The 40,474-nt window shown below is 65.3% G+C and carries 33 protein-coding genes and 2 pseudogenes; 21 read left to right on the forward strand and 14 right to left on the reverse strand.

Features of this window, described 5'->3' with window-relative positions; genetic code table 11:
• The first annotated feature begins 182 nt into the window (after positions 1 to 182).
• Genes QJT78_RS31190 through cyoD form a run of 4 tightly spaced genes read left to right on the forward strand, consistent with a single transcriptional unit; the run spans position 183 to position 4,033 of the window.
• The gene (locus QJT78_RS31190) at positions 183 to 1,016 is read left to right on the forward strand and encodes a ubiquinol oxidase subunit II (RefSeq protein ID WP_028150140.1); all 834 of its coding nucleotides are present in this window, start codon (positions 183 to 185) and stop codon (positions 1,014 to 1,016) included.
• Positions 1,006 to 3,006 carry a cytochrome o ubiquinol oxidase subunit I gene (cyoB, locus tag QJT78_RS31195; RefSeq protein WP_028150139.1) on the forward strand — a complete coding sequence of 667 codons (2,001 nt, stop codon included), beginning with the start codon at positions 1,006 to 1,008 and terminating at the stop codon, positions 3,004 to 3,006. Before QJT78_RS31190 ends, cyoB begins: the two co-directional genes overlap by 11 nt.
• Positions 3,006 to 3,647 (forward strand): cytochrome (ubi)quinol oxidase subunit III, encoded by a 642-nt coding sequence (locus tag QJT78_RS31200; RefSeq protein ID WP_028150138.1) that lies wholly within the window; start codon positions 3,006 to 3,008, stop codon positions 3,645 to 3,647. Before cyoB ends, QJT78_RS31200 begins: the two co-directional genes overlap by 1 nt.
• The gene (gene cyoD / locus QJT78_RS31205) at positions 3,644 to 4,033 is read left to right on the forward strand and encodes a cytochrome o ubiquinol oxidase subunit IV (protein WP_028150137.1); all 390 of its coding nucleotides are present in this window, start codon (positions 3,644 to 3,646) and stop codon (positions 4,031 to 4,033) included. Before QJT78_RS31200 ends, cyoD begins: the two co-directional genes overlap by 4 nt.
• 214 nt (positions 4,034 to 4,247) lie before the next feature.
• Here the strand turns inward: cyoD and QJT78_RS31210 are convergent, their stop codons facing one another.
• Entirely contained in the window at positions 4,248 to 5,036 is a 789-nt protein-coding gene (locus QJT78_RS31210; RefSeq protein WP_038943624.1) for a thermonuclease family protein, read from the reverse strand.
• 201 nt (positions 5,037 to 5,237) lie between these two features.
• Between QJT78_RS31210 and QJT78_RS31215 the strand changes: the two genes are divergently transcribed.
• The 4 genes from QJT78_RS31215 (at position 5,238) to QJT78_RS31230 (ending at position 10,206) form a co-directional block, all read left to right on the forward strand.
• A complete protein-coding gene (locus tag QJT78_RS31215) occupies positions 5,238 to 6,836 on the forward strand; it encodes a GMC family oxidoreductase (RefSeq protein WP_028150135.1) in 1,599 nt (532 codons plus the stop codon).
• A 7-nt stretch (positions 6,837 to 6,843) separates the two neighbouring features.
• Positions 6,844 to 7,293 carry a hypothetical protein gene (locus QJT78_RS31220; RefSeq protein WP_028150134.1) on the forward strand — a complete coding sequence of 150 codons (450 nt, stop codon included), beginning with the start codon at positions 6,844 to 6,846 and terminating at the stop codon, positions 7,291 to 7,293.
• A 106-nt stretch (positions 7,294 to 7,399) separates the two neighbouring features.
• The gene (locus QJT78_RS31225) at positions 7,400 to 8,419 is read left to right on the forward strand and encodes a trypsin-like peptidase domain-containing protein (protein WP_038943622.1); all 1,020 of its coding nucleotides are present in this window, start codon (positions 7,400 to 7,402) and stop codon (positions 8,417 to 8,419) included.
• Positions 8,420 to 8,478: 59 nt separating this feature from the next.
• On the forward strand, positions 8,479 to 10,206 hold the full coding sequence (locus tag QJT78_RS31230) for an FAD-dependent oxidoreductase (protein ID WP_038952413.1): 1,728 nt from the start codon (positions 8,479 to 8,481) through the stop codon (positions 10,204 to 10,206).
• A gap of 142 nt (positions 10,207 to 10,348) precedes the next feature.
• Here the strand turns inward: QJT78_RS31230 and QJT78_RS31235 are convergent.
• A pseudogene (locus tag QJT78_RS31235) lies at positions 10,349 to 13,824 on the reverse strand (indolepyruvate ferredoxin oxidoreductase family protein).
• A gap of 190 nt (positions 13,825 to 14,014) precedes the next feature.
• On the opposite strand from QJT78_RS31235, the gene QJT78_RS31240 reads away from it, so the two are divergent.
• The 3 genes from QJT78_RS31240 (at position 14,015) to QJT78_RS31250 (ending at position 17,601) form a co-directional block, all read left to right on the forward strand.
• Complete coding sequence (locus tag QJT78_RS31240; RefSeq protein WP_038943620.1) at positions 14,015 to 14,941, forward strand: hypothetical protein; 927 nt, start codon at positions 14,015 to 14,017, stop codon at positions 14,939 to 14,941.
• A gap of 283 nt (positions 14,942 to 15,224) precedes the next feature.
• Entirely contained in the window at positions 15,225 to 15,929 is a 705-nt protein-coding gene (locus QJT78_RS31245; RefSeq protein WP_038943619.1) for an isochorismatase family cysteine hydrolase, read from the forward strand.
• A 4-nt stretch (positions 15,930 to 15,933) separates the two neighbouring features.
• A complete protein-coding gene (locus QJT78_RS31250) occupies positions 15,934 to 17,601 on the forward strand; it encodes a hypothetical protein (protein WP_028150130.1) in 1,668 nt (555 codons plus the stop codon).
• Between the two features lie 58 nt (positions 17,602 to 17,659).
• On the opposite strand, the gene QJT78_RS31255 is transcribed toward QJT78_RS31250, so the two are convergent.
• The 10 genes from QJT78_RS31255 to QJT78_RS31300 are packed head-to-tail and all read right to left on the reverse strand — an operon-like array spanning position 17,660 to position 26,841.
• Positions 17,660 to 18,484 (reverse strand): carbohydrate ABC transporter permease, encoded by an 825-nt coding sequence (locus QJT78_RS31255; RefSeq protein WP_038943618.1) that lies wholly within the window; start codon positions 18,482 to 18,484, stop codon positions 17,660 to 17,662.
• A gap of 26 nt (positions 18,485 to 18,510) precedes the next feature.
• Positions 18,511 to 19,449, reverse strand: coding sequence for a sugar ABC transporter permease (locus tag QJT78_RS31260; RefSeq protein WP_038943617.1), 939 nt, complete (start codon positions 19,447 to 19,449; stop codon positions 18,511 to 18,513).
• Positions 19,446 to 20,795 (reverse strand): extracellular solute-binding protein, encoded by a 1,350-nt coding sequence (locus QJT78_RS31265; protein ID WP_049807680.1) that lies wholly within the window; start codon positions 20,793 to 20,795, stop codon positions 19,446 to 19,448. The genes QJT78_RS31260 and QJT78_RS31265 overlap by 4 nt, the downstream gene beginning before the upstream one ends.
• Positions 20,796 to 20,853: 58 nt before the next feature.
• Complete coding sequence (gene soxA, locus QJT78_RS31270) at positions 20,854 to 21,633, reverse strand: sulfur oxidation c-type cytochrome SoxA (RefSeq protein ID WP_038943616.1); 780 nt, start codon at positions 21,631 to 21,633, stop codon at positions 20,854 to 20,856.
• Entirely contained in the window at positions 21,630 to 21,947 is a 318-nt protein-coding gene (soxZ, locus tag QJT78_RS31275; protein ID WP_014497100.1) for a thiosulfate oxidation carrier complex protein SoxZ, read from the reverse strand. Before soxZ ends, soxA begins: the two co-directional genes overlap by 4 nt.
• Positions 21,947 to 22,414, reverse strand: a complete 468-nt coding sequence (locus QJT78_RS31280; protein ID WP_028150125.1) for a SoxY-related AACIE arm protein — start codon at positions 22,412 to 22,414, stop codon at positions 21,947 to 21,949. Before QJT78_RS31280 ends, soxZ begins: the two co-directional genes overlap by 1 nt.
• Positions 22,415 to 22,418: 4 nt before the next feature.
• A complete protein-coding gene (gene soxX, locus QJT78_RS31285; protein ID WP_028150124.1) occupies positions 22,419 to 22,871 on the reverse strand; it encodes a sulfur oxidation c-type cytochrome SoxX in 453 nt (150 codons plus the stop codon).
• Positions 22,864 to 24,147, reverse strand: coding sequence for an NAD(P)/FAD-dependent oxidoreductase (locus QJT78_RS31290; protein WP_038943615.1), 1,284 nt, complete (start codon positions 24,145 to 24,147; stop codon positions 22,864 to 22,866). Before QJT78_RS31290 ends, soxX begins: the two co-directional genes overlap by 8 nt.
• 46 nt (positions 24,148 to 24,193) lie before the next feature.
• Entirely contained in the window at positions 24,194 to 26,380 is a 2,187-nt protein-coding gene (locus QJT78_RS31295; RefSeq protein ID WP_281460392.1) for a molybdopterin cofactor-binding domain-containing protein, read from the reverse strand.
• Between the two features lie 11 nt (positions 26,381 to 26,391).
• Entirely contained in the window at positions 26,392 to 26,841 is a 450-nt protein-coding gene (locus QJT78_RS31300; protein ID WP_014497095.1) for a (2Fe-2S)-binding protein, read from the reverse strand.
• A gap of 266 nt (positions 26,842 to 27,107) precedes the next feature.
• Between QJT78_RS31300 and QJT78_RS31305 the strand changes: the two genes are divergently transcribed.
• From QJT78_RS31305 to QJT78_RS31340, 8 genes are all read left to right on the forward strand, one after another.
• On the forward strand, positions 27,108 to 27,362 hold the full coding sequence (locus tag QJT78_RS31305; RefSeq protein WP_028150121.1) for a hypothetical protein: 255 nt from the start codon (positions 27,108 to 27,110) through the stop codon (positions 27,360 to 27,362).
• 70 nt (positions 27,363 to 27,432) lie between these two features.
• Positions 27,433 to 28,491: a radical SAM/SPASM domain-containing protein gene (locus QJT78_RS31310; RefSeq protein WP_028150120.1), complete on the forward strand. Its 1,059-nt coding sequence runs from the start codon at positions 27,433 to 27,435 to the stop codon at positions 28,489 to 28,491.
• Positions 28,488 to 30,452 carry a RiPP maturation radical SAM C-methyltransferase gene (locus QJT78_RS31315; RefSeq protein WP_028150119.1) on the forward strand — a complete coding sequence of 655 codons (1,965 nt, stop codon included), beginning with the start codon at positions 28,488 to 28,490 and terminating at the stop codon, positions 30,450 to 30,452. The genes QJT78_RS31310 and QJT78_RS31315 overlap by 4 nt, the downstream gene beginning before the upstream one ends.
• The gene (locus QJT78_RS31320) at positions 30,449 to 31,609 is read left to right on the forward strand and encodes a radical SAM protein (RefSeq protein ID WP_028150118.1); all 1,161 of its coding nucleotides are present in this window, start codon (positions 30,449 to 30,451) and stop codon (positions 31,607 to 31,609) included. Before QJT78_RS31315 ends, QJT78_RS31320 begins: the two co-directional genes overlap by 4 nt.
• Complete coding sequence (locus QJT78_RS31325) at positions 31,606 to 32,196, forward strand: hypothetical protein (RefSeq protein WP_038943613.1); 591 nt, start codon at positions 31,606 to 31,608, stop codon at positions 32,194 to 32,196. Before QJT78_RS31320 ends, QJT78_RS31325 begins: the two co-directional genes overlap by 4 nt.
• Positions 32,197 to 32,288: 92 nt before the next feature.
• A complete protein-coding gene (locus QJT78_RS31330; protein ID WP_038943612.1) occupies positions 32,289 to 33,032 on the forward strand; it encodes a hypothetical protein in 744 nt (247 codons plus the stop codon).
• A 22-nt stretch (positions 33,033 to 33,054) separates the two neighbouring features.
• Positions 33,055 to 33,894 (forward strand): HEXXH motif-containing putative peptide modification protein, encoded by an 840-nt coding sequence (locus QJT78_RS31335; RefSeq protein WP_028150117.1) that lies wholly within the window; start codon positions 33,055 to 33,057, stop codon positions 33,892 to 33,894.
• Between the two features lie 185 nt (positions 33,895 to 34,079).
• Positions 34,080 to 35,702, forward strand: coding sequence for a B12-binding domain-containing radical SAM protein (locus tag QJT78_RS31340; protein ID WP_038943609.1), 1,623 nt, complete (start codon positions 34,080 to 34,082; stop codon positions 35,700 to 35,702).
• A gap of 4 nt (positions 35,703 to 35,706) precedes the next feature.
• Here the strand turns inward: QJT78_RS31340 and QJT78_RS31345 are convergent, their stop codons facing one another.
• The gene (locus QJT78_RS31345) at positions 35,707 to 37,095 is read right to left on the reverse strand and encodes an MFS transporter (RefSeq protein WP_028150115.1); all 1,389 of its coding nucleotides are present in this window, start codon (positions 37,093 to 37,095) and stop codon (positions 35,707 to 35,709) included.
• A 171-nt stretch (positions 37,096 to 37,266) separates the two neighbouring features.
• Here QJT78_RS31345 and QJT78_RS31350 point away from each other — a divergent pair, with 171 nt between their 5' ends.
• Together QJT78_RS31350 and cax are read left to right on the forward strand one after the other, a co-directional pair.
• The gene (locus tag QJT78_RS31350; protein WP_038943608.1) at positions 37,267 to 38,328 is read left to right on the forward strand and encodes an isocitrate/isopropylmalate family dehydrogenase; all 1,062 of its coding nucleotides are present in this window, start codon (positions 37,267 to 37,269) and stop codon (positions 38,326 to 38,328) included.
• Positions 38,329 to 38,665: 337 nt separating this feature from the next.
• A pseudogene (gene cax / locus QJT78_RS31355) lies at positions 38,666 to 39,767 on the forward strand (calcium/proton exchanger).
• Positions 39,768 to 39,861: 94 nt separating this feature from the next.
• Here cax and QJT78_RS31360 read toward each other — a convergent pair.
• Positions 39,862 to 40,275 (reverse strand): hypothetical protein, encoded by a 414-nt coding sequence (locus QJT78_RS31360; protein ID WP_281460393.1) that lies wholly within the window; start codon positions 40,273 to 40,275, stop codon positions 39,862 to 39,864.
• Positions 40,276 to 40,474 lie beyond the last annotated feature (199 nt).

A 40,474-nucleotide genomic window follows, 5' to 3' on the forward strand; every position in this document is an offset into this window, starting at 1 on the left:
CGTCAACGCATACAACGACAGAGCCGAGCCCTTCGTCTGGACCAAGAAAAAGGTCCGTCAACGCCGTTTCAAAGGCCGCCGTATCACTCAGCTCTGATTCCGGGTACTAGCTTGCGTTTGTTGCGGGGGCTTTTCCGCGCTAGGCTCCCGCCCGGGGTTTCCCAATCGCCAGTGGCTTGCCGATGAATCTGCTCGATCCACAAGGGCCGGTGGCTGTCGCCAACAGCACCATCCTGGTTGATTCCGTCTTCATCATGCTCGTGATCGTGGTGCCGACCATTTTCGCGATCTTGGCCTTTGCGTTCTGGTTTCGCGCGTCCAATCCGAGAGCACGTTACCAGCCTGACTTCGTCTATTCCGGCCGCGTCGAGATGGTGGTGTGGGCGATCCCCGCGCTCACCGTGATCCTGCTCGGCGGCGTCGCCTGGATCGGCTCGCACCAGCTCGATCCCGCTGCGCCCGTGCCGGGCACCGGCAGTCCGGTCCGCATCCAGGCGGTCTCGCTCGACTGGAAATGGCTCTTCATCTATCCGGACCAGCGCATCGCCACCGTCAACACGCTGACGGTGCCGGCCGGCGCCGAGCTGAATTTCCAGCTGACGTCGTCGAGCGTGATGAACGTGTTCTTCATCCCGCAGCTCGGCAGCATGATCTACACCATGAACGGCATGGTGACGCGGCTGAACCTGCGCGCGGACAACGAGGGTAAGCTTCAGGGTCTGTCGGCGCATTTCTCCGGCGACGGCTTTCCCGACATGATGTTCGACGTCAACGTGATCTCGCCGCTCGCCTTCCCGGATTGGGTCGCGACCACGGCGAAGACCGATGCGGTGCTGAACGAGGAGAGCTACACGAAGCTGATGCAGCAGGGCATCGAGAAGAACAGGCTGACCTTTCGCCTGGACGATCCCCGTCTGTTCGACCTGATCGCAACCCAGCACATTCCGCCAGGGCCCGGCCCAGAGCTGCTCTCCGATGCCGGCCGTCCCCACAGTGGAGGCCACGATGCTCGGTAAACTCGATTGGTCGGCGATCCCGTTCGGCCAGCCGATACCCCTCGTCGCGGGTGCCGTGGTGCTGGTCGCGATCCTGGCCGTGTTGATCTGGGTCGTGGTCAAGGGGCACCTGCCTTATCTCTGGCACGAATGGATCACCAGCGTCGATCATAAGCGCATCGGCGTGATGTACATCCTGCTGGCTTCGGTGATGCTGCTGCGCGGGGGCAGCGACGCCATCATGATGCGGATCCAGCAGGCGATCGCCTACCAGTCGCAGGGCTATCTCCCGCCCGAGCACTACAACCAGATCTTCTCGGCGCACGGCACCATCATGATCTTCTTCACGGCGATGCCGTTCGTGATTGGGCTGATGAACCTGGTGGTGCCGCTTCAGCTCGGGGTGCGCGACGTCGCCTTTCCCACGCTCAACTCCGTCGGCTTCTGGCTGACAGCGACCGGCGCGCTGCTGGTCAATATCTCGCTCGTGGTCGGCGAGTTCGCGCGCACCGGCTGGCTGGCTTTTCCGCCGCTGTCGGAACTGTCCTATTCGCCAGGCGTCGGCGTCGACTATTACGCGTGGTCTTTGCAAATCTCCGGCGTCGGCACGCTGGTCGCCGGCATCAACCTCGTCACCACCGTGCTGAAGCTGCGCACCAAGGGCATGAACTATCTGCGCATGCCGATGTTCTGCTGGACCACGCTGGCCTCGAACCTCCTCATCGTCGCGGCGTTCCCGATTCTCACTGCCACGCTGGCGATGCTGCTGCTCGACCGTTACCTCGGCTTTCACTTCTTCACCAATGAAGCCGGCGGCAACGTCATGATGTTCATGAACCTGATCTGGGCCTGGGGGCACCCGGAGGTCTATATCCTCGTATTGCCGGCCTTCGGCATCTTCTCCGAGGTGGTGTCGACCTTCTCAGGCAAGGCGCTGTTCGGCTATCGCTCGATGGTGCTTGCGACCATGGCGATCTGCGTTATCTCCTTCATGGTCTGGCTGCACCATTTCTTCACGATGGGCGCAGGCCCCGACGTCAACGCCATCTTCGGCATCGCCAGCATGATCATTGCGATACCGACGGGGGTGAAGATCTACAATTGGCTTTTCACGATGTATGGCGGCCGCATCCGCTTTGCGACGCCGATGCTGTGGGCGGTCGGCTTCATGGTCACCTTCATCATCGGCGGATTGACGGGCGTGCTGGTCGCGGTGCCGCCGGCCGACTTCATGCTCCACAACAGCATGTTCCTGGTGGCGCACTTCCACAATGTCATCATCGGCGGTGTGCTGTTCGGCGCCTTCGCCGGCTTCGAATACTGGTTCCCGAAGGCGTTCGGCTTTCGTCTCGACGAGCGCTGGGGCAAGGCCGCGTTCTGGTTCACGTTCCTCGGCTTCTACGTCACCTTCATTCCGCTCTATATCGCCGGCATGCTCGGCATGACCCGGCGCATGCAGCACTACGACGTCGCGGCCTGGCGGCCATGGATGTTCGTGGCGGCCGCCGGCATGGCGGTGCTGACGATCGGCGTGATCTGCCAGATCGTGCAGCTCGTGGTCAGCATCCGCAACCGCGAGGCCCTGCGCGACCGCACCGGCGATCCCTGGGACGGCCGCTCGCTGGAATGGGCGACCTCGTCGCCGCCGCCGGTGTTCAACTTCGCCTTCTATCCGGATGTGCGCGGCGAGGATGCTTATTGGGATCAGAAGGCCCAAGCCAAGCAGCAGCAGCTCGAGCATGATCGGCCGGAGTATCAGGATATCGAGATGCCCAGGAACTCGCCGACCGGCTTCGTCTGCGCGTTCTTCGCCACCATCATGGGCTTCGCGCTGATCTGGCACATCTGGTGGATGGTGATCCTGGGCGGCATCGGCGCATTCGCGACCTTCGTCGTGTTCGCCTGGCGCGACCATGACGAATACGTCATTCCGGCCGACGAGGTCGCAGCGATAGACCGCATCAATCTCGAGGAACGGCGTAGCCTCGTCAGCATGGCGGGAGCGCTCTGATGTCGATGACGGCGACCGCCGGCCGCGCACATGCCGACCCCCACCACATCGGGCTCGTCGTCGAGCATCCAGGCCCGGCATCGAAGCGCATCGTGACCGCCTACGGCTTCTGGGTCTTCCTGCTCTCCGATATCGTGATGTTCTCCTGCTTCTTCGCGGCCTATGCGGTGCTGTCCGGCCAGACCGCCGGCGGCCCCAGCGGCTCGGAGATCTTCGAGCAGAGGAATGTCGCAATCGAGACGGTCTGCCTGCTGCTGTCGAGCTTCACATGCGGCATGGCCAGCATTGCCGCCGACGTGCGCAACCGGTTCTGGTTCTATCTCGGCATGACCGTAACCTGCGTGCTCGGACTGATCTTTCTCACCATCGAGTTCCGCGAGTTCGCCGACCTCGTCGCACGCGGCTATGGCCCGTCGCGCAGTGCGTTCCTGACGTCGTTCTTCTCGCTAGTGGGCTGCCACGGCCTGCACGTCTCCGCCGGCATATTGTGGCTGCTCACCATGATGGCCCAGGTGTTCGCAAAGGGCTTTCGCGCCGACGTCTTGCGCCGGATGATGTGCTTTGCGCTGTTCTGGCATGCGCTCGACATCGTCTGGGTCGGGGTCTTCTCCGTCGTCTACCTGCTTGGGAGTGCCGTATGAGCGATCAGACGCATGTGCGGACCGGACACGATCTCGCACCGGGCGAGGAAGAGCAACACAGCGTCGGCGAGCGGGTGCTCGGCTATGTCGTCGGTCTCGGCCTCGCGCTGCTGCTCACGGCAACGTCATTCTTCATCGCCGGCACCGACCTGGTCTGGCAGCCATCGATCCCCGTCGCTCTGATCGTGCTGGCGATCGCGCAGATGGGCGTGCACCTCGTGTTCTTCCTGCACATCACGACGGGGCCTGACAACACCAACAACGTGCTGGCGCTCGCCTTCGGCCTTCTGGTCGTCTTCCTGGTCGTCGGCGGCACCGTCTGGATCATGGGCCATCTGAACGCGAACATGCCGCCGATGGATCAGATCATGCCGATGCGGAAATAGGGCGCACAAAAAAGAAGAGCCGCTCGTTGTGACAAGCGGCCCAAGTCTAGGGAGGAAACGCCCGAGCAAAGCAATCGGACCGAAGCCGGATTGCTGCCAAGGAACGCTCGCGCAAAGCGCTTGCGTACATATTAGATGTAGCAACCACCGAGAGAGTTCAATTCCGGATCAATACTGTCTCCCGCTACCGCTCACATACTCGTGACGAGCTTCCTCATTTCGGCCGGCGGCAATTGTAGGCCTTGCGGAAGCCGGCGGCCTGCGCGTCGTCCTCCGAGCAGAACCAGCGGTCCGGCTTGGTGGTCGCGGGATAGCTCGGGCAGCCTCTTAAGTGATAGATGCCGATATTGCCGGTGACGCGTGCGCGCACGGCGAGCTTGCCCTTGATGCTGCAACTCGGCGGCATGGTCAGCTCCTCGGGGAACAGCGCCGCGCGGATTTCCTTGTCGCGGTCGGCGCGGCAGGCGGCGCCGAGCAGCGCGCCGTCCCTCTTGCCCATGCGGAATTCTTGCGGCGCAACAAAGCAGCCTTTCCAGATGCCGGCTGACGCGGTTTTGGCATCGGCTGCGGCGGACTTGACGTTCGCCTTGATCGGCTCGCGGGCGATGGCATAGCCAAGCTTGACCAGCTGCTCGTTCAACGAGACCTTGTCGCCCTCGGCGGTGCAGATCGCCCGGTGCCGTTTGCCGAAGCTCTTTTCCGGCCCGACATCGTCACAGCGCACGGTGCGTTTGTTGATCAGCTTCGCCAGCTGGTCGCGGGCCTCGATGCCGCAGGTCCAGGGATCGGCGTGATCGTCGATGCAGACCTGGTCCAGCTCGGGCGCGTCGACGCCGTCGAGGCGGTAGGTGACGTCGCCGAGCTGGATCGAATTGGCGTCCCGAACGGTCGCGGCCGCCGTCAGCGCGGAGGCCGGCCCGGAAGAGGCCAGAAACCCGGACAGAGCGAGAAACGAAACAAGCGCGAAGGCGCGGGCGGCGGCAAATGAATTCCTAAAGGACATAACGTCTCGCTATCGATGGCTCTGGCGCCTCGTTCCTAGCATCCGGAGGTCGCGATACCAATGGTCTGCGCCCTGCGAAGTGCGACATTCGCGGGCCAGCCTTTACTGACCGGCCGGTCTGCCCCTATCGTTCGGCACGATCAAAAACCTGCGTAGACCGAATCGCCCTTGAAGCGGCGAGGGCGGGAGGAAGAAAGTTCGATGAAAGACCCCGTGGACGTCCTGATCATCGGCGCCGGCGCTTCAGGCGCCGCGATCGCGTGGTCGCTGGCCGAGACCAAGATGCACATCCTCTGCCTGGAGCAGGGCGGCTGGATGAACCAGGCGGAATATCCCAGTACGAGCCGCGACTGGGAGGCCAAGTTCTACGGGGAGTGGTCGTCGAGCCCGAATGTCCGCGGCCGGCCCGAGGACTATCCGATCAACGACGACAATTCGCCGATCAAGGTCGTCAACTACAACGCGGTCGGCGGCTCGACGGTGATGTACACCGCGCACTGGCCGCGGCTGCATCCCTCCGATTTCAAGGTGAAGACGCTCGACGGCGTCGCCGACGACTGGCCGATCGACTACGACGCGCTGACGCCGTTCTTCGAAGAGAACGACCGCATCATGGGCACGTCAGGCTTGTCGGGTGACCCGCTCTCGCCGCTGACGCATCCGCCGATGCCGCAGCAGCCGATGGGATTGTCCGGCGCCATCATCGGCAAGGCCATGAACAAGCTCGGCTGGCACTGGTGGCCGTCGGACACGACGGTTGCGACCACCGACTATGAGGGCCGCGCGCGCTGCATCAATCTCGGCCATTGCACGCCGGCCTGCGCGCAAGGCGCAAAATCCTCGACCGACATTACCTATTGGCCGCAGGCGATCCGTGCCGGCGTCGAGCTGCGCACGCATTGCCGGGTACGCGAGATCACCACCGACGAGAACGGCATGGCCTCGGGCGTGGTCTATTACGACAAGGACGGCATCGAGCAGTTCCAGCCGGCGCATGTCGTCATCATCGCCTGCAACGGCGTCGGCACGCCGCGGCTGCTGCTCAACTCGGCATCCAACCGCTTCCCGCACGGTCTTGCCAATTCGTCGGGCCTCGTCGGCAAGAACCTCATGTTCCATCCCTATGCGCAGATCTACGGCTATGTGAAGGAGCTGACCGACAGCAACCGCGCGCCGCCGACCTGCCTGTGGAGCAAGGAATGGTATGACACCGACCTGTCGCGCGGCTTCGTGCGCGGCTACGGCGTCCAGTTCGTGCGCGGGGCAGGGCCGGTGTTCGAGGCTGTCGTCAGCGAGCAGAGGGGCATTTTGCCGTGGGGCGCGGATCATCACCGCGTCTTCCGCAAGCTCAATGGCCATCGGCTGGGATTCTCCGCGATCTGCGAGGACCTGCCGGAGGAGCACAATCGCGTCACGCTCGATCCTGTCCTGAAGGACAGCCACGGCATTCCGGCGCCGAAGATCGACTACACGATCAGCGAGAACAGCCGGAAGATGATGGAGCATGCGCTTGCCCGCGGCCGCGAGGTTCTGGAAATGGCAGGGGCGACCGACATCTGCGTCAACTCGCCGATCCCGTGGGGCGGCTGGCATCTGCTCGGCACCGCGCGGATGGGCACCGACCCCGAACGCTCCGTCGTCAACGAATGGGGCCGCACGCACGACGTGAAAAATCTCTTCATCGTCGACGGCAGCATCTTTGTCACCTCGGGCGGCGTGAATCCGACGTCCACCATCCAGGCCCTCGCGCTCTACATCGCCGACCAGATGAAGCAGCGCCTCGCAAACTTGTTCGACTGAGGCCGTCATGTCCGCAGACAATCAACTTACCCGCGCCCAATGCAACGATCTCCGCACCATCGCTGCGATGATCGTGCCCGCCAGCGACGAGTACAAGGTGCCCGGCGCCGACGACCCCGCGATCCAGGCCGATATTCTGACGACGCTGGGCCGCGACGCCAAATTGGTGGCGGCGGCGATGGACCATCTGGCCCGGCTCGCAGGCCAACCGCTCGCCGAGCTCGATGCCGCCAGGCGCGATGCGGTGGCCCAGGAGTTCCGCAGCTCCGGCGGCGCGGCTGCCGCAACGCTCGTCCGCGTCGTCCTGCAATGCTACTACCGCGATGACCGGGTGCTGCGCTCGCTCGGGCTCGAGCTGCGCGCGCCCTTCCCCAAGGGTTACGTGCTCCCCGACGGCGACTGGTCGCTGCTCGACCCGGTCAAGGCGAGGGCGGGCACGCTGCGGCGGGCGCCCTAGCCACTTTGGTAGGTCACGCGCTGGCAGCCCAGCCTTGCGCCCCAGGCGGGTCCCTTGCGCTGGCAGGAACAGGCCACCATCTGTGTGAGCCTCAAGGACTCTTGCCATGCTGGATTTTACCTCAGACATCGTCGATGACGCCGCGTCATCGCGAGCGACAGCGTCTGCCCCGGTCGATGACCGGGCCCTGCTGGACGCCTATTCCAATGCCGTGATCGACGTGACCGACCGTGTCGGTCCCGCGGTCGTGCGCGTCGAGACTGGGCCAAAGGTGCCGAACGGTCGCGAGCGCGGCGGGCTCGGCTCCGGCATCGTGATCTCGCCGGACGGGCTCGTCCTCACCAACAGCCACGTGGTCGGCTCCTCCAGGGAGATCCGGCTGCGGGACGTCGAGGGCCATGTCGGTGACGCCCGGGTGCTCGGTGTCGATCCCGACACCGATCTCGCGCTGCTGCGCGCCAACGGCGTGCGCGACTTGCCCTATGCCGCGCTCGGCAACTCCAAGACCCTGCGGCGCGGCCAGCTCGTGATCGCGATCGGCAATCCGCTCGGCTTCGAATCGACCGTGACCGCCGGCGTGGTCTCGGCGCTGGGGCGCTCGATCCGCTCGGTGAGCGGGCGCACCATCGAGGACGTGATCCAGACCGATGCTGCGCTCAACCCCGGCAATTCGGGCGGGCCGCTGGTGTCGTCGAATGCCGAGGTGATCGGCATCAACACCGCCATCATCAACGGCGCGCAAGGCATCTGCTTCGCGGTCGCCAGCAACACCGCGCAGTTCGTGCTGTCGGAGATCATCCGCCACGGCTATGTCCGCCGCGCCTATATCGGCGTCGCTGGGCAGACTGCACCGGTGCCACGGCGGCACGCGGTGCTGGCTGGCGTCGACAACAAGATGGGCGCGCTCTTGATGCAGATCGAGCCTGACGGACCGGCGGCGAAGGCGGGCCTGTTGCCCGGCGACGTCGTCATCAAGCTCGACGGCGTCGAGATCAACGGCGTCGACGATCTGATCCGCGTGCTTGACCGCGACCGGATCGGCCGGCGGCTCGCCATGGACGTGCTGCGGCTCGGCCGCTTGCGGGCGATCGATATCGACCCGATCGAGCGTAAGCCGGCGCGCTAGCGTTGGTGCCTCCGGGCGAGGTATGACGGTGTCATGCCTCGTTCCCGGACCCTTGCCGCATGATGCCGGCGCATGAGACCTACGATGTCATTGTCGTCGGCGCCGGTGCCGGTGGCATGACGGCTGCCGCGGTGGCCGCCGCTGAAGGCTTGCGCGTGCTGGTGATCGAGAAGACGGCGTTCGTCGGCGGCACCACCGCCTGGTGCGACGGCATGGTCTGGATCCCCGCCAATCCCAAGATGAAGGACGTCGGGCTGTCCGACAGCATCACGGACGCGGTCCGGTACCTGTCGAGCACGGTGCCGGAGCCTGCCAATGCGGGCTTGCGCGCCGCCTTCCTCGCGCGCGGGCCGGAGGCGGTCGCCTATCTCGAAGCCAACACGGAAGTGCGCCTGCAGCCGGTGAAAGCCTGTCCGGACTGTTATCCGGAGCGGCTGGGCGCAACATCAGGCGGGCGCGTGCTGGAGCCGGTCGCGTTCGACGGCACCCGGCTCGGCGCGCCCTTCGCGAGGCTGCGCGCGCCGCTGCCGGAGTTCACGCTGTTCGGCGGGATGATGGTCAACCGCCTCGACATCCCGCATCTGCGCCGGGCCGGAAAATCGTTGCGTTCGACCCTGCGCGCGGCGCGGCTGGTTTCGGAATACGCGTTGCAGCGGCTGCGCAATCGGCGCGGCACGACGCTGCATCTCGGCAACGCGCTCGCGGCGCGGCTCTATGCCTCGCTGCTGGCGCGGCAGGTCGAGATCCTCTTCTGCGCCGATGTCGAGGACCTGTCGATGCAGGGCGATCGCGTCGGCGGCGTTGTCATCCGCCACGGCTCCCGCGACCGCCTGATCGCCGCGCGCCGCGGCGTGGTGGTCGCGACCGGAGGCTTTTCGCACGACGCTGTGTTGCGCAAACGCTTCTTCCCGGCCGCGGCTGGTTTCGTCTCGGCGGCCAGCACCGCTGGCACTGGCGACGGGCTCCGGCTTGCGGCCACGGCCGGTGCCGCGCTCAACACGGAGGCGACGAGCCCGGCCTATTGGGTGCCGGCCTCGCTGTTCCGTCGCGCCGATGGCAGCCGAGGCGTTTTTCCGCATACGGTGACCGACCGCGCCAAGCCCGGCGTGATCGCCATCAACGCGGCCGGCCGTCGCTTCGTCAACGGGGCGCAGTCGCACCATGAGTTCGTGCTGGCGATGTTGTGCGACGGCAATGGCGAGCCGGACCGGCCGTTTTATCTCGTCTGCGACCGTCAGTTCCTGTGGAGCTATGGCCTCGGTCGCATCAAGCCGTTTACGCTCAACCTCCGGCGCTATGTGGCGGGCGGCGAGTTGCTCAAGGCTCCCGACGTCGCGCAGCTCGCGGCGAAGATCGGCGTCAATCCGTCCGTGCTCACGGCGACGATCGCAGGTTACAACGTTGATGCGAAGCAGGGCCGCGATCCCGAATTCGGCCGCGGCAGCACCATCTATCAGCGCCACCTCGGCGATGCCACCCACAAGCCCAATCCTTGCGTCGCGCCGATCCTCCGCGCGCCGTTCTTCGCGATGCGCATCCATCCGGCCGATCTCGGCACGGCCATCGGCATGAAGGTGGATGCCCAGGCGCGTGTACTGCGCGAGGACGGCACGCCGGTCGCGGGTCTCTACGCTTGCGGCAACGACATGGGCTCGGTCATGAACGGGAATTATCCGGGACCGGGGATCATGCTCGGGCCCGCGCTGACGTTCGGGTATATCGCGGGGCGGCATCTGGCGGAGGGGAGTGTGACTGCGCCTGCTGCGGGTGTGTCAGCGCCGGTCTAGCCACCTCCACCACTGTCATGCCCCGCGAAGGCGGGGCATCCAGTACGCCGCAGCCTATCGATTTAATCACTACTGTCTCGGAGTACTGGATCGCCCGCCTTCGCGGGCGATGATAGCTGGGAAAGTGGCGTCGACTGAGCCTTCACTCCGCCGCAGCCGCAAAGCGGCTGTTCTCCAGCTCGGCCTCCAGCCGCGCTGTCTCGGCCGCCGCCAGCTTGATGTTGGCTTCCTTGACGTGGCCGAAGCCGCGGATCGTCTCTGGCACGCGCGCAAGCCGCGTCAGCAGCGGGATCTGCTCCGCCTTCAGCCCGGACATCCGCTGATCGATCATGCCGAGATAATCCGCGACCAGCTTCCGCTCGGTCCGGCGCTCCTCGGTGCGGCCGAACGGGTCGAACGCGCCGCCCCGCAGGAACTTCAGCTTGGCGAGAACGCGGAAGGCGTGGACCATCCAGCCGCCGAACTCCTTCTTCTGAAGCTGTCCGGTCGTCTTGTCGCGCTGCGCGAAGATCGGCGGGGCGAGGTGGTATTTCAGCGTGAAGTCGCCGTCGAACTTCTCCGACACCTTCTTGGCAAAGCTGCCGTCGGTGTAGAGGCGCGCCACCTCGTACTCGTCCTTGTAGGCCATCAGCTTGAACAGGTTCTTGGCCACGGCCTCGGTCAGCTCCGTGGAGGCGCGCGAGGCGACCATTTCCGCCTTGCGCACCTTGGCGACGGCCGCGAGGTAACGGTCGGCGTAGGCCTTGTCCTGATAGCCGGTCAGAAACTCCGCGCGGGTCGCGATCACGTCGTCGAGCGACTTCGTCGGTGCGGAAGCGCGGCTCTTGAACTGCAGGACGCTGCGCACGCGCGACATGTCGTGGGCGGCCAGCCGTCCCCAGGTGAAGGCGAGCTTGTTCATCTCGATCGCGGCGCCGTTGATTTCGATAGCGCGGAGCAGGGCCTCCAGCGACAGCGGGATCGCGCCCTTCTGGAAGGCGAAGCCGAGCATGAAGGGATTGGTCGCGATGCTATCGCCCATCAGGGCCGAGGCAATGCCTGTCGCGTCGATGATGTCGAGGTTCGTGTCGCCGACGGCGTCACGCAGCACGGTCTGCATCGTGCCCATCTCGAAGTCGAGATCCGGGTTTTGCACGAAGCTCGCGGTCGGCTGCAGGTCGGCGTTGATATAGGCCTTGGTCACCCCGCGTTCGGCGCGGCTGAGCGCGGAGGGACCGGCCGAGACGATCATGTCGCAGCCGAGAATGACGTCGGCGCCGCCGGTGGTGATGCGGACGGCAGAGATATCCTCCGGCCTCCGTGCGATCCGGACATGGCTCATCACCGCGCCGTTCTTCTGCGACAGGCCGGTGAAGTCGAGCGCCGAGCAGCCGCGGCCGTCGACATGGGCGGCCATGCCGAGCAGCGCACCGATGGGATGACGCCGGTGCCGCCGATGCCGGTGACCAGGATGTTGTACGGCGCCTCGAGCTCGCGGGCAGGAGGCAGCGGCAGGTCGGCGAACAACTGTCCGGAATCGACCGCCGACGTCTTCATCCGCTTCAGGCTGCCGCCATGCACGGTGACAAAGCTCGGGCAGAAACCTTCGACGCAGGAAAAGTCCTTGTTGCAGTTGGACTGGTCGATCTGGCGCTTGCGGCCGAATTCGGTCTCCAGCGGCTGCACCGAGACGCAGTTGGAGGCCTGCGAGCAATCGCCGCAGCCTTCGCAGACGAGCTCGTTGATGAAGGCGCGTTTTGCGGGATCGGGATAGAGCCCGCGCTTGCGGCGGCGCCGCTTCTCCGCGGCGCAGGTCTGGTCGTAGATGACGACCGTGAGGCCCTTGATGTCGCGCAGCTCGCGCTGCACGGCATCGAGCTCGCGGCGGTGATGGATGGTCGCGCCCTGCGGGAAGTAATTGCCCTCAGGGTACTTGCTGGGATCATCGGAAACGATGGCCAGGCGCTTCACGCCCTCGGCCCAGACCTGATGCGCGATCTGCGCGACGTTAAAGGCGCCCTCGGCCGGCTGGCCGCCGGTCATCGCGACGGCGTCGTTGTAGAGGATCTTGTAGGTGATGTTGATGCCCGCGGCCGATGCCGCGCGAAGGGCGAGAAGTCCGGAATGAGTGTAGGTGCCGTCGCCGAGGTTCTGAAAAATGTGCTTCTCGGTGGTGAAGGGCGACTGGCCGATCCAGTTCACGCCCTCGGCGCCCATATGCGAGATCAGATCGGTGCGGCGGGTCGGCATGCTCAAGGCCATGCCGTGGCAGCCGATGCCTGCCATGGCGCGGCTTCCTTCGGGCACGCGGGTCGAGGAGTTGTGCGGGCAGCCCGAGCAGAAGAACGGCGTACGCGCGAGCTTGATCTGCGTACCCGATGTGACGGGATTGTCGAACGCCTCGAGCCGGGCGAGGCGTTGCTCCAGCACCGGGCTGTGATGTCCGAGCTTGCGTAAGCGTGCCACCAGCGCGCCCGCGACGATGGTCGGAGTCAGCTCGCCTTCGCTCGGCAACAGCGGCGCGCCCCTCTCGTCGCGTTTTCCGGTGACCGTCGGCCGCCTGGAGGCATCGATATTGTAGAGGATGCGCATCAGCTGGTCTTCGATGAAGCCGCGCTTCTCCTCGACCACCAGCACGTCCTGAAGTCCTTCGGCGAAACGCTTGGCGCCGCCCTCTTCCAGCGGCCAGGTCAGTGCGACCTTGTAGATGCGCAGGCCAAGGTCCTGCGCGTCCTTGTCGGTGATGCCCAAGTCGGCCAGCGCCTGGCGGAGGTCGAGGTAGGCCTTGCCGGTCGCGACGATGCCGAGCCGGGCCGGCTTGGAATCGAGCACGATGCGGTCGAGCTGGTTGGCGCGGGCGAAGGCCTGCACGGCGGCCATCTTCGGGCCGAACAGGCGCCTCTCGGCGTCCAGCGGCGGATCGGGCCAGCGGATGTTGAGGCCGCCGGGCGGCATCTCGAAATCATCGGGCAGTTTGATCTGGATGCGCTCGGGATCGCTGTATATCGACGCCGAGCTTTCCACGGTCTCGCTGATCGCCTTGAAGCCGACCCAGCAGCCGGAGAAGCGCGACAGCGCGAAGCCATAGAGGCCGAGGTCGAGATAGTCCTGGAGCGTTGCGGGATTGATCACGGGGATCAGCGCCGCGGCGAACACCTGCTCGCTCTGATGCGCCAGCGTCGAGGACTGGCAGCCATGGTCGTCGCCGGCAAGCGCGAGCACGCCGCCATTGAGCGAGGTGCCGGCTGCGTTGGCATGCTTAAGCGCGTCGACCGAGCGGTCGACGCCGGGGCCCTTGCCGTACCAGATGCCGAACACGCCATCGACCTTGGCGCCGGGGAACAGCCCGACCTGCTGGCTGCCCCAGACGGCGGTTGCCGCCAGGTCCTCGTTCAGGCCGGGGACGAAAGCGATGTCATGCTGCTGGAGGTGCGACTTTGCGCGCCACAGCGCGTGGTCGTACATGCCGAGCGGGGAACCGCGATAGCCCGAGATGAAGCCGCCGGTGTTGAGGCCCTGAAGCCGGTCGCGTTCGCGCTGCAACATGGGCAACCGAACCAGTGCCTGCGTGCCGGACAGGAAGATCCGCTTCGATTCGAGCCGGTATTTGTCGTCCAGCTCGACCTGCATCAGCGTCATTTCAGGAGTCCTCGTCTCTGGTTCGGCGTGGGGGTTTGCGCTGCGGGAGGGATAGCGGTGGCGCGACGCGAATTGTGACAGTCAAAGGCATGGGCCGGCGAAGTCAATACGGCTAGCCGCATCCGTGGCGCTCCTGCTAGTCATGGCTGCCTGTGGAGGACACCATGGCTGCAAACGCATCGACACCGAGATGACAGAGACGGCCGAGGCGCTGATTGGCCCGTGGCGCCAGCCGCGCCAGATGCTTCACGCGCAAGTCTACGACGCGCACGCCTCGATCCACGACGATGCCACGGCGCAAAAGCTCGGCTTCAAGGGCGGCACCATCGAAGGCCCGACACATTTCAGCCAGTTCGCCCCGCTCGGCGCGCGGCTGTGGGGGCAGGCCTGGTTCGAGAGCGGTTGCCTGTCCGCGCATTACCGCAACGCCTGCTTCGAAGGTGAGGAGGTGCAGGCGATGCTGTCGAAGCCGCTGCCCGGCACGAGCCAGTGCCAGATCCAGATGGTCAAGCGCGACGGCACCGAGGTGCTGCGCGGCACGGCCTCGGTCGGCGAACCGCACGCGGCAACCGCGCTCGAGGCGCGCCTCACCGAGCTCAAGCCGCTCGCCGATCCCGTGATCCTGCGCGATGTGAAGGTGGCGCAGACGAGCAAACGGCAGGCGGTGCGGATGGCGTTCGACCAGAACATGGGCGACCTCTATCCGTTCTCCCTGAGGCAGAAGCTCGCCGTCATCACCGAGAACTCGCCATATTATTCAGGCGCCGACAATCCGTGGGGGAAGGCCATCATCCCGATGGAGATGTTGAGCGTACTCTTCCAGTACCGTTCCAAGGACGATCCGCTGCCGGCGAAGGGGCCGGCGGTCGGCCTGTTCGCGGATCAGGAGATCAGGCTGATCAAGGGGCCGCTCTTCGTCGATGAGGAATACGAAATCGAGCGTGAGGTTGTCGCGCTCTCCGGCAGCCGCCGCACCGAGAGCGCCTGGGTGAAGACCCGCGTGTTCGACAAGACGGGCGCAGTGGTCGCGACCATGCTGCTGAACATGGCGACGCTGAAGGATTCGTATGCGCCGTATGAGATGGAGTATCGGCAGCTGTACGGCGCGGGGCGGTAGGCGCGAGCCGTGACTTCGCCTCTCCCCGTAAGAACGGGGAGAGGGAGAGGAAAGAGCGTCGCCCCGGAATGACGGCGAGTGAGTCCGTCGTCGCCCGCTCATCCTTTAAGCAACTGCACGTCGCAAAGCCGTCGCACAGGGAATAAGCAGCCGTCAGCCGCTGACGTAACCTTCTGAGTGCGCAGCAAATTCCCTCGCGGCCTGTGCCCCACCGCTATTGTACACAATGGCACGGCGTTTGCAGAACTCCTGGTAACGAGAGTTCTCGCGGGGGCCTTGAGTTATGTTGAACTCAACCAAGCCGACACTGGGCGTCATCAGCGCCGAGCCCGAGCCGATCAGGCTCGACTGGCCTGCCACCGCGCTTCTTATCATCGACATGCAGCGCGATTTCATGGAGCCCGGCGGCTTCGGCGAGACGCTGGGCAACGATGTCAGCCAGCTCGCGCGCGCGGTGAAGCCGATCGGCGCTGTGCTGAAGGCGGCACGTGACACCGGCATGCTGGTGATCCACACCCGCGAAGGGCATTTGCCCGATCTGTCCGACGCGCCGCCCGCAAAAGTCGAGCGCGGCGCGCCGTCCCTGCGCATCGGCGATCCCGGCCCGATGGGGCGCATTCTCATTCGCGGTGAGGCCGGCCACGACATCATTCCCGAGCTTTATCCGCTCGACAGCGAAGTCGTGATCGACAAGCCCGGCAAGGGTGCGTTCTACGCCACCGAGCTCACGGATGTGCTGGAGAAATACGGCATCGAGAACTTGCTCGTCTGCGGCGTCACAACGGAAGTGTGCGTCAACACCACCGTGCGCGAGGCCAACGACCGCGGCTATCGCTGCGTCGTCATCTCCGACGGCTGCGCATCCTACTTCCCGGAATTTCACGAGATGGGCCTGAAGATGATCAAGGCCCAGGGCGGCATCTTCGGCTGGGTCGCGGACTCAGCCGCAGTCTTGGAGGCAATGAAGATTTCGACCACGCAGGGGTAGCATCATGAGCACATTGACGGGGACGGCCGGCAAATCTGATCTGAGCAAGTCCGAGTTCAAGCCGGCACTATGGACATCGGGCGACTGGAACGCGTTCTTCGGCTTCGGCACCAACATCCTTGTCAACATGCTGGTGCTCACGGGCCTGCTGCGCTTCGTTTTGAAGATGCCCGATAGTCTCGTGTTCGGCCGCATCCTGCCCGCGCTCGGGCTGATGATGTGCCTCTCCACCTTCTACTACGCGTATCTCGCCTATCGGCTGGCGCAGAAGACGGGCCGCAACGATGTCTGCGCACTACCCTCGGGCGTCAGCGTACCGCACATGTTCATCGTCACCTTCGTGATCATGCTGCCGATCACGATCAAGACCGGTGATCCGCTCAAGGGCTGGTCGGCTGGCCTGGTCTGGGTGTTCTTCCAGAGCTTTATCCTGATGATCGGCGGCTTCATCGCGCCGTTCATCCGCAAGATCACGCCGCGCGCAGCGCTGCTCGGCACGCTCGCCGGCGTCTCCGTCACCTTCATCTCGATGCGGCCTGCGTTAGAGATGTACATGACTCCGCAGATCGGCCTGGTCTGCTTCGCCATCATCCTGGTGAGCTGGTTCGGCGGCGTGAAATATTGGCGCGGCATTCCCGCGGGCCTCGTCGCGATCGCGGTCGGCATGGTCATCGCCTGGGGCTCGAACCTGTTCGGCCTCGGTCTCGGTGGGCTGAGCGTCAAGGGCGTCGGCGACGCTTTCGCGAACTTCGGTTTCTCGGTGCCGATCCCGGCGGTGGGCTACGTCTTCTCGGGCTTCGAGTTCCTGGGCATAATCCTGGTTACCGCCATTCCGTTCGGCATCTACGACCTCGTCGAGGCCATGGACAATGTCGAGAGCGCGGAAGCGGCCGGCGACGAATATCCGACCACGCGGGTACTCACCGCCGACGGCGTCGTCAGCCTGATCGGCTGCCTGATGGGCAACCCCTTCATCAACGCCGTCTATATCGGTCATCCCGGCTGGAAGGCGATGGGCGGCCGCATCGGCTATTCGGCTGCGACCGGCATCATGGTGGTGGTGCTGGCCTGGTTCGGCATCATCTCGGTGCTGCTGGCACTCGTGCCCGTCGTCGCGATCTCCCCGATCCTGCTCTATATCGGCATGCTGATTGGCGCGCAGGCGTTCCAGACCACGCCGGTCAAGCACGCGCCCGCGATCGTGCTGGCGCTGACGCCGCATCTGGCCGCCTGGGCCAAGCTCCAGATCGACACCATGCTGGGCTCGACCATGAATGCGGCGGCGACGGTCGGCGGCATGGCTGCCGACAAAGCCGACGCGGTCAAGGCCGCGGCGATCGCAGCATTGCCACAGCAGGGCGTGTTCTATCACGGCTTGGAGGTGATGGGCGGCGGCTCCATCCTCGGCGGCCTCGTTCTCGGTGCGATCGGTGTCTTCATCATCGAACGCGACTTCGAGAAGGCCTCGGCCTTTGCGCTGGTCGGTGCCGTGCTCACCTACTTCGGCTTCATGCATGGCGAAGCCGTCGGCATCGGCGGCGGCTTCGGCGTCACGCCCGCGGTGGCGTTCGCCTACGCGGTGATGGCGGCAGGACTGTTCGCCGCCAGCAGGCTCGGCGCTACCGAGCACTACGCAGCCCATCCGGAGATGCACGCCGCGCCTGCGGAGTAGGTCTCGGAAAACATGAAACGCAGCCGGGCGATGTCGTGTCGCCCGGCCGCTTGATTTGCTACCCGCCCTTGACGGCGCCCGCGGTCAGCCCGGCCACGATCTGCCGCTGGGCGAACACTGTGAGCAGCAGCACGGGGAGAGTGACGATCAGCGCGGCGGCGGCCAGCGGTCCCCAGCTCAACTGGTCGAACGAGATCATGTTGTAGACGGCGACGGGCAGGGTGCGCGTCTCGCGTCCGGCCAGCACGATGCCAAACACAAAATTGTTCCAGGAGAAGATCACGGCGAGGATGAAGGCGACCGCGATCCCTGGCTTGGCGATCGGTAGCGCAACGTGCCGAAAGACCTGCCACCGCGTGGCGCCGTCGATGAGCGCGGCTTCCTCCAGTTCCAGCGGCGTCGTCTCGAAATAGCCGATCATGATCCAGATCACGATCGGCACCGTCACGACGAGATGGATGATGATCTGCGGCACCAGCGTGCCGAGCAATCCCAGCCACTGGAACAGCAGGAACAGCGGGATCAAATAGGACAGGCCGGGCGTGATGCGCGCGATCAGGATCACGATCGCGGATTTGTGCGCGGCCATGCGCGCGATGCCGTAGCCGGCGGGAACGCCGACGAGCAGCGCCAGCACGGTCGCGCTGCCGGTGACGATCAGGCTGTTGACGAAATAGGTCAGGAAGCGGTTGGAAGCGAGCACGTCGGCATAGTTCTTCCAGGCGATGCGATCGGGGAAGAACACCGGCGGGTAGGCGGCATTGTCGACCTCGAACTTGAGCGACAGCGACGCCATCCAGAGGAAGAACAGGATCGCCGGCGACACGATGACGAATATCGAGAGCCACAGACCGACCTTGCCTAGGATCTGACGTAGGTTGATTCGACTTGGGTTGACTTGACCTGGGTTCATGCGCCGCTCGCAATTTCGGTCCACAGCATGCGCTGGCGGGCATAGAGCATCACGGCCGCGAGGGCGACGATGAGGAGGAAGAACACCACCGCGATCGCCGAGCCGTAGCCGAGGTCGTAATAGGTGAAGGCGACGCTGTAGAGATAGATGTTGATGGTCTCCGACGCCGAGCCCGGTCCTCCCTGCGTGATCGCGAAGATGATGTCGAAACTCTTCACGGCGTCGATCATGCGGATCATGCCGGCGATGAACAGGAACGGCATGATCAGCGGCAGGGTGATGAAGCGGAACACCTGCCAGAAGCTGGCGCCGTCGATCTGCGCGCTTTCATAGGGCTCGGTCGGGATCGCGGCGAGGCCGCCGAGCACGATCAGCATGACCAGCGGCGTCCATTGCCAGGTCTCGACCAGCACGAGCGAGGGAATGACGGTCGCGGGGTGGAAGACCCAGAGCTGTGGGGGGATCCCGACCAGCGACAAGAGGTAGTTCAGCACGCCGAGCTGCGGGTGGAACATCATGGTCCAGACCAGCGCGATCGCGACGGGGGTCGCCATCATCGGCATGATGAAAATACCGCGCAGAAAACCGCGGCCGGCGAATTTCTGGTGAAACACGACGGCCGCGAACGTGCCGAGGATCAGCGGCAGCAGCACCGATAGCAAAGTGTAGACCATGGTGTGGCCCACCGCCTCGATGAAGCGGGGATCGCTCGTCAGCCGCAGATAGTTGGAAAACCCAACGAAGGTGGTCGGTGAGCCGACCTTCCACTCGTTCAGGCTCATCCAGATGGTGAAGACCCACGGGAAGATGATGATCGCGAGCACGACGACCAGCGCCGGCACCACGAACGGCCAGTAGGACGGCGGCCGCAACGCCTTCTCCGGCGCGGCATCAGACTCTGCCGCGGCCGGAGTCGATTGTATCAACGCACTCACGCTTTTTCGCTGCGCTCCAGGATCGGCCGAAACTGGTCGTGGGCCTTTTTCAGCTCTGTGGCGGGGTCGGTACCTGTGATAGTCGAGGTAATTGCGGCGCCGACAAGATCGCGGAATTCGGCGACCGGGATGATCACGGGCAGGCCCAGCTTGCTGATCTTGGCGGAGTCGATCACCGATTGCAGCCATTCCTTCGGCATCTTCACGCCGCTCTGGACCTCGGGATCGCCGAGGATCGAGTTGCGGAACGGCACGCCGCCGCCGGCCTGCAACAGCCGCGCGCCTTGCTTCTTCGAGACCACCCACTGGCACAGCAGATAGGCGGCTTCCTTGTTCTTGCTCGCCGCGGCAATGCCGATGCCGTCGCCATAGGTGGCCGAATATTGCCCTTTCGGTCCGGCCGGCACGACGGTGTAGCCGACCTTGCCGACCACGCGCGAGGCGGCGGGGTCCTCCAGCGGCGGCGCCCAGCCGACGCCGTCGATCCACATCGCCGAACGTCCTTGCGTGAACGAGGCCATCGACTCCATCCAGTTGAAGCCGACGACGCCTGGCGGGGCGACCTTCGTGAGAAGCGTCTGGTAGATTTTTGTCGCCTCGATTGCTTCCGGACCGTCGGTCAGGATGTTGCCTTTGGCGTCGAGGAATTCACCGCCGCAGTTGAGGAAGAAGTTGGTCCACAACGTCATGTTGGCGTTGCGCAGGCCGCGTCCGACGAAACCGTAGGTGCCTTCCTTGGTGTCGGTCAGCTTCTCGGCGGCCGCGATCATCTCGTCGAAGGTTTTTGGTACAGCGACGCCCTTCTTCTGGAACAGCTCCTTGTTGTAGTAAAGGATGAAGTAATCGACCGACCAGGGCAGCGACAGCATCTGGCCCTTGTCATTCTTGGCGTATTGCAGGCCGGCGGCCGAGAAATCGCTCTCGACGAGATCGGGTGCCGTCAGCGTCGAATCCTTCATGAAGGGCGTCATGTCGGCCAGCCAGCCGGCTTTCTCGAACTGCCGCTTCTGGACGTGATAGCTGAGATGGACGACGTCGAAGCTCGGCCGCCCCGAGGTCAGCTCGATCACCACCTTCTGGCGCTGCTGCTGCTCCGGGATCTGTTCGGACTCCACCTGGATGCCGGTGAGCTCGGTGAACTCCTTGATGTTTTTTTGCAGGTTGTCGCCGCGCGGACCCTTGGCGAGGATCACCTCCAGCTTGGTCCCGGCGTATTTCTTCCAGTTGACCTCGGCGCGTGCCGGTAGTCCGGTCAGGCTGAGTGCGCCGGCCGCGGCGGTCCCCGTCAACAGCGTGCGGCGCGAGATGTTATGGTTGGCCACGTCAAATCCCTCCCTCTGATTCATCTTCTTTGGGAGGGATACTAGCGGCCGTGCCACGCCTGCCTAGTCCTAATCTGGGGACTCAGGGACGCACGGCAGGCGTCTCCATCGGCAGGCCGCGCGCCCGCGACATCAGGTAGAGTTCAAGCGCGACCAGCTCGGGCGCGCCGTAGTCAAGGGGCTGGGCGCGGACGCCGGTCATGCAACTGCGCAACCGGCGCTCGATCGACCCCAGCGTCTGCCACTCCAGGCGGTAGAGCGGATAGCCGGTCGGCTGTCCTTGCGTGATCGGCGCGCCCGCAAGACGCTTGTCGAAATTGTCGTCGTGGCAATTAGTGCAGGCGAGGTTGAGTTGACCCTCGCGCTGCATGAAGAGGTCGCGGCCCTGCGCCACGAAAGGCTTCAGCTCCTGATCATCGCCGGCCGTGATCGGGACGCCGCGGGACTGGCGGGCGATGAAGGCGGACAGCGCCAGGAGGTCGCGGCTCTCGTAGGGCAGCGCCGGCGCCTGCTGATGATTGGCACGGCAGAGGTTGATGCGCTGGTCGAGGGTGACGGGGCGCGCCAGCGCCTTGTCGAAGGCCGGATAGCGCGCCGCGACGCCCTTCATGCTGGTCGTTGGATCGCCATGGCAATCCGCACAGGCCTTGTCGGCGCTGCCGGCCTTCTTTGCCCAGAGCGCCTCGCCGTCGAGCACGAAAAGCATGCCCGGATTGGACGTATCGTCATCCTGCATCGCGCGCGTGTCCGGCCCCATGAACGAATAGCCGGAGCGGCGCGCGTCCGGCGGAATTTCGCCGGCGAGCAGCGCAGGGGCCGCGGCCAACAATGTTGCCGCCGCTATCGCGCGCCAAAAGATCATTCGACCGTGATCGAGGCCGATGCGGTCGACGAATAGCCGTTGTCGCCGATCCATTCGAACTCGAACTTGCCGCTCTCCTTCGCGACCGTGAAGAAGGAGAGATATGGGTTGGCCGCGATCGCCGGAAACAGGTCGGCGCGGAAAACTTCGGTGCCATTGTAGCGGCACGTAAAACTCGTGATGATGTCGCGCGGCACCAGCGCTCCGTCCGCGGTGTGGCGGAAGCCCGTTTCCATGATGTGCGAGGTCAGCGTGCGGATCTCGATGACATCGCCGCGTTTGGCTTTTGCCGGAACGTTGATGAGCGCGGCCATCAGTTCATCTCCTCGGTACAGGCGGCCAGCGTCACGACGATGTCGGCAGCGACCTGCCAGAACGTGTCATCGGACATGCGGGCGATTGCCACCACCTTCTGGGTGTCGGCCAGCCGGATCCGGGTCGAGACCTGGGCGCGGCCGGAGGAGGGATTGAGATGGAAATTGCCGATGTTCGGCTGCGGGTTCTTCTCGTTGAAGACGTGGATGCTCTTGACGTAGTCGTTGGCCGTCATCGGGCTTGCGACGCTCACCGTCATCGGCACGGTGTTGCCGTTCTCGACCAGCGGCGGAATGTCGAGCTTGACCTTGCCGGTGCGAATCTGGGCTTCGCCGACGACGTTGCGGATCGCGGTGCTGAGCATCGCGGGCGTCGCTTCCAGCGGCCGCAGCGTGACGATCGGAATCGTCCCGGCGACCGTCGCGCCGCCTGCAATACTCAGGAATTGTCGTCGCGTGGTTGGCATGAAGCTAGTTCCGAAGCGTTACTAGAAAGGCCACGATGTCTTCGATCTCCGCGGCGGATAATATCGGTTTGCCGGCAAAATTGCGCCCGACCCGGACCAGCCCGTCGTTGCGATAATAGGACGGCATGATGGTCTGCGGGTTGTAGCGCGATGCATCGACCAGCCGCAGCCGCAACTGGCCAGCCGACCACCAGTTTCCGGTGCCGGTGAGATCGGGCGCGAGGTCGCCCTGGAACCGCGCCTCCGGGAACGGACCGGAATGGCAAAGGATGCAGGTCGTGGTGCGCGCTACCACCAGCGCGCGTCCGCGCGCGGGATCGCCCAGCGTGCCCGTGAGCGGCTCCGGGATGGTGTCACCGATGATCTTGTAGGGCACGAGCTCGTCGGCTCTTGCTCCACAAGCCAGGGCAACGCCGGCGGCGATCAGCGCTGCGATATGAAGGAATGCTCTAGCCAAAGGTGTCCGCCGTGATGGTTTGAAACCAGCGTTCCGCTTCAGCCGCCTCGCGGGCCCGGAGCTCGCGTGGTGCATCGACCGGGCTGGTCGCGCCGCCCTCGACCTCGGCAAAGATGTCACCCCTGGGCTGGTAGTTGCCGGCGAGCGAGAAGCCGTAGCCGGGCGCGGCGGTTGTATAGCAGACGCCGGTCAGCCGCGGTGCCTCCGGCGCGCGGCCCGCGAACAGGTTGAGGATGGCGGCGGCGCAGGCCTTGCCCTGTGCGCTCGCGGCCGACGCCGATTTGGGAATGCCGCCGCCGAGGCAGGCATCGCCGATGACGTGGATGTTCGGGACGAGCTTCGACTCGAAGGTCACGGGATCGATCGGGCACCAGCCGGTCGCATCCGCCGCGCCCGCGATCTCGGCGATGCGGCCGGCGCGTTGCGGCGGGATGACGTTGGCGACATCAGGCGTGTAGTTGCCGAACTCGGTGATGATGGTCCTTGTCGAAGGATCGACCGAGGTGACTCGACCGCCCTGCGACAGCGCGATGCGCTCGATCATGTCGCCATAGAGCTCCTTCCACGCCTTCTCGAACAGCCGCTGCTGCGAAAAATTGTCCTTGGCATCGAGGACCAGCACCTTCGAGCGGGGCTTCTTCGTCTTCAGGTAATGCGCGATCAGGCTGGCGCGTTCGTAAGGCGCCGGCGGGCAGCGCGAGGGATTGGCCGGGATCGCGATGGCGACCGTGCCGCCGTCCGCCATTGCCTCCAGCTGCCTGCGCAGCAGCAGCGTCTGCGCCCCGGCCTTCCAGGCGTGCGGCATTTTTTCGGATGCCGCTTCGTCGTAGCCGGGCAGCGCCTCGAAATGGAAGTCGATGCCGGGGGAGAGCACGAGGCGGTCATAGGGCAGCGCGACGCCGTCGGTCGTCACGACGCTGCGCCGCTGCGGCTCGATTGTGGTGACGGCCTGGCCGATCACGGTGATGCCCTCGGCGGCGAGCTTGTCATAGTCGAACTGCTGCGCGACGATCTCACGCAGGCCCGCAATCACCTCGTTGCTGAAGGGGCAGGAGGTGAAGACCGCGTTCGGTTCGATCAGGATGATTTGCAGGTTTTCCTGCGCGCGTTTCAGCGCGCGGGCGCAGGCCGCGCCGCCGAACCCGCCGCCGACCACGACGATACGTGCTGCCGATTGCGCACGCAGGACCGATGGCCGCGCCAGCGTTGCGGCGGCCGCGGTGATGCCGAGCACGGCATTCCGCCGTGTCACCGGGCGCGTGGTCATCAGGATCATCCAGGCAAAAATGCCGCGGCGGCCGTTGCAGCCGCCGCGGCGGTTCTCAGGCGAAGGTGATGTTCTGGTCGCGCAGCGGCACCGAGCGGATGCGCTTGCCCGTCGCCGCGAAATACGCGTTGAGCACCGCCGGCGCCGCGACGCCGATGGTGGGCTCGCCGACGCCGCCCCAGAACCCGCCGCTCGGCACCATCACCGATTCCACCTTCGGCATCTCGTTGATGCGCATCGAGTTGTAGGTGTCGAAGTTGGTTTGCTCGATCTTGCCGTCCTTGACGGTGCAGCCGCCGTAGAACAGCGCGGAGAGGCCATAGACGAAGGAGCCGGCAATTTGCCGCTCCACCTGCGCCGGATTGACGACGTAGCCGGGATCGGTGGAGGCGACGATGCGATGCACCTTGATCTTGTTGCCGTCGGTCACCGAGATTTCGGCGGCGCCGGCAACGTAGCTGCCATAGCCCATGACCTGCGCGATGCCGCGATAGACGCCCTGCGGCGCCGGCTTGTCCCAGCCGATCTTCTCGGCCACGGCATTGAGCACCGCCATGTGCTTGGGATGGTTGCCCATCAGCTTGCGGCGGAATTCGAGCGGGTCCTGGCCCGCGGCCTGGGCCAGCTCGTCCATGAAGCATTCCATGTAGATCGCGTTGTGATTGACGTTCACGCCGCGCCAGAAGCCGGGCGGAACGTGCGGGTTGCGCATCGCATGCTCGATCAGGAGGTTCGGCACCGAATAGCCGAACGCGGCTTCGCCGGACTGGGCGACGCCCTGGAATGCAGCCGGATCCATGCCGTTCTGCAGCGCTTCGGGGCGCAGCGAGAACAGAATCGACTGTCCGGACAGGCGGTAGTGCAGCGCCACCAGATTGTTGTTGGCGTCGAACGCGCCGGTCATCTTGCACTGGGTGATCGGGTGATACCTGCCGTGCGCCATGTCCTCTTCGCGCGACCACAACAGCTTGATCGGCGTGCCCGGCATCTGCTTGGCGATCATGACCGCTTGGCGGACGTAGTCGGTCTGGCCGCGCCGGCCGAAGCCGCCGCCGGGCATCACCTTGTACATGTCGCACTTCTCCGCCGGCAGGCCGGAGGCCTCCAGCATCGCCGCGAAGACGGCTTCGCCGTTCTGCGTGCCGCACCAGACCTCGCATTTGTCGGCCGTGTAGAGCGCGGTGGCGTTCATCGGCTCCATGGTCGCGTGGTTCTGGTAGGGGTAGTTGTAGACGGCTTCGACTTTCTTCGCTGCGCCGGCAGTCGCGGCTTTGACGTCGCCGTTCTTGTTGCCGACATAGGCCGGCTGCGCGTCGTCGAGGCCTTCGGCCAGCCACTTCGCGATCGACTCGCTGGAGACCTTGGCATTCTCGCCCTCGTCCCAGACGATCGGCAGCGCTTCCAGCGCGGTTTTGGCGTGCCACCAGGTGTCGGCAACGACCGCAACCGCGGTGTCGCCGACCTTGACGACCTTCTTGACGCCTTTCATGCCGGTGATCTTGGCTTCGTCATAGCTCTTCAGCTTGCCGCCAAACACCGGGCAGTCCTTGATTGCAGCGTTCAGCATGCCCGGCAGCTTGACGTCGATGCCGTAGATCATCGTGCCGGTGGTCTTGTCGGCGGTGTCGAGCCGCAACAGGCCCTTGCCCGCGATGGTCCAGTCCTTGGGATCCTTGAGCTTGACGTCGGCCGGCGGCGTCAGCTTGGCGGCGGCTTCGGCGACCTTGCCGTAAGTCGTCGTCTTGCCCGACGCCTTGTGGGTGATGACGCCCTTGGCGACGGTGCATTCTGAGGCCGGCACCTTCCACTCGTTCGCGGCGGCCTCGATCAGCATCACGCGCGCGGTGGCGCCGCCCTTGCGGACATAGTCTTGCGACGAGCGGATGCCGCGGCTGCCGCCGGTCGAGAAATCGCCCCAGACGCGCTTGCGGGCGACGCTCTGGCCGGGGGTCGGATATTCGGTCGTGACCTTCGACCAGTCGCATTCGAGTTCCTCGGCGACCAGCTGGGCGAGGCCGGTGAGCGAGCCCTGGCCCATCTCGGAGCGGGCGATGCGGATCACGACGGTGTCGTCGGGCCTGACCACGACCCAGGCGTTGACTTCCGGCGAGCCGTCGGCCGCGCGGACCACGGCGGGGCCGCCGAAGGGGAGATCGAGCCCGATGGCGAGGCCGGCGCCGACAGCGGCGGTGGCGACGACGAAGGCGCGACGGTTCATCTTGGGAGAAACATGCTTGTTCATGGGGCGGCTCCTCAGGCGCTGGCGATCGTGTGGATCGCTTCGCGCACCTGCTGGAAGGTGCCGCAGCGGCAGATATTGGTGATGGCCTCGTCGATATCGGCGTCGGTCGGCTTCGGCTTCTCGGCGAGAAGCGCGGCCACCGCCATGATCATGCCGCTCTGGCAATAGCCACATTGCGGAACGTCCTTGGCGATCCAGGCTGCCTGCACCTTGTGCAGCGTGTCGCCGGATGCGAGCCCCTCGATCGTGGTGATCTTCTTGCCTTCGGCCTCGCTGACCGAAATCCCGCAGGAACGGGTGGCAACGCCGTCCATGTGAACGGTGCAGGCTCCGCATTGCGCAATGCCGCAGCCATATTTGGTGCCGGTCAGGCCGGCATTCTCACGAATCGCCCAGAGCAGCGGCGTATCGGGCTCGACGTCGAGCGTGAAGGTTTTTCCGTTGATTGTTAGGTTTGCCATCGCAAGTCCCCTGATTGGCCCAATCCACCGATCGGACTCGGGAAGCAATGTGTCTGGCAAATTGGAACTGTTCAAATCAATAGTCCGAGGGGTGGCCAACAGCGAAGCTGGCATGCGCGGGGAAGAATGTCGGGAGCGCGGTGTTGCGTTGTGAACGGCGGTACAAATCCACAGCCTTTGGTCGCATCGAATTCGTTTGATTATCTGAGGGTATTGTACAACCTTTGGTTTGATGGATCATTAGTCCATCCTAAGGGAGAATCGCCATGGGCCGCATCGTCACGATCGATCTCGAAAAAGTTCTCGCGTCAGGTAACGATCTCAAAGCCAAGTCACCGTCCGGACTCACCACCCACGCCGATCTGCTCAGCCTTGCCAGCGACGTCAGCAAGGACCCCGTCTCCTATCTGAGCAGCGTTGGCGTACAGCTCGACGACCAGACGGCGTCGATGCTGCGGAACAAGCTGGCCACGCGTAGCGGCGGCGTACAGGCCGGTACGATCCATATCGACATCCTCTGATCCCGCATCTGTAGATCACGATGGCCGGCTGACCGGTTCGCCGGGCAGCCGGGATATGAGGTCGTCGGCCATGGTGTTCGGCGCACAATTTTTATCCGATTTCCGCGCGGCCAGGGTGACGCCTACCAATCTCGTTCTGAACGTCACTCTGAAATGCCCGCTCAAATGTTCGCATTGCTGCTTTTCATCTGACATGTTTCACGGCGGGCACCTGTCCGCCGCGGACGTTCATCGTTGCATTCAGCAGGCCGCACAGATCCCGTCGATGGAGATCATCCATTTCGTCGGGGGGGATCCGATGCTGCATGCGGACATCGTTGCCGACGCCGTGGCCCTGGCCGCGTCGCTGGGCTTGCGCGCGGGTATCACCACGAGCGCGTTCTGGGCCAAGTCGCCCGCGCGCGCAACGGCGGCCGTTCGGCAATTGCGCGCGGCCGGGCTCACCGAAATGACCTTGTCTTACGACGATCCCCACGCCGAGTTCGTGCCGCTCAATTTCATCGCCAATGCGGTGGCGGCGGTGCGGGAGTGCGGGCTGCTGCTCCGGATTGCGGTGGTGGTTGAAGCAGGTTCTAAGATCACTGCCGCCAGCCTGCGCGCCGATCTCGGTCTTCAGGACGAGCCCGGCATCAACATCTATGAGACCGTCGCCAACTCGACCGGACGCGGCGAGGGCACGGACGAGGACACGCAGGCGGGCCGCCTTCACCACGCCTCGGCCTATCGCGGTCCCTGCGAGTCCGTTCTCCACACCGTCACGGTCGATCACGAGGGCGGCATCCGGCCCTGCTGCGGCGTGCTTCCCCATTACGACTCGCTGAAGGTCGGCCACATCGCGAAGGAAGGGATCGAAGCCGCGATGCAGGCGGCCGCCGACGATCCGCTCTACAGATGGATCAGGCTCGAGGGACCCGTCGCCATCCTCGCCGCAGTCACGGCCGCCGATCCCGTGCCGATGCGCGTTGAGGACTTCGACGGCATCTGCACCGCCTGCGACCGCATCTTCCGCTCGCCAGAACTGCTGGCGCGCGTGCGCGAAGCCGCCGAAGCGCGCCGCGGCCAGATCGAGACCTGCGAGATCTTGTTGGACGGGCAAGCCGCATCGGCCAACCTCGTGGCCGCACAATGAGCGTCGATGTCCTCTTCTGCTCGGCGCCGGTAATGTCGGTGGTGCGGCCGTCGGCGGCGCTCGGCCTGTTGCAGGCCCTGCTGCGGCAGAACGGCATTGGGGCCGAGACGCTCTATCTGAACCTGCTCTTCGCCGACCGCATCGGGCTCGATCTGAACGAGCGGCTTGCGGAGAAGCTGCCGAGCCATCTCCTCGCCGGCGATTGGCTGTTCGGCGATTGCCTGGGCTCGCGGCCCGGCCGGCCGCAGGCGCGGCGCCACCCCAGCGAGCTCAGCGCCGCCATCGAGCGCAAGGGGCTGGACCAGCTCTACGAGATCCGCCGCAACCTGATCTCGTCCTTCGTGGCAGACGCGGCCGACCGGCTGCTCGAACGCACCCCCAAGATCATCGGCTTCACCTCGATGTTCGAGCAGACGGCCGCTTCGCTGGCGATCGCGGCCGCGGTCAAGGCGCGTGATCCGTCCGTCGTCATCTGCGTCGGCGGCGCCAATTGCCATGGGCCGATGGGCGCCGTGCTGCTGAAGAACTTTGCGCAGATCGACCACGTCTTCAACGGCGAGGCCGATACCGTGTTCGGGCCGGCCGTCGAGGCGATCCTGCGCGGCGAGGCGCCCCGCGGCCTATCCGGATGCCTGTCCCGCGACCAGCCGGCTGCCGGCGCAGCAGCCGGTCCGACCGCGATGGATGCGCTGCCGATCCCCGACTACGCCGACTATTTCGCGCAGCTGCCCTGGATGTCCGAAGCCGCGCGCGTGCGTCCCTCGATTCCGTTCGAGTCCTCGCGCGGCTGCTGGTGGGGGCAGAAGCACCATTGCACGTTCTGCGGTCTGAATGGGGAGGGCATGGCGTTCAGGGCCAAGTCGGCGCCGCGCGTGCTCAGCGAGATCGAGACGCTGCATGCGGAGTTCGGCATCGGCCGCTTTGCCGCGACCGACAACATCCTGGGCATGTCCCATATCGACGGCGTGCTGGGCAGGCTCGCCGAACGCCCGGCGCACGGCTTTCGCTTCTTCTACGAGATCAAGGCCAATATGGACGAGGCGCAGCTCGAGAAGCTGGCGCTCGCGGGGACGGTCTGGTTGCAGCCCGGCATCGAGAGCCTGTCGGATCCGGTGCTGCATCTCATGCGCAAGGGCGTGAGCGCGCTGCTCAACCTGCGCCTGCTGCGCAATTGCCGCGAGCTCGGCGTCGGGCTGGTCTGGTCGATCCTGTACGGATTTCCCGGCGAGCCCCGCGACGCCTACGACGCCGTCGCCAAGATGGTCCCGCTGCTCGAACATCTTCAGCCGCCGGTCGGCTGCGGCCGTATCCGGCTCGACAGGTTCAGCCCCAATTTCGAGCGTGCCGCCGAGATCGGATTCCGCAACGTCACTCCGATGCCGGCCTATGGCGCGATCTACGATGTCCCTGACGAGGATCTCTTCGATCTCGCTTATTTCTTCGAGGGCGACGCACCCGATGCCGCGCGCGAGCAGGATCTGGTGTCGCTCAAGGCCGCGAGCGCGGCCTGGCGCGCGCGCTGGTTCGACCAGCCCTTTGCGCCGCAATTGACGATGACGGCGGTCGGCACCGCGCATCTCGTCAGCGACACCCGGGCCTGCGCGCTCCAGCCGTTCTATTGTCCGACTCCGGCCGAGATCGGCGTGCTCAATCTGCTGCGCAACCCCTGCACGCGACTGAGCGTCATTGAACAGCTTGCCGATCGTTTGGATGCGGCATCAGTCGAGGCCGCACTGGACGCGATTCTGGCGCGACGGTTTGCGATCGAGATCGACGGCAGAGTGTTGTCGCTCGTGACCGAGGCCGGCCGCGAGATTTTTGACGCCGACGCCCGTGCCGAATTTCCGCTTGGATTCGTTTTGCCACGCGAGCGTATCGCCCCGCCGGAAGAAAACGGGTTGCACGTGGCCCTCTTGAACGCCAGCGATGAAACGGCAGCGCTCGAACGGGTGCAACCATGACCGTCGAAGTCCGCCCCCTCGGCGACAAGTGCAACATCAAGTGCCGCTACTGCTATCAGGAGGGCATCCGCACCGCCGGCAACGTGCCGACGCGATACGATCTCGATGCGATCATGGCGACGCTGGACAGATTGGCGGAGCCCTTCAGCCTGTTCGGCGGCGAGATCATGCTGACGCGCCGGTCCGATCTCGAACGCCTGATGCAGCTGGGTTTCGACCGCCATGGCGGCGTCGGCATGCAGACCAACGGCACGCTGATCGAGGAGTGCGACATCGAGCTCTTCAGGAAATACCACGTGCGCATCGGCATCTCGATCGACGGGCCGGGACCGCTCAACGATGCCCGCTGGGCCGGCAGCCTGCCGGCGACGCGGCGTGCGACCGCGCGGATCGAGGCGGCGATCGAGACGTTGTGCCGGGAAGGCATGCCGCCGAACGTGATCGTGACGCTCAACCGGATGAACGCCGCGCCGGCTCGGCTCGGCGTGCTGTGCGAGTGGATCGGGTTTCTCGGCAGCCTCGGCGTGCGCAAGCTGCGCCTGCACCTGCTGGAGCAGGACGAAACGCAAGGGGGCGAGGGTCTCGCGCTCACTGCGCAGGAGAACCTTGCGGCCTTGAGGCGACTGCGCCGGCTCGAACAGGAGCTGCCGTCGGTCCAATTCGACATCTTCGCCGAGATGGCCGCGATGCTCAGGGGCGATGACGCGCAGACCTCATGCGTCTTCCACGCCTGCGATCCCTATGCGACCCGCGCCGTGGTCGGCGTTGAGAGCGATGGCCGGCTCGGCAATTGCGGCCGCACCAACAAGGATGGCGTGACCCATCTGCGTGCCGGCCGCGAGGCCTTCGAGCGCCAGCTGTCGCTTTACCGGACGCCGCAGGCGAATGGCGGATGCGAGGGGTGCCGGTTCTTCCTCGCCTGCAAGGGCAATTGTCCGGGCACCGCGATCGACGGCGACTGGCGGATGCGCTCGATCGACTGCCCGGTGTGGTTCGGCCTGTTCGAGGACATCGAGACCGAGCTTCAGGCGAACGATGAGGTCGCGATCAGCCGGTCGGAGTGCCGGTCCGATCTCGAAGCGAAGATGATCGCCGCATGGTCGATCGGCGACAATCCGACCCTGCAATCGTTGCTCCAGCAGGCGGACGCACCATGACGTCCGCCTGGCCGACCTGCTGGCCGACCTGGCCCCGTCCTCCGCTCGCGGCCGCGCCGCGGGAGCCAGCCGTCGCCAAGGCAGCGACGCAGCGCATCAGCTTCACCGGCCCGCAGGCGCGCGCGCTCTGGCAGCCGCGTCTGGATCGCCTCAGGCATGCGGCGCTAGCGATCGAATTCGAGATGGTGCGCCGGAAGCACATTCCGGCCTCGCTGGTGTGGACTGGCTATGATGGCATCGACGCCCTGACCGAGCGGGCGCGCGCGATTGGCCTCGAGGCCAAGCCGGTCAAGGCGTCGCTCGGCTATGCCGCCGACTGGCCGCTTGAGGCATCGATCGCCGAACCGAAGCGGCTGCTCGACTATGCGTTCCTGATCGGCGCTGCGCCGCTCGACACATCGATCGCTGAGCCGGCGACGGACGGCAGGCGGCGATACGGTTCGGCTATCCCGCATGCTGCGCAAGATCCTGGGCGGACTACCTTGGGCGCGGCGGAAGCGATCCGTTGGCCGGCATCCTCGCGCGCGCGGACACGGCGGCCGTGCCTGCCCATGTCGCGCTCGCGGTTCTGGGACTGGGGCCGGTGAGACACGCGCCTTGTTCTGCAGACTGTTCCGCTACGGCCGATCGTTCGCGTGAGTTCATCGATCTCGGCCGCCAGCTGGGATTGGCCGAGGAAATGAATTGGCTGGAAGAGATGGCGGATTGGACGGTGGGGGCGTCGCTGGTCAATGGCGTTGCCGAGATTGCGACGGCCACCTTCCGCTGCACATGGCTGTCCGACGAGGGCACACCGTCGCATCGGCGGCCTCGTCAGCGCGCGGCGGCGGCGCACCCGGACAAGCGAACGGCCGCAGCGGTCGAGCCCGCGGACAGCGCCGATATCCTCACCGAACTCGGCGGCGGATTTGAAATGGCCGGTTTCGAAAACCCCTTTGCCATGCGCTCGCGCTTCAGCACGGTGGTCTGGGAGCAGACCGCTGCGCTGCGCCGCGCGGGATCGGCCGTGCATATCGGATGCGGCGATGGCTTGCTGCTGGAATTGATCGCGCAGACGAGGCCAAAGCTGAGATTATACGGCGCCGAGGAAAATGCCGCGCTAGCTGAAGCCGCGCGCCGGCGCCTCGGTGCGTCATTGCCGGTGCTCGGCGGGGCCAGCATCGAGGCGATTGCGGCGCTGTCGCGTCTCGCGCCTGATGGCGTCGACCTCGCTTTCGTCGATCCGGAACGGCTTGGCGGCCGCGAAGCGCTTGCCGCTGTCCGCGCGATTGCGAAATCGGTGATCGTGATCGGCACCGACCGCTCGCTGCACCGGCTTGGGGATATGGACACGCTTGCGGCATCGATGGGATTGGCCTTGCTGCCTGGACGCGCAGGGCGGGTCTCCGCGGCCCTCTCGGCGACGAGTGGTCGTCCGCACTGACCGGTTCGAAGGAGAGATCGCCATGGACGCGACGTCGATTGACTGGGAACGCACGGCACGACCGCAGGCCGACGGCTACGATACCGCCGTCGCCCTCGGCCTGATCGACACCGAGCCGACGCCGTGGCGGCCGCTGCCGCCGCAGCGTCCCCCGGTGAACGGCGCGCCGGCCATTGCGGAGGGCAGGGTCGCCCTGCGCACGGAGGATCCGCTGCTGCCGCCGCCGCGGTTTGTCCCCGACGCGCAAGCCATCCCGGCGCTGGAGCAGGCGCTGCACTACGTCCGCCGCTGGCCGCTCGCTGCGAAACAATGGCCCGATATCGTGCACACCATCCAGTGCTATCACGACACCGAGCAGCCGACCGAAGGGCCCGGCCGGCTCGGCTCGGCCAGCCACTCGGTCGACGCGCGGTTCGGCGTCATCGGCCTGACGGTCAACTGCCCGCTCGCGACCGCGCAGGCGATCGTCCATGAAATGGCCCATCACAAGCTGAGGGCATTCGGCGTCGCCAACGAGAATGCGATCCGGATCATCAGCAATCCGCAGGACGAGCTCTATCCCAGCCCGATCGTGGTCGACCGGCCGCGTCCGATGACGGCCGTGCTGCACGCACAATATTCGTTCATCCATGTCACCCAGCTCGACGTGCACATGCTGGAGCAGGAAGACGACCCGCAGGTCCGCAGCGACATCCGCGCGCTGCTCGCGCGCAATGCGTCGCGGATGGAGCAGGGGTTCGAGACGCTGCGGCAGCACGCCCGCACCGATGCGGCCGGCCGGGCGTTTCTCGGCGCGTTCTTCGCCTGGAGCCGCGACGTCCTGGCGAGCAGCCGGACGATGCTTGCCAGCGAGCGCGGCTGATTGCCCGCTCTGCCCAGGACCGGGTTCCAGCCCTAAACGCCAGATACGCGGTTTGAGGCGACTTTCGGCTGTGAATGCCGGTTCCACGGCCGATCGGCGCTGCATTGCGGCGACAGTTTGTCCTTTTTACCGGGGTGCAAGACGAACGCGCTCTGGTACACTGGGACGAAGCAAAAAGGGATTCCATGAACGTACCGCAGCGCTGCAACGTATTGATGCTCTATCCGCTGTTCCTGGCGGAGTCGTTCTGGAGCTTTGGCGAATCCTGCGAGCTGATGGGTGTGAAGCGACCCGCAGCTCCCCTCGGCCTGATCACGGTGGCCGCGATGTTGCCGAAGGACTGGACGGTCCGGCTGATCGACTGCAACACCCAGCCCCTTGGTGACGAGGATCTCGCCTGGGCCGATGTCGTGTTCACCGGCGGCATGCTGCCGCAGCAGGCCGATACGCTGCGCCTGATCGAACTCTGCCGCGCCGCCGGCAAGCCGGTGGTCGTCGGCGGACCCGATCCGACGTCGAGCCCCCATGTCTACGAACGGGCCGACTTCCGGGTGCTCGGCGAGGCCGAAAGCGTCATCGACGAGTTCATCGCGGCCTGGGAAAGCGGGGCCCGCTCCGGCGTCTTCACTGCGCCGAAATTCCAGGCCGACGTAACAAAGACGCCGGTGCCACGCTTCGATCTCCTGAAGTTCGAGGACTATCTCTACCTCGGTGTGCAATATTCGCGTGGCTGTCCGTTCACCTGCGAGTTCTGCGACATCATCGAGCTCTACGGCCGTGTGCCGCGCACCAAGACGGTCGAGCAGATGTTTGTCGAGCTCGAGACGCTCTACCGGATGGGCTACCGCGGCCATCTCGACTTCGTCGACGACAATTTCATCGGCAACAAGAAGTCGCTGCGGCAGTTCCTGCCCCAGCTCGCCGAATGGCAGCGCGCGCACGGCTATCCCTTCGAATTGTCCACCGAGGCCTCGGTCAACCTGGCCGACGATCCCGAGCTATTGGAGCTGATGGGCGCGGCCAATTTCTTCGGCATCTTCGTTGGCATCGAAAGTCCGGACCCTGCAACGCTGGTCGCGATGCGGAAGAAGCAGAACACGCGGCGCAACATCGCCGAGAGCATCCACAAGATCTATGCCGCCGGCATGCTCGTCACCGCGGGCTTCATCGTCGGCTTCGACACCGAGAAGGTCTCGATGGCGGAAGCGATGATCGATTTCATCGAGGAGGCCGCGATTCCCGTCGCCATGGTCGGCCTGCTCTATGCGTTGCCGAACACGCAGCTCACGCGCCGACTCGAGCGTGAAGGCCGGCTGCATCCGGGCCACGATCTGGCGCCGACCATCGGCGCCGATCAGTGCACGGACGGCATCAACTTCGATCCGGTCCGCCCGTTGCGCGACATCCTGACGGACTACAAGCGGGTGCTGGAGCACATCTACAGCCCCGCCGCCTACGCAGGACGCGTCGACCGCCTGATGACGCTGCTCGACCGATCCAGGCAGCGCCCCGAGCTCGCCGAGGGCGACATCCGCTCGCGGGTCGGGGCGATGGAGACGGTGCACCGCGTTGTCACCGCCCTTCCCGAAGCGCGCGGGCCGCTGTGGCAGACCTTCATGAACTGCGCCAAGCGCGACACGTCATCGGCACGGATCGCGGTGCAGATGATTGCCGCCTATGCGCATCTCGGGCCGTTCTCGCGCAAGGTCATCGAAGCCATCGACGGGCGCCTCGCTGCGCTCGATGACGAGACGGTCATCCCGACCGCTGCGACGCTCGACACCACCGCAGCCCGGCACCTGGCCTGAAGGCTTACTTCACCGCCAGCCGCAAGAAGCTCATGACGCTGCCGAGCGCGGCAAAGCCGGCGCCGAGGGCCAGCGCGACGGTTGCGCCGTCGTGGCCGGCAAGCGCAAAGCAGAGGGCGGCTAGCGCCGCGCCCGTGGTCTGGCCCGTCAGGCGTGCGGTCGCGACGATGCCAGAGGCGCTGCCGCTGCGGTGCGGCGGCGCGCTCGACATCACCGCCTTCATGTTCGGCGCCTGGAAGAAGCCGAACCCCATGCCGCAGATCACCATCCGCCAGATGATGTCGGGGATGGCAGGATTGGACGGGAGCATCGCGAGCAATGCCATGCCGAGGCCGAGCAGTACGAGCCCGATGCCGCCGAGCAGGCCGACCGCGTGCCGGTCGGAGAGGCGCCCCGCGATCGGCGCCATGATGCCCACCACCAGCGGCCAGGGCGTCATGAAGAAGCCGGTCTCGACCTGCGAACGCCCGAGCACGTCCTCGAAATAGAACGGCAGCGAGACGAAGGCGAGGCCCTGCACGGCGAACGAGCACACTGCGGTCGCCGCCGACAGCGCGAACATCGGCCGGCTGAACAGGTCGATCGGCAGCATCGGTGCGGGATGGTCGGCATGCCGGCGCATCAGGATGAAGCCGAGTGCGAGGGCCGTGATCAGCTCGATGCCCACGACGACAGGCGACAGATTGTGCGCGGCGCTGCCGATGCCCGTGATGAACAGGCCGAGGCAGGCGGACGCAAGGACCGCGCCGAGAAAATCAAAGCCGTGATCGGCGCGCGGCGTCTTCGGCAGCATCGCATAGCCGATGCCGATCGCGACGAGGCCGAACGGGATGTTGACCGCGAACAGCCACGGCCACGGGCCGAATGCGAGGATGGCAGAGGCGATCGACGGCCCGAAGGTGAAGGCGGTTGCGACCACGAGCGCATTGTGGCCAAAACCGCGGCCGAGCATCCGGCCCGGATAGACGAAGCGCACCAGTGCCGTGTTGACGCTCATGATGCCGCTGGCCCCCAGGCCCTGCAGCGTGCGCGCGACCAGCAGGCTGTCCAGCGACCACGCCACCGCGCAGAGCAGCGAGGCGATGGTGAACAGGATCAGGCCGCCGAGATAGATGCGCTGGTGCCCGACGATTTCGCCGAGTGCGCCGAGCGGCAGCAAAGTGGCCACCAGCGCGATCTGGTAGACGTTGACCACCCAGACCGATTGCTCCGGCGTGACGTGCAAATCCGCGGCAATGGCTGGCAGTGCGATATTGGCGATCGCGGTGTCGAGGGAGGCCATCGCCAGCGCGGTGAAGATGGCGGCGATCGCCCAGCGCCGCTGCGTGGCCGGAAGGCCGTCGGCAATGGGATGGTCGGGCTCGCGCGCGGCGGCAGGTAACGTGATTGTCATTGCCTGGCGCGTTGCTCCGGCGGCGTGGTGAAAGGGGACTTTCGGCATGTACTACGCCGAAGGCCGCTTCCACAGGCTTATGCTTGCATGCTGTGTATGCGCGAAGGTCAGGCGATGCGGCCGGTGGCTAGCGTATGATCGCGCCAGCAGCTGCAATCTTGGGGGATCATCATGCAAATCGTCGTTCTGCCCGGTGACGGCATCGGACCGGAGATCACGGCCGCGACATCGGGCGTGCTGGGCGCGGCCTCCGAGCGCTTCCAGCTTGACTTGCGGCTCGAGGAGCACGCCGTCGGGCATGCGAGCCTGAAGCTATCAGGCACGACGGTGCGCCCCGAGTTGCTCGACATCGTTCGTGCCGCCGACGGCCTGATCCTGGGGCCGACCGCGACCTTCGACTTCAAGGACGAGGCGCATGGCGAGATCAACCCGTCCAGGCACTTTCGCAAGAGCCTCGACCTCTACGCCAATGTCCGGCCCGCGCGCACCTATGCGGGGCGGCCCGGCCGGCTCGGCGAGTTCGATCTCGTCGTCGTGCGCGAGAACACCGAAGGGTTTTACGCCGACCGCAACATGGAGCAGGGCAATGGCGAGATGCTGGTCACGCCTGACGTCGTGATCTCGTTGCGCCGGATCACGCGCCTCTGCTGCGAGCGTATCGCGCACGCCGCCTGCCGTCTGGCGATGAAGCGGCGAAGACGTCTGACCATCGTGCACAAGGCCAATGTGCTGAAACTCGGCGACGGCATGTTCCTCGACATCTGCCGTGCGGCCGCGAAGGGCTATCCCGGCCTCGAAGTCGACGACGTCCTGGTCGACGCCATGATGGCGCATGTCGTGCGCAACCCCGATCGCTTCGACGTTATCGTCGCCACCAACATGTTTGGCGACATCCTGTCCGATCTCACGGCCGAGCTCTCCGGCAGCCTCGGCCTCGGCGGCTCGCTCAATGTCGGCGACCGGTACGCGATGGCGCAGGCCGCGCACGGCTCGGCACCTGACATCGCGGGGCAGGACGTTGCCAATCCGGTCTCGCTGATCCTGTCGACCGCGTTGCTGCTGGCCTGGCATGGCGAGAAGACCGGCGCCGTGCGCTATGAGGAAGCCGCGCGTGCGATCGAAGCCGCGGTGGCGAAGGCGATCGGCGAGGGCCGGGCGACGCGGGATGTTGGTGGCAAGCTCGGCACGATCGCCGCAGGTGCTGCGATTGCGGAGCTCTTGCAGGCGGAGTGAGCCATCGTCGCGGATGCCTGCGATTTTTCTTGGGGGGCAACACAAAAACTCGAAAAACAACCCCATGCACAGTAGAAGGCTCCTTGATCGATAAGGGATTTTCGGAGCGCGTCGCGACGACCTTCGTGACAGTGATCACGTTGACCCGTCGGGCAAAACACTGGCATGACGCTATCGTGCCAGCGGTCGGGGACAAGGGCGCATTCTCATCATGCGCGACGTCCGCTTCCTGACGCCCAGTGGCCCGTCTCCTCTGGCCCGCTTGAGCCAGATCAAGACTCACCCCGCGGCGCCGCCGGACCTTTCCATCAACGCATCCATGGAAAGGGCGGCCCATATGACAACCCTGCTCAGGGAAATCCGGGATACACCTCTGCTCTGGATGCTGGTCTTCGTGCCCATCGTGCTGGTGGCGGAGGCGGTCGCCCCGCATTCCCACACGCTGCTGTTCGTGCTCGCCGTGCTTGCGATCGTGCCGCTGGCGGCGCTGCTCAGCCACGCCACCGAAGCGGTCGCCGCCAGAACCGGCGATGCCGTGGGTGGACTGCTCAACGCAACGCTCGGCAATCTGACGGAGCTGATCATCGCCATCACGGCGCTGCGGGCAGGCGAGTACATGCTGGTGAAGGCCTCGATTGCGGGCGCGATCGTCACCAACGCGACATTCATGCTCGGCGCCTGCCTGCTGCTCGGCGGCCTGCGCTATCATGTGCAGGAGTACAATCGCGCCGGCGCGCGGCTGTCGTCCGGCCTGTTGCTGATGGCAACGGTCGCCCTGCTGGCGCCATCGGCGGTCGCCGACCTCGAGCATCTGCCGCAGGACGGGTCCGTCATTCACACGCTCAGCGTCGGCATTTCAGTCCTGCTGATCGCGGCTTACGCGCTTGGCCTGTGGTTCTCGCTCGGGACGCACAAGGAATTGTTCGCAAGCGCCGATCACGGCGAGCAGGAGGAAGCGCACTGGCCGATCGGGCTAGCCGTTGGAACGCTGCTGGCCGTCACCGTGCTGGTGGCGCTGGTGAGCGAGATCTTCGTGGAATCGGTGCAGAAGGCGGCGGAAACCTTCGGCATGAGTCCGGCTTTCGTCGGGTTCATCATCGTTTCGCTGGTTGGCGCCGCTGCCGAATTTGCAGTTGCCCTTGCCGCTGCGCGCAAGGACCGCCTCGACATGGTGGTCGGCATTGCGCTCGGCAGTGCCTCCCAGATCGCGCTGTTCGTTGCACCCGCGCTCGTGCTGCTCAGCTATGTCGTGGGACCGACGCCAATGAACCTTCAGTTCTGGCCTGGCGCCGTCACCATGGTGATGATCGCAACAGTCACGGCGACCTTCATCACCACCAGTGGACGCTCGGCATGGTTTGTCAGGCGCCCTGATGATCTTGATCTACGCGGTGTTCGCGCTGACCTTGTACGTCGTCCCGCCGGCGGCCGAGGGATGAGGTGCACTCGCCCGCCGGCACAGGGGCGAATTGGCTCATCGGAGAATGGCGGCCTGTGGCGAGCCATCCTCCGAAGCGGCGAATACGTCTCCCGCTAGTAGGCCCAGTAGCTGCCGGTGGGCGGGCAATTGTCGCCGCCGTAGCCATAGCCGTAGTTGCCGCCGCCATAGCCGTAATACGATGCGGCCGGGTAGCCGTAGCCGTAGCCGTAGCCGGGATAACCGCCATAGTAGCCACCGTAGTACCCGCCATCGCCGCCGTAATAGGCGCTCCGCGCGATTGCGCCGCCGACGACCGCGCCGGCGGCCACACCGTAGCCAAGGCCGCGATAGCCGTAGCCGCCGCCGCGCCAGCCGCCGACCCAGCGCACTTCGGTGGTGATCTGATCGACCATCGATTTCATCGTCGAAAGATGCGTCGGGATCGGCCCGGCCTGAGCGATTGTGCCTGATAGCAGGGCGCCGGCTCCGGCGAGAACGAGGGTACGCAGGAAATTCGAGGATGTCATGATCGATCATCTCCTTGGCTTACGGGCGGCGCTTTCTGCGCGGACACCGATAGTCCATTCCGGGATGGCGGCGTCGCGGCGGGCTTGATCTAGTACCCGGAATCAGAGCTGAGTGATACGGCGGCCTTTGAAACGGCGTTGACGGACCTTTTTCTTGGTCCAGACGAAGGGCTCGGCTCTGTCGTTGTATGCGTTGACG

The sequence above is a fragment of the Bradyrhizobium sp. Mp27 genome (assembly GCF_029953005.1).
Classification (GTDB): Bacteria; Pseudomonadota; Alphaproteobacteria; order Rhizobiales; family Xanthobacteraceae; genus Bradyrhizobium; species Bradyrhizobium barranii.

Bases quoted from the DNA above. Each gene is read 5' to 3' on its own strand.
- QJT78_RS31190 (WP_028150140.1), top strand. From the start codon at position 183: ATGAATCTGCTCGATCCACAAGGGCCGGTGGCTGTCGCCAACAGCACC.
- cyoB (WP_028150139.1), top strand. From the start codon at position 1,006: ATGCTCGGTAAACTCGATTGGTCGGCGATCCCGTTCGGCCAGCCGATA.
- QJT78_RS31200 (WP_028150138.1), top strand. From the start codon at position 3,006: ATGTCGATGACGGCGACCGCCGGCCGCGCACATGCCGACCCCCACCAC.
- cyoD (WP_028150137.1), top strand. From the start codon at position 3,644: ATGAGCGATCAGACGCATGTGCGGACCGGACACGATCTCGCACCGGGC.
- QJT78_RS31210 (WP_038943624.1), bottom strand. From the start codon at position 5,036: ATGTCCTTTAGGAATTCATTTGCCGCCGCCCGCGCCTTCGCGCTTGTT.
- QJT78_RS31215 (WP_028150135.1), top strand. From the start codon at position 5,238: ATGAAAGACCCCGTGGACGTCCTGATCATCGGCGCCGGCGCTTCAGGC.
- QJT78_RS31220 (WP_028150134.1), top strand. From the start codon at position 6,844: ATGTCCGCAGACAATCAACTTACCCGCGCCCAATGCAACGATCTCCGC.
- QJT78_RS31225 (WP_038943622.1), top strand. From the start codon at position 7,400: ATGCTGGATTTTACCTCAGACATCGTCGATGACGCCGCGTCATCGCGA.
- QJT78_RS31230 (WP_038952413.1), top strand. From the start codon at position 8,479: ATGATGCCGGCGCATGAGACCTACGATGTCATTGTCGTCGGCGCCGGT.
- QJT78_RS31240 (WP_038943620.1), top strand. From the start codon at position 14,015: ATGACAGAGACGGCCGAGGCGCTGATTGGCCCGTGGCGCCAGCCGCGC.
- QJT78_RS31245 (WP_038943619.1), top strand. From the start codon at position 15,225: ATGTTGAACTCAACCAAGCCGACACTGGGCGTCATCAGCGCCGAGCCC.
- QJT78_RS31250 (WP_028150130.1), top strand. From the start codon at position 15,934: ATGAGCACATTGACGGGGACGGCCGGCAAATCTGATCTGAGCAAGTCC.
- QJT78_RS31265 (WP_049807680.1), bottom strand. From the start codon at position 20,795: ATGAATCAGAGGGAGGGATTTGACGTGGCCAACCATAACATCTCGCGC.
- soxA (WP_038943616.1), bottom strand. From the start codon at position 21,633: ATGATCTTTTGGCGCGCGATAGCGGCGGCAACATTGTTGGCCGCGGCC.
- soxZ (WP_014497100.1), bottom strand. From the start codon at position 21,947: ATGGCCGCGCTCATCAACGTTCCGGCAAAAGCCAAACGCGGCGATGTC.
- QJT78_RS31280 (WP_028150125.1), bottom strand. From the start codon at position 22,414: ATGCCAACCACGCGACGACAATTCCTGAGTATTGCAGGCGGCGCGACG.
- QJT78_RS31290 (WP_038943615.1), bottom strand. From the start codon at position 24,147: ATGATCCTGATGACCACGCGCCCGGTGACACGGCGGAATGCCGTGCTC.
- QJT78_RS31295 (WP_281460392.1), bottom strand. From the start codon at position 26,380: ATGAACAAGCATGTTTCTCCCAAGATGAACCGTCGCGCCTTCGTCGTC.
- QJT78_RS31300 (WP_014497095.1), bottom strand. From the start codon at position 26,841: ATGGCAAACCTAACAATCAACGGAAAAACCTTCACGCTCGACGTCGAG.
- QJT78_RS31305 (WP_028150121.1), top strand. From the start codon at position 27,108: ATGGGCCGCATCGTCACGATCGATCTCGAAAAAGTTCTCGCGTCAGGT.
- QJT78_RS31310 (WP_028150120.1), top strand. From the start codon at position 27,433: ATGGTGTTCGGCGCACAATTTTTATCCGATTTCCGCGCGGCCAGGGTG.
- QJT78_RS31315 (WP_028150119.1), top strand. From the start codon at position 28,488: ATGAGCGTCGATGTCCTCTTCTGCTCGGCGCCGGTAATGTCGGTGGTG.
- QJT78_RS31320 (WP_028150118.1), top strand. From the start codon at position 30,449: ATGACCGTCGAAGTCCGCCCCCTCGGCGACAAGTGCAACATCAAGTGC.
- QJT78_RS31325 (WP_038943613.1), top strand. From the start codon at position 31,606: ATGACGTCCGCCTGGCCGACCTGCTGGCCGACCTGGCCCCGTCCTCCG.
- QJT78_RS31330 (WP_038943612.1), top strand. From the start codon at position 32,289: ATGAATTGGCTGGAAGAGATGGCGGATTGGACGGTGGGGGCGTCGCTG.
- QJT78_RS31335 (WP_028150117.1), top strand. From the start codon at position 33,055: ATGGACGCGACGTCGATTGACTGGGAACGCACGGCACGACCGCAGGCC.
- QJT78_RS31340 (WP_038943609.1), top strand. From the start codon at position 34,080: ATGAACGTACCGCAGCGCTGCAACGTATTGATGCTCTATCCGCTGTTC.
- QJT78_RS31345 (WP_028150115.1), bottom strand. From the start codon at position 37,095: ATGACAATCACGTTACCTGCCGCCGCGCGCGAGCCCGACCATCCCATT.
- QJT78_RS31350 (WP_038943608.1), top strand. From the start codon at position 37,267: ATGCAAATCGTCGTTCTGCCCGGTGACGGCATCGGACCGGAGATCACG.
- QJT78_RS31360 (WP_281460393.1), bottom strand. From the start codon at position 40,275: ATGACATCCTCGAATTTCCTGCGTACCCTCGTTCTCGCCGGAGCCGGC.